Consider the following 57,404-nt stretch of genomic DNA (forward strand, 5'->3'; position numbering starts at 1 on the left):
TCACGCGTTGTGCAGCAGCCAATCGTGCAGCTCGCGCACCGAATGCACGACCGCCAGCGGCTGGAGCGCGTGAAAGGCGTCGGGCTCATGGGCGCCATAGCTCACCCCCACGCTCGCACAGCGCGCGTTGACCGCCATCTGCAGGTCGTGGGTGGTGTCGCCAATCATCAGCAGACGCTCCGGCGCCACGTCAAATTCGGCCATCAGCTCCTGCAGCATCAGCGGGTGCGGCTTGCCAGCGGTCTGGTCGGCGGTGCGCGAGCCGTCGAACACGCCGCGCAAGTCCACCGAGTGCAGCGCATCGTCCAGCCCGCGCCGGCTTTTGCCCGTGGCCACGGCCAGCAGGTGGCCGCGTTCACGCAGGTCGTTCAGCAGGGGCAGTACGCCGTCGAACAGGCTCAGGTCGTCCTGGTGCTGGATGTAGCGGAAGCGGTAGCGGTTGCCCAGCTCGGTGTACTTTTCGGGTGGCACATCCGGCGCCGCATGGGCCAGGGCCTGCATCAAGCCCATGCCAATCACATAGGCCGCCTCTTTGTCGGTGGGCACGGTGCCACCCACGTCACGCACCGCCGCCTGGATGCAGCGCACGATGATGGCGGTGGAGTCGAACAGGGTGCCATCCCAGTCAAAGGCGATGAGGTCGAAGCGGCGCGGACGGAAGTTTTTGGCAGACATGGAGGGGGTTCTTCGCGCAGGATCGTCAGGCGGGGGAGACAAATTCAGCCAGCTCGGGGGGCAGCTCGGCAATCAGCTGCACACGCTCGCCCGAAGCGGGGTGATTGAACTGTAACCGCCATGCGTGCAGGAACATGCGCTTCATCGAGAGCTTCTGCAGGCGCTTGTTGAGGTCAAAGTCGCCGTATTTGTCGTCCCCGACGATGGCGTGGCCCTGGCTGGCCAGGTGCACACGAATCTGGTGGGTGCGACCGGTCTTGATGGTCACCTCCAGCAACGACATGGCGGGCAGGCCCTGCGCAGCGCGCGCGGGCACGGTGCTGCGCACCTTGACCAGTGTGATGGAGCGCATGCCATCCGGGTCATCGGCCGTGGTCACACGCACGCGGCGCTCGCCGTCGGCCTGCAGGTATTTGTGCAGGGGCAGGTCGATGACTTTTTTGTTGGCAGGCCAGGTGCCCGTGACCAGTGCCAGATAGGTCTTTCCCGTTTCTCGCTCGCGGAACTGGTCCTGCAGGTGGGTAAGCGCTGACCGCTTCTTGGCCACCAGCAGGATGCCCGAGGTGTCGCGGTCCAGCCGGTGCACCAGTTCCAGGAACTTGGAGGCCGGCCGCGCCTGGCGCAGCTGCTCAATCACGCCAAAGCTCACCCCGCTCCCGCCATGCACCGCTACACCGGCAGGTTTGTCGATGGCGATCAGGTGCTCGTCTTCGAGCAGGATGGGGAATTCGCGCGCGGGCGCCGGTCGCTCGGCCTTTTCGGCCACCTTGTCTGAAATTCGAACAGGAGGCAGGCGCACCACGTCCCCTGCTTCCACGCGGGTGTCGGCACTCACGCGGCCTTTGTTGATGCGCACCTCGCCGCTGCGGATGATGCGGTAGACATGCGTTTTAGGCACACCTTTCAAGTGGCGTATCAAAAAGTTATCGAGCCGCTGGCCTGCGGAGTCAGCATCCACTTCCACCAGGCGGGCTGCGGGAAGCCCCCCAGGGGCGGCGGGCGGTTTGGCCCCTATAATGTGTTTCACCTGCGCGTTGTTATGTAAGTGGTTGATTTGTCTGGAGTTTAGTCCACACAGCCCTTGCCCCTCGTGCAGGCAGGTCGATGCCAGCGGGCGTCGTGCGCGCAGATTGCAGGCCAGATGCCTGTGGTGGCCAGCACGCCGTGCGGCGGGCTGACAGATTGAAACACTGATACGGAATCCCCCAAGCTGGCAGATGTTCCCTACCCGGGCGCAGCCTGCCAGCGGATCAAAGCGAGCATGTGGTTGTTGATGGCATGGATGGTGACCCTGTGGCGGAGGCTGCGGCCTTTGGCTGCATGCTCAAAATCGCCCTCAGCGCACAGCCAGCAAGCGCAATCAGCTACTCTTTTGCTAGCAAAACTGCGTTCCTACCACTCGCCCCCATCCACGCGCCCCTGCCTCCCGATGCTGCGCTAGAGCGCGGCAGATCATTGGCATCCCCGGCAATTCCCTTCGTTTCGATGCGTCAGTCCAGGCATTCACAGCTCCTGTAGAGCTTGTTGTATTGGTTTGGAAACTGTGGGCGGCAGCCCGCGCAGCCCTCTCCGTGGGTCACGGTTGGCTGCTCCGCTGCTGTCCGCGAAACACTGAAGGAATCGCATCATGAAGCGGATGCTCATCAACGCCACGCAGCCCGAAGAACGGCGCCTGGCCATCGTCGACGGACAAAAACTCCTCGACTACGAAATCGAAATCGAAGGGCGCGAGCAGCGCAAGGGCAACATCTACAAGGCCGTCGTCACGCGCGTCGAGCCCTCGCTGGAAGCCTGTTTTGTGGACTACGGCGAAGACCGCCATGGCTTCCTGCCGTTCAAGGAAATCTCGCGCAGCTACTTCACCCCCGGTGTCTCGCCCAGCCAGGCGCGCATCAATGAGGTGATCAAGGAAGGCCAGGAACTGCTGGTTCAGGTTGAAAAGGAAGAGCGCGGCAACAAGGGCGCGGCCCTGACCACCTTCGTCTCGCTGGCCGGCCGCTATGTGGTGCTGATGCCCAACAACCCCCGTGGCGGTGGCGTTTCGCGCCGCATCGAGGGCGAGGACCGCGCCGAGCTCAAGGAGGCGATGGACCAGCTCGAATACCCGAACGGCATGTCCATCATCGCGCGCACCGCCGGCATTGGCCGCACCGCGCCCGAGCTGCAGTGGGATCTGAACTACCTGCTCAAGCTGTGGAACGCCATCGACGGCGCCGCAAAGGGTGGCAAGGGCGCCTTCCTGATCTATCAGGAATCGAGCCTGGTGATCCGCGCGATCCGCGACTACTTCAACAACGACATCGGTGACATCCTCATCGATACCGACGACATCTACGAACAGGCACAGCAGTTCATGGCGCACGTCATGCCCGAGCATGCCGCCCGCGTGAAGCGCTACCGCGACGACGCCGCCCTGTTCAGCCGCTTCCAGATCGAGCACCAGATCGAATCGGCCTACGCCCGCACCGTGCAGCTGCCCTCGGGTGGCGCCATCGTGATCGACCACACCGAAGCGCTGGTGTCCGTGGACGTGAACTCGGCCCGCGCCATCAAGGGCGGCGACATCGAGGAAACCGCCACGCGCACCAACCTGGAAGCCGCCGACGAAGTGGCCCGCCAGATGCGCCTGCGCGACCTGGGCGGCCTGATCGTGATCGACTTCATCGACATGGAGGAGAGCAAGAACCGCCGCGAAGTGGAAAACCGCCTGCGCGACGCGCTGCGCCAGGACCGCGCCCGCGTGCAGTTCGGCACCATCAGCAAGTTCGGCCTGATGGAAATGAGCCGCCAGCGCCTCAAGCCCGCCTTGAGCGAAGGCTCGTCCATCCCCTGCCCTCGCTGCGGCGGCTCGGGCCACATCCGCGACACCGAATCGTCGGCCCTGCAGATCCTGCGCATCATTCAAGAAGAATCGATGAAGGACAACACGGCCGCCGTGCACTGCCAGGTGCCGGTGGAAGTGGCTTCGTTCCTGCTGAACGAGAAGCGCACCGAGATCGCCAAGATCGAACTCAAGCAGCGCGTGGCCGTGCTGATGGTGCCCAACAAGACGCTGGAAACCCCCAACTACCGCCTGGAGCGCCTCAAACACGACGACCCGCGCCTGGATCACATTGAAGCCAGCTACAAGCTTGCCGAAGAAGTGGAAGACCCCACCGCCGTGACGCGCCGCTCGCAAGAGCCCACCAACAAGCAGACGCCGGTGATCAAGGGCGTGTTGCCCGACGCACCCGCCCCGGTGGCCGAGCCCCGTGCCGAAGGCGCCGCCCGCCCACCACGCGCTGGCCAGCGCCCCGCCGCTGCGACCGCGCCAGCACCCGCCCCCGTGGCAACCCCGGCCCCGGCTGCGGCCGCCCCCCAAGAGCAAGGCTTCTTTGGGTGGATCAAGAGCCTATTCGGCGTTGGCACCACACCGGCAGCCCCTGCCCCCGTGGTTGCGCCCGCACCGGCAGCAGCCCCGGAGACCACCGCCCGTGGCGAACCCCGCCGCGATGGCCGCAACGGTGAAGGCCGTGGCCGCCGTGGTGGCCGCGATGGCAACCGGGACGGCCAGCGCGAAGGCGCACCCCGTGACGGCAACCGCGAAGGCAACGGCGAAGGCCGGGGCCGCCGTGGCGAACGCTCGGCCGAAGGCCGCGCACCCCGCGACGCCGAGCGCCGCCCCGAAGGCGAGGCCCGCGAAGGCCAAGGCCGCGACGGTGGCCGCAATGGACGCGAAGGGCGTGAAGGAGGCGGCCGTGGCCGCCGCGACAACACCGAGCCGCGCAACCAGAACGCAGGCCTGAACGGTGATAACAACACCGCCGTGACCGCACAGGTGGAAGGCCCCAACGCTGGCAACCCCGGCAACAGCACAGAAGGCCAACCCACCCAGCAGCCCCGTGGCGAACGCGGCCCACGCCGTGAACGTGGTGATCGGGGCAACCGTGGCGAACGTGGCGAGCGCACACCCCGCGCGGTGGAAGCCCAGGAAACGGCCGCTGCCGCAGTGCCTGGCGACTTTGCCGACACGGCGCCACTGGCTGCCTTGCCCGATCTGGACCTGTCCGGCAACGACGCTCAGCCCAACGGCAATGGTGCCGCTGCAGAAGAACAGCGCCGCGAGCGCCGTTCGCGCGACCGCTACGGCCGTGACCGCCGCGAGCGTGGCGAACGCGGTCCGCGTGACAACAGCGGCAATGCCGAAGCCGCCGCACCGGCGATGCTGGATTTCGACCCCACACAGGCCGAGCCAGCACCCGCGCAGGACGAAGCGCCACGCCGCAGCTACTTCACGGCCCCTGCAGCGGAGCCAGCGGCAGCGGCACCCGCTCCAGCGCCTGTGGCAGCACCCGTGCCCGCCCCGGCCCACGTACCGGCCCCCGTTGCTGCACCTGTCGCCGCGCCGGTAGCAGCCCCGGTGGCGGCCGCGCCAGCACCTGTGGCGGCACCAGCCCCTGTTGCAGCATCTGCACCCGCTGCGGCACCCGTCGCACCGGTGGTACCCGCTGCGAACGGTCTGCCCCGCGTCCAGGCGTTCGCACTGCCCATCGACGAGCTGCAGCAAGTGGCTGCCGCATCGGGCCTGCAGTGGGTCAACTCCGACATGGACAAGATCGCTGCCGTGCAAGCTGCGATTGCCGCCGAGCCCAAGCCCATCCGCGTGCCGCGCGAGCGCCCACCTGCGGTAGTGCTGGACGAAGGCCCGCTGGTGCTGGTGGAAACCCGCCGCGACCTGTCTGCCATGAAGCTGCCGTTTGAGCAGGCTCCCTCGGCCTGATGCGCTGAAAACAGCTGCTGCCCCTCCGGGAGCCGCAGCTATGCAAAAAGAAGGCGGCCCAGGCCGCCTTCTTTTTTTGCGGGAGCCTGCCAATGCCCGCAAGCGCCCGAAGACAGTCCTTCAACAGGTACCATTTCGAGCCACCGCCTCCCCAGAATCGCAGCAGCCCACCCGGCCACCTGCTTCACCTTCCGAGATCCACGGACCTTCTGCCTCCATGCTGTTCCTGCTGTCTCCCGCCAAATCGCTCGACTACGACACGCCCTTGCCCGAAGGCCTGCCACACACCACGCCCCAGTTTGTGGCGCAATCCACCGCGCTCATTGAGGTGCTGCGCGAGCAATCTCCGCAGCAAATCGCTTCGCTGATGGACCTGAGTGACAAGCTCGCCGCGCTGAACGTGGCGCGCTACCAGGCCTGGCGCCCCCGTTTCACGGCCGCCAACTCGCGCCAGGCGCTGCTGGCCTTCAACGGCGATGTGTACGAGGGACTGGACGCCCGCACGCTCGCCCCGCAGGACCTGGACTGGGCACAAAGCCATGTGGCCATCTTGAGCGGCCTCTATGGCGTGCTGCGGCCGCTGGACCGCATGCAGCCCTACCGCCTGGAAATGGGCACGCGCCTGGCCACCAGCGCAGGCAGCAACCTGTACCAGTTCTGGGGCAACCAGATTGCCGAGCACCTCAACACCCGCCTGCGCGCCGACACGACCCCCGTGGTGGTCAACCTGGCGTCGCAGGAATACTTCAAGTCCGTCGACCGCAAGGCGCTCAAGGCCCGTGTCATCGAATGTGTGTTCGAAGACTGGAAAGGCGGCGCTTACAAGATCATCAGCTTCCATGCCAAACGTGCGCGGGGCCTGATGGCGCGCTATGCGATCACGCATCGGGTGGCCACGCCGCACAAGCTCGAAGGGTTTGATCTGGACGGCTATGCCTTTGCCCCGGCATCATCCGAGCCCGAGCGCCTGGTCTTCCGGCGCAAGGCCCTGCCCACCGCCTGACTCTGCTAACCCCATTCACGTTGAAGGACCGCCATGGCATCGCGTTCTGAGCAGCACCCCGACAGCAGCACCCCAACCACCCACCAGCGCGCCAGCGCCGTGCGGCAGGCCATCACGCCCGAGCTGCGCCGCTGGATCATCGAACAGGCCCAGGCCGGCTACGCCGCGCCCGTGGTGCTGCAGTCCATGCGCGATGCGGGCTGGGATGAAGACGTGGCCGCCGACGCCTTGGAGGTCACGCTGCAGGACCATCTGAACGAACTGGCCGTACAACAAGGCCAGCCCGCCGCCGTGCCTGTACCCGAGCCCCAGCTGGATGCATCGCCCGCCCAGGTGGACTGTGGCGACCGCACCGTGAATGTGCTGCTGTCCATGGCCCAGCCGCGCATCGTGGTGTTTGGCAACCTGCTCTCGCCCGAAGAATGCGACGCCCTCATCGCGGACGCTGCGCCGCGCATGGCGCGCTCGCTCACCGTGGCCACCAAGACGGGCGGCGAGGAAATCAATGACGACCGCACCAGCGACGGCATGTTCTTCCAGCGCGGCCAGAGCCCGCTGATCCAGCGCATCGAAGAACGTATTGCGCGCCTGCTGAACTGGCCCATCGAGAACGGCGAAGGCCTGCAGGTGCTGCACTACCGCCCAGGCGCCGAGTACAAGCCGCACTACGACTACTTCGACCCCGCCGAGCCCGGCACACCCACCATCGTCCAGCGCGGCGGGCAACGCGTGGGCACACTGGTGATGTACCTGAACACCCCCGAAAAAGGCGGCGGCACCACCTTCCCCGACGTGCACCTGGAGGTCGCGCCGCAGCGCGGCAATGCGGTGTTCTTCAGCTATGAGCGCCCGCACCCGTCCACCCGCACGCTGCACGGCGGTGCGCCGGTGATCGCGGGCGAGAAGTGGATCGCCACCAAGTGGCTGCGCGAACGGGAATTCAAGTAAAAACAGGCTCTAGCGCTTATCCATAAAGCGCTATTGGCTATAAATTTAATAGCATTTATGAACACCCCGGAACAATCCCAACTCGGCAAGTCCTCCGCCTACGTGGACCAGTACGACGCATCGCTGCTGTTCCCCATCCCCCGCTCTGGCAAGCGCGCCGAAATCGGGATCACCGGCGCCGCGCCGTTCTTCGGGGCCGACCTGTGGACGGCATTCGAGCTGTCGTGGCTGAACCTGCGCGGCAAGCCGCAGGTGGCGCTGGCGCACATCACCGTGCCGTGCGAAACGCCCAACATCGTGGAGAGCAAGTCGTTCAAGCTGTACCTCAACAGCTTCAACAACACCCGTTTTGCCGATGCGGCCGAAGTGCAGGCGCGCATCCGTGCCGACATCAGCGAAGCCGCGTGGCGTGGCGCGGAACACTCGGCCACCGTGGGCGTGAGGTTCATCGCGCCGGAGCTGTTCGACCAGGAACCCGTGCATGAACTGGACGGCCTGAGCCTGGACCGCCTGGATGTGGAATGCACGCAGTACCAGCCAACCCCCGAATTGCTGACGGCCACGTTCAACGAGGCACCCGTGACCGAAACCCTGACCAGCAACCTGCTCAAAAGCAACTGCCTGGTGACCGGCCAGCCCGACTGGGGCAGTGTGCAGATCAGCTACAGCGGCCCGCAGATCAACCAGGAAGGGCTGCTGCAGTACCTGGTGAGCTTTCGCAACCACAACGAGTTCCACGAGCAGTGCGTGGAGCGCATCTTCATGGATGTGTGGAGGCGCTGCAAACCCATCAAACTGACTGTGTACGCGCGCTACACGCGCCGGGGCGGGCTGGACATCAACCCGCTGCGCACCAGCCACCCGCAAGGTCTGCCGCGCAACGTGCGCACGGCACGGCAGTAGGCCCAGCCGCCGTCAGTCGCGTCGATCAGCTCCGCGCATCGATCCAGTCGCACCGCAGGGTGTGGCGCAGGTGGGCACGCGTTCGCCAGGTGACATAGAGGCTGGGCCCGAAGATACCCATCAGGCACAGCGGCGCAGTCCACGGCTCGCCAAAAGCGATGATGGGAAACCAGCCCACCCAGCCCAGCATCCAGACCGTCAACACCAGGTCCCACAGGTGGTATTCGAGCGGGTGGTCTGCCTTGTGCGCGACATGCCACTGCTTGATGCGTTGCAGCTCGTTGATGGTCATGGTGATCTCCCGGAAAACGGGAAAATCACTGTAAGTTACGAGTAAGCATTCGTCAAGGTCTGTGTGGCTGGCGGTCGCTCGCCACAGCACCCGTTACCCGTTACCCGTTACCCGTTACCCGTTACCCGTTACCCGTTACCCGTTACCCGTTACCCGTTACCCGTTACCCCAGCCGGAACACATCCACCGAGCGGCCCAGCGACACCGCACTCTCCTTGAGCCCCTGCGCCGCCGCCGCAGACTCCTCGACCAGCGCCGCGTTCTGCTGCGTCACGGTGTCCAGCTGCGTCACCGCCTCGTTGACCTGGGCGATGCCTTGCGACTGCTCTTTGGTGGCACTGCTGATCTGCTGCACCAGCGTGCTCACGCGCTCCACTGCATCGACCACGCCCTCAATGGTGGTGCCTGCATGGCCCATCTGCTGGGCACCGCTGGCGATCTGGTTCACCGTCACGCCGATCAGACCGCTGATCTCCTTGGCGGAGCTGGCGCTGCGCTGGGCCAGCGCCCGCACCTCACCCGCCACCACCGCAAAACCCCGCCCCTGCTCACCGGCACGGGCCGCCTCGACGGCGGCGTTCAGGGCCAGCAGATTGGTCTGGAAGGCGATGCCCTCGATCACGCCCACGATTTCGCTGATCTTGGTGGACGACAACTTCATCTGCTGCATGGCGGCGCCCACCTCTTGCACCGCTTGGCCGCCGCGCTTGGCGATGTCGCTGCTCTGTGCGCTCTCGCGCGAGACCTTGGCGGCAGTCTCGGAGGTCTCCTGCACCGTGCTGGCCAGTTGCTCCATGGCCGCAGCAGTCTCTTCCAGACTGCTGGCCTGCGATTCGGTGCGGGCCGACAGGTCCAGGCCGCCGCGCGAGATCTCGTCGGCCGATTCAATGAAGTTGCGCACCTCGGTGCGCACATCGCCCACCACTGCGCGCAGGTTGACCTGGGTCTGCAGCAGGCGCTGCATGAGTGCACCCAGCGGCTCGGGATAGTCCGACCGGACCGAGGTGGTCAGGTTGCAAGCCGAAATGTCCGACGCAAACCGCGTAGCGTCGCGCAGACCGCGCAGCACGCAGGTCTGAAACCGCCACAGCACAAAACCCGCACCCAGCGCCAGCAGCCCACCCCGCAGCACAACGGCCAAAGTGCCCCGCAGGCCCAACAGATCGGGTACAAGGGCCAGCACCACCAGCATGACCATCATCAGCACCATGCGGATCTGCAAAGGCAATTGCACCAGCCGCTGCCATGCACCTCGCAGGCTATGGTGGCGCACCTGCCCGCCGGCCAGCGAGAAGCTGAAGGCGCCCGACTCTGCCTCACGGCGCATCTGGGCATACAGGGCTTCGGCAGCGGCGATCTCGGTCGCGCTGGGCTTGGTGCGCACCGACATGTAGGCACGCGGCTTGCCGCCTTCCATGATGGGGGTGACGTTGGCGCGCACCCAATAGTGGTCGCCGTTTTTGCGGCGGTTTTTGACAATCCCTGTCCACGGCTCGCCCCGGCCGATGGTCCGCCACAGATCCCTGTAGGCCTCGGCGGGCATGTCGGGGTGGCGGATGAGGTTGTGCGGCTGGCCAATGAGTTCGTCGTAGCTGTAGCCGCTCACGCGAACGAACGCTGGATTGCAGTGGGTAATCTCGCCCTTGGTGTTGGTGCTGGACACCAGCAGTTCATCGCCGGAAAAGTCGAAGTTCTGCTGGGTCACCGGCAGGTTGATGCGCATGTTGGCTCCTGATGGGCCTGCAGCAGAGGCAGGCAGCGCGGCACGCTATTCGTTACCGCTTGATACCGATCAAGTCTAACGGGCCAACAGCGCCTTACACACTAAAAATCAGGCGCCTGAAAACGATACAAAGCGGATAACAAAACCCAGCGCAGCGGTTCTGGCGAGGCGCCACGTCGCAGGCAGTACGGGTAGTACGAAAAGACGCAGCAACGACGCCAGAAGGGTTTTTTAGCCGCTCCTACTGCGCCGGCTTGTAGGCCGCAATGGCCTTGGCCAGATCGGTGGTCTCCTCGCACTGCGCGCAGATGGCCTGCAGCTTGGCGAGCTGGGCTTCGGCCTGCGCCTTCTGGCCAACCTTGAGGTAGCCCATGCCCGAGTATTCCAGCGCTCCCTTGTGGCGGGGGTCCAGCGCCAGTGCCTTGTTGTAGGCCGCAAACGCCTCGTCGTATTTGCCGAGCCAACGGTTGGAGTAGCCCAGCAGGTTATAGGCATCGGCGTTCTGCGGATTCTGGGCCACCACCTTGCTGAAGCTGCTGGCCGCCAGCGCCCAGTTCTTGGCTTCGATGGCTTTTTTGCCCACGGCAAAGTCGTCAATGCGTGCGTTCTCCACTGGCGTGGTGGGCATATCGGCCGCGTGGGCCACGGGCAGTGCCAACACGGGCACCAGCACCAGCGCCAGGCTCAGCAGGGGCGCAGACATCAAGGGGCGAACAGGGAATGAAGGCATGGGAAGCTCCTGAAAACGTGAAGTTGGAATGGTCGGAGGCCGCGCTGGCCCCATGCCGGAGACCGGCACCTCAGATAAACGACACGGAATGCAAAACGGATGCAGCGCCGGACAGTTATTTCTGCAAAGCCGATGGGCGCCTTGCGCCGCTCACCACAGCTTGGCGCAGTTGCCGGTGAAAAGCACGGTGCTGCTGGGCACCTGCGGCGTTGCCGATGCCTCCAGCGTCACCATGAGTTTGCTGACCTTGAGCAGCAGCTTCTCCGACGTATCGGGCAACACCGACACCGCAGAACCCGCCACCGGCACCGTGCCCAGCACAAACGGGGCACCGTCAGCTGGCACCGCCCATAACACCAGCTGGGGGGCTGCACCCGCCGTCGTCGCTGAAGTCGCTGGCATCGCTGGAAGCGTGATAGGCCCGATGACCTTCACCGTCAGCGTGCGTCCATGGCGCAGCGAACTCACCAGCACCTTGCCGTTGCCCGCCTCGTCCGTCAGCAGGCCCACATAGGCCTGCGGCAGTTTGTCCCCTGCGCGCAAGGCCACCTGGTCGCTCGACACAAACAAGGTTGGCACCGCAGCCACCAGGGCCACGGTGGCCACCACACCCAACACCACACCCGCCAAGCCCTGCAACACACCATGGCGCCGCCACAGCACACCGGCCCAACCGCCCTGCGGGGCTGCGTCTTTCACATCGCGCGGCCGGGTGCGCGCCTCTATGGCGGCCCACACGCGCTGCGGTGGCTGTTGCACCGGCACCGAACGGGCCAGCATCCCCAGCCGCCCTTCCCACTGCGCCACCAGCAACTGCACGTCGCCGCGATCGCGCAGCAGCCGCTCGAAGCGGCGGCGCGCGCCACCGCCCAGCGTGCCCAGCACATAGGCAGACGCCAGGTGGTCCAGCAGCGCGGGGTGGGTATACCTCATGCGCCCACCCCTTGCGCGGCCAGGCAGCTTTTCAGGCGCTCCAGGCCCCGCCGGATCCAGGCCTTGACCGAACCCAGGGGCGCGCCCATCTGCGCCGCCACCTCGGAATGCGACAGGCCCTGGTAGTAAGCCAGTGCCAGGCTTTGCCGGTAGCTTCCGTCCAGCGCATTCATGCAGCCGTCGATGCGCAGCGCCTGGGTGGCCTGCTCCAGCAGATGCATCGCGCTGGGTGCGGGGGCCAATGCAGACGCAGCACCCATCGCGTCGCTGCCATCCCCATCGCTGCCTGCGAGCTCCGTGGTGTCATTCCAGGCGCTTTCAGGCCGCCGGGCGCGGGCGCGCAAGGCGTCCAGCGCCTTGTTGCGCACGATGGCGATCAGCCATGTCATGGGCTGGATAGGCTGCCCGCCCACTTCGCTGCGGTAGCTTCCAGCGTTTTTCCAGATGCTCACATACGCCTCTTGCAGCACATCCTCGGCCGCCTGTCCTTGCCCCAACATACGCACGGCAACGCCGAACAGATGCACGTGGGTGCGCTGGTAGATCTGCGCGAAGGCGGCATGGTCTCCCCCGGCTGCGGCGCGGATCAACGCTTGCAGGTTGGCGGAAGGAACATCGGTGGCAGTGGCCATATGCGGGCGAGTATAGGAACGCAACAGGCGGTGCAGGCAGGTCTCACTCTGGGTGTTTACGCCGATTGCCACGACCCCACTGGGCCGTGAACTGGCAGGAAACGACGTCAACCCGCGCTAAAAAAGCTGCGCCGTGCCACCCACACCCTCTGCGCCATCTGCGCCATCTGCGGAGCCTGGCTTGCGCCGGCGTGTTTCTGCCGTTGCCCCAGCCCGTGGCTCCAGCAAGGGCTCTTCGCCCCGCCGCGCCAGCGTGCTGGCCCGCACGCCCAGCAGCCGCAGGCGCTTGTCCAGCGGCACGCGTTTGAGGCACTGCCCGGCCAGCTGGCGGATGGTGGCGCCATCGGCCGTGTAGAGGTTCGCCGTGTGGTCGCGCGTGGCGATCTTGAAGTCGTCGTAGCGCAGCTTGATGCCGATGGTGCGCGCCACATAGCCCTTGCGCTGCAGGTCTTCGGCCAGGCGCATACACAGGTTGGTGAAGATCGCGCCCAGTTCAGTGCGGTCTCGCACTGCGTGCAGGTCGCGGTCGAACGTGGTCTCGCGGCTCATGCTCACGGGCTCGCTCTCGGTCACCACCGGGCTGTCGTCCCGCCCCCAGGCCACCCGGTGCATCCACGCCCCGGTGGACTTGCCAAAGTGGCCCATCAGCCATTGCTCATCTTGCGCCGCCAGCTGCCCGATGGTTTCAATGCCCAGCCGTGCCAGCTTCTCGCCGGCCTTGGGGCCAATGCCGTTGATCTTGCGCACATTGAGCGGCCAGATCCTGGTCTGCAGGTCTTCCTCGTAGACGATGGAGATGCCGTTGGGCTTGTTGAACTCGCTGGCCATCTTGGCCAGCAGCCGGTTGGGCGCCACGCCAATCGAGCAAGTCAGCCCGGTCACGTCAAAGATGCTCTTCTGGATGAGCCGCGCCAGCACCCTGCCCCCTTCGCGCTGGCCGCCGGGCACGTCGGTGAAGTCGATGTACACCTCGTCCACGCCCCGGTCTTGCATCACGGGGGCTATCTCCATGATGGTGCTTTTGAACAGGCGTGAAAACCGCCGCACCTCGTCAAAATCCACCGGCAGCACGATGGCCTGCGGGCACAGCTTGGCGGCCTTCATCATCCCCATGGCCGAGCCCACACCAAACTGCCGCGCTGGGTAGGTGGCGGTGGTGATCACGCCCCGGCCGACATAGTCCTTGAGCAGCGGAAAGTCCTCTACCGGGATGAAATGCCGCTCCCGCAAGCCCGTGCCATCCGGGCCTTGCAGCAACAGTTCATCCACCTTGCGCCGCCCGCCCCCAATCACCACGGGCAGGCCCTTGAGCTGCGGGTAGCGCAGCAGTTCGACAGATGCGAAAAAGGCATCCATATCGAGATGGGCGATGCGGCGCAGCCGCTGCCCCTGGCGCTGAGGCGGGGCTGCAGTTGCGGGCTCGTTATCGGGGAAATCAGGCGCTAAAACGGTCACGCCCGCTATTGTGCGCGGCAGAGTGACAGACTGCTGCCACCGGGCATGACGGTGCTATCGCTTGGCTATCGCTTGGCCATGGCCGCGCTGCGAATGCCCTGCAGCGTGCCCGTGGGCGTGATCGCCTCGGGGTCGATCAGGCAGTGCAACACGCTGGGCAGACCGCTCGCGCGTGCACGGGCAAGCGCCGGGGCGAAGTCTTCGGTGCGCTCTACCCGCTCTCCATGCCCGCCAAAGGCCTGGGCGTAGGCTTTGAAGTCCGGATTCTTGAGCTGGGTGGCGCTGATGCGGCCGGGGTACTCGCGCTCCTGGTGCATGCGGATGGTGCCGTACATGGCGTTATCGAGCAGCACCACGATGATGGGCAGGCCGTACTGCACAGCGGTCGCAAACTCCTGTCCGTGCATCAAGAAGTCGCCGTCGCCCGCAAACACCACCACCTCGCGCTGCGGCCACAGGCGCTTGGCACCCACACCCGCAGGCAGGCCGTAACCCATGGAGCCACTGGTGGGCGCCAGCTGGCTCGCATAGGTGGTAAACGGCCAGAAGCGGTGCACCCAGGTGGCAAAGTTGCCTGCGCCGTTGCAGAAGATGGTGTTGGCAGGCAGCGTGGACTTGAGATGCTGCATGACCTGGCCCATCTGCAGCTCGCCAGGAATCTGGATGGGGTTGGTGTCGCTCCACAGGATGTACTCGGACCGTGCCATCTCCGCATGGGCATGCCAGGCCACAGCCCCCGCAGGCCGCACACCCGCCAGCGCCGCCGTGAATGCCTGCGGCGTGGCGTGGATGGCCTGCGCGGGCCGGTACAGCTTGCCCAGCTCATCGGCATCGGCATGCACATGCACCAGCGGCTGCGTGGGGTTGGGGATGGCAAACAGCTCGTAGCCCTGCGACGGGATCTCTGACAGGCGCCCGCCCACCACCAGCACCAGATCGGACTCGCGGATGCGTGCCAACAGGCGCGGGTTCACCCCCAGGCCCAGGTCGCCGCCATAGCAAGCGTGGTTGGCCGGGAAGAGCATTTGTCGCCGGAACGAGCAATACACCGGCAGCGACCAAGCCTCGGCAAACGCCACAAACTCGCGCACCGCCTGCTCGGACCAGCGGCTGCCGCCCAGGATGGCCACGGGCTGGTGCGCGGCTTTCAGGCGCTGGGCCAGCTCGGCCATCTGCGCGGCGCCGGGGTGCGTTTCGGTCACCTGGTAAGGCAGCGCATCGGCCACGGTGGCGGCTTCGGTCAGCATGTCTTCGGGCAGCGCCACCACCACGGGGCCGGGGCGGCCGGATGTGGCGACGTGGAAGGCGCGCGAGATCAGCTCGGGCACACGGGCCGGGTCGTCAATCTGCACCACCCACTTCGCCATGGTGCCAAACACCGCGCTGTAATCCAGCTCCTGAAACGCCTCGCGCCCCATGGCACCGCGTGCCACCTGGCCCACGAACAGGATCAGGGGGGTCGAGTCCTGGTGCGCGATGTGCACACCGGCCGACGCATTGGTGGCGCCCGGCCCGCGTGTCACAAAGCAGATGCCGGGCTGGCCCGTGAGCTTGCCCTGCGCCTCGGCCATCATGGCCGCACCGCCTTCCTGGCGGCACACCGTCACGGCAATGTCGGCATCGTGCAGGGCATCGAGCACGGCCAGATAGCTCTCGCCCGGCACACAGAACAGCTGCTTCACGCCGTGGGTGATGAGCTGGCGGACCAGGATCTGGCCGCCCGTGCGGGAGGTGGTGGGTGCGGTAGTCATGTCAGACGGTCATTTCACAAAACAGAACAAGAACTCAGAACAGTGCCTTGCACGCGCGCTGGATGCGCGCGCAGGCCTCTTGCAGGTCGGCCATGCTGGCAGCGTACGAGATACGGAAGTACGGCGCCAGCCCCAGCACGCTGCCTGGCACCACGGCCACATGGAACTCGCGCAGCAGGTAGTCGCAAAAATCGGCGTCGGTGCGCAGCAATACACCGCCCGGCGTGGTGCGGCCCAGCACACCTTCGCAACTGGCAAAGGTGTAGAACGCGCCCTCGGGCACGCGGCAACGCAGGCCCGGCGATGCGTTGAGGGCCGCCACCACCAGGTCGCGCCGCGCCTGAAACGCACGGCAGCGCTCGGCCACCACATCCTGCGGGCCGGTGAGTGCAGCCACCGCAGCGGCCTGGCTGATGGACGACGCGCACGATGTGGCCTGGCTTTGCACCACTGCCATGGCCGCGATCAATGCCTTGGGCCCGGCACCGTAGCCCAGGCGCCAGCCCGTCATGGCGTACGACTTGGAGACACCGTTCACCGTCAGCGTGCGCTCGCGCAGTGCGGGCAGCACGGCTGCGGGGGTGGCAAACGCGAGCCCGTCATACAGGATGTGCTCGTAGATGTCATCCGCCAGCACCCACACCTGCGGATGGTGCAGCACCACCTCCAGAATAGGCCGCAACTGCTCGGCGCTGTAGGCCGTGCCGCTGGGGTTGGAGGGGGAATTGATGAACACCCAGCGCGTGCGCGGTGTGATGGCCGCGTCGAGCTCTTCGGGCGTGATGCGAAACCCGTTGGCTTCGCTGCAGGGCACCACCACAGGCACGCCACCGGCAATCAGCACCATGTCGGCGTACGAGGTCCAGTACGGCGCGGGCAGGATGACCTCGTCGCCGGGATTCAGGCTGGCCATCAGCGCGTTGTAGATGACCTGCTTGGCGCCCGCACCCACCGTGATTTCGTTGGTGGCGAACGCGAGGCCGTTGTCGCGGCGGAACTTGAGCTGGATGGCCGCCTTGAGCGCGGGCGTTCCGTCCAGCACCGTGTAGTGCGTGTCGCCCTGCGCCATGGCCTGCTGCGCGGCTTCAATCACGTGGGCGGGCGTGTCAAAGTCGGGCTCGCCCAGGCCCAGCACGATGACGGGCTGGCCCTGGCGCTTGAGCTCGTTGGCGGCCTGGGTGATGCGCACGATGTCGGACACACCGATGGCGCTGATGCGGTCGGCCGCGCGGAAGGCCGTGGCAGGAACGGCGGCGTTCATTGCTGGTAGGTCTCCAGGGGCTTGTCGTTGGGCGTGGCAAACAGCTGGCGCAGCGTGGTGCCCAGCGGCAGGTTCAGGCTCATGTTCTTGGGTGGGATGGGGTTTACAAACCACTTGGTGTAGATCTTTTCCATCTCGCCGCTTTGCATGAGCTTGGTGAGCACACCGTCCACCGCCGCCTTGAAGGTGGGGTCGTCCTTGCGGAACAGCAGCGCAATGGGCTCGGCGCCCAGCGGCTCGCCCACGATGCGGTAGGCCGAGGGGTCCTTGGAGTTGGCAATCATCCCGGCCAGCAGGTTGTCATCGAGCACAAAAGCGTCGGCGCGGCCGGTTTCAAGCAGCAAGAAGCTCTCATGGTGGTCCTTGCCCAGCACGGTCTTGATGGCGGTGCCGCCCAGTGCTCGCTCTTGCTTGCGCAGCAACTGCACGGCCGTGGTGCCGGTGGATGCCGCGATGGTGCGCCCGGCAAGTTGGCTGATGGACTTCAGGTCCGAATCCTTGCGCACCGCCATACGCACTTCGCTCACGTAGGTGGTCACCGCAAAGGCCACCTGCTGCTGGCGCGCCGTGTTGTTGGTGGTGGGGCCGCAGCCGATGTCGAGCGTGCCGTTTTGCACCAGCGGCAGCGTGTTTTGCGCCGTCACGGCCATGTATTCAAGCTTGGCGTCGGGCGCGACTTCTTTCAGCACGCGCTCGCACAGCTCCACGTGGTAGCCCACGTATTTTTCGTTGGCGCCGAGTGCGTAGGCCATGGGCGGCGAGGTCTCGCGCACGCCAAGCACCGCCTTGCCAGATGCCTTAATTTTCTCCAGCGTGGGGGTGGATGGGGTCTGTGCCTGCGCGGGTGCAAAAGCCGTGTAGGCCAGTGCCAGCCCTGCGGCGAGCGCGGTGAATGTCTTGCGGGAAATTGCCATGGTCGTTGTCTCCGGTGGTGTTGTGATTGGCAGGTTGGAAAGCGTCGAAAGCAGAAATACCAAAAAAAGGAAAAATCGAACGGGCGGTGCGCCGGGGCATCGCCGCAGGGGGCTCAAGGCTCAGATGACGTTTTTCTCCAGCAACGGCTGGTTGCGCGCGATGCGTTCAATGGACAGCGGCGACAGGTCCAGGCTCTGGTAGCCGCCCGTCAACATCCACTCCGCCAGGCCACGCCCCACAGCCGGGCACTGCTGCAGGCCGTGGCCAGAAAAGCCGTTGGCAAACACCAGGTTGTCGCACGCCGGGTGCAGGCCCACGATGGCGTTGTGGTCAAACGTGTTCATCTCGTAGTAGCCCGCCCAGGCGCCCTGCATGCGCAGTGCCTCAAAGCCCGGGATGCGCTCGGCCAGCGTGGGCCAGATGCGGTCCTCGAACGCTGCGTACTCGGGCTCCAGCGGGGCAAAGTCGGCGTCGTTGCCCACCTCTGGCGCAAAGCCGCAGATAAAACCCTTGCCCTCAGGCCGCAGCCAAATGCCACTGGTGTCGATGAGCAGTGGACAGCTCGGCAGCGCTGCGGGGCTGGCCAGGTTGAAGACCGTACGGCGCTTGCCCACCACCGGCAGATCAATGCCAGCCCAGCCCGCAATGGCAGCCGCCCACGGGCCGCCCGCGTTCACGGCGTAGCGGCAAGGCAGCACGGTGCCGCTTTGCAGGCGCACCGCATCCACATGCAACACGCCGTCGCTGGCCGCCGTGTCCAGCCCCACAGCCTCATCGGCCACATAGCGCACGCCCTGGCTCTGTGCCTTCTTGCGCAGCGCCGTCAGCAGCAGGTAGCCATCAAACCAGCCCTCGCCCGACAGGCCCAGCGAGCCCAGCACCACGTCCTGCAGCGCCAGCCAGGGAAAACGCTCGGCCAGTTGCTGCGGGCTCAGCAGCGCCACGTCAGCACCGTACTGATTTTGCAACGCATAGTTTTCGCGCAGTGTGGCCTCGCCCGCCTGGGTGGCTAGGTACAGGTAGCCGCCTTCGTGCAGGCCAATGTCGGGCACATCGCCATGGCAGGCCAGCAGCGTGCCCACGTTGCGCAAGAAGCCGATGCCAAACGCCGAGATCTGGATGTTGATGTCCGTCGAGAACTGCTGGCGGATGGAGCTGGCCGACAGCGCCGACGAAGCCCGCGCGTAGGTCGGGTCGCGCTCGACCACCACCACCTCGCAGCCCGGCTGCTGCAGCGTGAGGAAGTACGCAATGGCACTGCCGATGACACCACCGCCGATGATGACGATGGGGTGTAGGTCCTTAGCGATCAACATGAACGGGGCAACCAGCGCGTGGGTTACACGTCAAACGTCACGCCTTGCGCCAGTGGCAATGCGGTGGAGTAGTTGATGGTGTTGGTCGCGCGGCGCATGTAGGCCTTCCAGCTGTCCGAGCCCGCTTCGCGGCCACCACCGGTTTCCTTCTCACCGCCAAACGCGCCGCCAATTTCGGCACCGCTGGGGCCAATGTTCACATTGGCAATGCCGCAGTCCGAACCCGCGGCCGACATGAACTGCTCGGCCTCGCGCACATTGAGCGTGAAGATGGACGACGACAGGCCCGCGCCCACGGCGTTGTTCATGGCAATGGCTTCGTCGATGGTGCTGTAGCGCACCACGTACAGGATGGGCGCAAAGGTTTCGTGCAGCGCGGGGCCTTCATGGGCTTTCAGCTCCACCAGAGCGGGGCGCACGTAGTACGCATCCGCACCGCCGATGCCTTCCACGCGGCCACCACCGTGCACCGCAGCGCCCAGCGCGCGGCTTTGCTCCAGCGCTTTTTGCATGCCGTCAAACGCAGGGCGGTCGATCAGCGGGCCCACCAGCGTGCCGGGCGTGCGCGGGTCGCCCACCTGCACGTTGGCGTACACCTTGGCCAGCTGGGGCACCAGCTGGTCGTAAATGCTCTCGTGCACAAACAGACGGCGCAGCGTGGTGCAGCGCTGGCCCGCCGTGCCCATGGCGGCGAACGCAATGCCGCGCAGGGCCAGATTCAAATCGGCCGAGGGCGCCACGATGGCGGCGTTGTTGCCGCCCAGCTCCAAGATGCCGCGCGCAAAACGCGCTGCAAGGCGCGGGCCCACGGCGCGGCCCATGGCGGTGGAGCCCGTGGCCGACAGCACGGGCACGCGGGCGTCATCCACCAGCACCTCGCCAATGTCGCGCTGGCCCACGATCAGCTCCAGCAGGCCTTCGGGTGCGTCGGCACCAAAACGGGCGATGGCACGCTGCGCAATCGCGTGCGTGGCCAGGGCCGTGAGCGGGGTCTTTTCCGAAGGTTTCCACACCACTGAATCACCACACACCAGTGCCAGCGCGGCGTTCCACGACCACACGGCTACCGGGAAGTTGAAGGCCGAAATGACGCCGCACACGCCCAGCGGATGCCAGGTTTCCATCATGCGGTGGCCGGGGCGCTCGGTGGCAATCGTCAGGCCGTACAGCTGGCGCGACAGGCCCACGGCAAAGTCGCAAATGTCGATCATCTCCTGCACCTCGCCCAGGCCTTCGGACGGGATCTTGCCCGCCTCGATGGTCACCAGCAGGCCCAGGTCGGCCTTGGCGGCACGCAGCTCCTCGCCCAGCAGGCGCACCAGCTCGCCCCGGCGCGGTGCAGGCACATTGCGCCACGCCAAAAAGGCCGCATGCGCCCGGCCGATGGCAGCCGTGGCGTCGGCTGCGCTTTGCTGCGGCACCTGGGCCAGCACCTCGCCCGTGATGGGCGAGCGCGCCGCCAGCGTGCCGCCGGTGTACGCCGTGCGGGGCACGCCCAGGCGTTGCAGCAGTTGATCGACTTCGGACACGAGGGAGGTGGCGACAGGGGTGGCGGACATGGCGGCTCGCTAGCTTGGATGGAGGCAGAGAAAGGGAAACAGCGTGGGAAAACACACGCAGTGAATGCGCCAATATCCGCCAATCGCGCCGCGCTGGATAGCAAAAAAATGGAACTACTTGATCACAAATCAGCATGAAGTACCTGAAAATATCAGGACCGCTACCCTATACCCAATGAGCGACAGGGGCTCAAAAGGCTCAATTTTTGGCGTCACCCATCATTCCCCCAACGCATGACCCAGTATGACCCTGCTGCGCCGAACCTTCCTGCCCTCTACCGCCGACCTGCTGGCCTTTGAGGCCGCCGCCCGTCACCAGAGCGTGTCGCGCGCGGCCGAAGAGCTGCACCTCACCCAAAGTGCCGTGTCGCGCCAGATCCGCCAGTTGGAAGAGCAAATCGGCACCGCCCTCTTCCACCGCGTGCGCCAGCGCGTGGTGCTGACCGACGCGGGCCGGGTCTACGCGGCCGACGTGCAAAACGTGCTGCAGCAACTGTCGGCCAGCACACAAAAAGCCATGGCGTTCTCCAGCACCGACGGCCTGCTCAACCTGGCCGTGCTGCCCACGCTGGGCACCCGCTGGCTCATCCCGCGCCTAGGCGGCTTCGTGGCACTGCACCCCGAGGCCATGGTCAACTTCTCGGCCCGCACCGAGCCCTTTGACTTTGCGGGCACGCCGTTTGACGCGGCCATCCACTTCGGCACCCCGCACTGGGCAGGCGCGGTGTGCGAATACCTGATGCACGAAGAAACCGTGCCCGTGTGCAGCCCCACCTACCGCGACCGCAAAAACATTCACACACCGCAAGACCTCACGCGCGTGGTGCTGCTGCAGCAAAGCACCCGCCCCACCCAATGGGCCGAATGGTTTGAGCTGGTGGGCGTGCCCACGGCCCTGGCCCTGCGCGGCCCCCAGTCTGAACACTTCGCCATGATTGCGCAGGCTGCCGTGTCGCACCTCGGGGCGGCGCTGCTGCCGCGCTTTTTGATTGAGCAAGAGTTGGCGGCCGGGAGTTTGGTGGAGCTGTCAGACCAGGTGCTGACGAGCACCGATGCGTATTACTTGGTGTACCCGGAGGCACGGGCGCAAACACCGTTGGTGAATGCGTTCAGGGATTGGGTGGTGGGGGAGTGTGCGGGGCAGCGGCAAGGGTGAGGACCGATCGCTCATACCGAGAGACCGGGGCATATCGCCAAGAGGATGAGGCGGCAATCAAAATGGCCTGTAGCGCCATATTGCAAAGCGGCCACAGCTCATCAAAATTGGCACAAAACACCTGCTGATCCATGCCCGGACCGGGAGCTCGCTCGGTTGCTATCGGCCAGAAGCGAAAGTTGGCAAGACGGTGCTAACGTCATATTCATGCTTGAAGACTATTTCTCCCTGCAATTGAAATTTGCCACGCACTATGCAGCGAAAGCGGCAGTGCCTCTCGACGTCGCCATTGACCGTTGTACCAACTTGCGACGCAGGCTGAATCTGTGGGGGGACACTGGCGCAAGTAGGTGGAAACTCTTTCTGAACAAGGTAAAAAGCGCGGTTGATGACCGTGCCGAGCAAGTCGCTTTGTGTGCCGATTTCCAACAATCTCTTTCCTACATCGAAGTCAAACGGTCGTTCGGCTGTTTTTCTTATGATCCGCCCGATGCATACGGTACCTTGCGCATCCACTTTGTTGCGCCAGATGGAATCAATTCCAGTCCGCTTGCTATTGAGAATTCCAGCGCAAGGAGGGCCGATTTACAAGAGCTGATATCGCATGTTCAGCGCACGGAGCCACGCGCTACAACCGTGCGCGGCGTTTCTTGGCTCTACAACCTGCAGGCATACAAGCGACTCTTTCCAACGGCCTATAGCGCTTCAGTTCAGTCCGCATGGTTTCCCTTGCACTTGAACGGAAGTTCGACCTGGGGCCAAGTGCTGAACTGGCGGCAGGAGGTGAAACCGGATGTGCGAGATCAATTGTTAGTTCGCCTCAATGACATGGAGGTCGCAACTCCTTGGCTGGTCTTTCCGCTCCAAGCTTTGGTCGCTACCAGCCAGATTGAGGTGTTTTATGACCAGTTCACATGAAGGTTGTCGAATGTCGGACATGGGCCCAAAGCAGCCGGGCGTTGTCTCCTAAATCAGTCGTTCAGAATTGCGAAACGCCCTTGCTTCTCAAGGAAACTGGTCGGCTGGCCCCAGCGTAATGCCGTAGAACGTCGCACCAACAAAGTTCGTTCCGACTAGCACAGCACCATCCAAGCCTATCGACTCGATAGCCGCATCTTCGAAAGTCGCGTTGGTCAGATCGGCTCCAGTGAACGTCGCGCACTTGACGTTGCAGTTGCTAAAGCTGGTCCCGCGAAGGCTTGCGCCAGTGAAGTCTGCACTGGAAAACCAGGAATGCGGCCCGAAGCTTGCCCCATCAAGGGTAACGCGAGAAAGATTGGCCTCAGACAAATCTACGTTCGGGAAATGCCGTTCACCCAGCGCGTATCGCTGCATCAGTTCTTGAAGCGTTGACGGAGGGGTGTAGTTGTCTGTAGTCATCACTGAAGGCAGCTTCTGGCCGAATTCTGCCCTACGGTGAAGTGCGCCAGCGTGCACGAGGCAGCGCCCTATATCGAATTCGTTCTAACCAACCTCTCACAAATGCCTCAGCAGATACCCCAGGCCGGTATTCGCCACCAGCCCCATCAACACCAGCCCTCCAGCCACCACCGCTGAACGGCCTGCGCCTAACCCCGCCCGCTCGCGCACCCAGTGCCACTCGGCGACAAAAAACCAAAGCAGGGCCAACAGTGCAAGCCCCACTCCGAATGCAGAGAGCAGCCCACCCGACAGTGCGAACGTGGTGCTGATCGACATGGCCATTGCGAACGGTGCCACCAGGTAGCACTGTTCGTAAAACGGGTTGCGCAGGTTGACGCGGTGGATGGGCTGGCGGCTGTGGCGCATGTACCAGACGGCGCCCGCCAGAGACCAGATTCCAAACGCCATGGTGCGGTACAGCAGCAGGTTTTGCTCGGACTTGAGCAGTGCGGCCGCGAGCGTTCCCATCTCTTGCGCCGGTTGTTTGCGCAGGGCCAGGTCGAACACATGGGACACCAGCACGCACAGGATGAGCAGCAGCGGCGGGCTGATGGCGTCGCCGTAGCGGTCGTCGCCTTCGCGGGTTTGCTCGGCCTGCACGTAGGCCACCATCTGTCGCGGGCGCAGCACGATGCGCACCAGGGTTTTGGGCAGCAGGATCAGCCAGATCAGTGCCTCGTACACAAAGTCTTCAAATGACTTGAGGATCTTGAGAAAGTCCACAGGAGCTCCTTGCGGCGGTGGGCAGGGTCAATGGGTCAGGCAATGGTGCGGGTAGAGGCCAGCACAAAGGCCATGATCGTCCAGTCGTTGGCAATGTGGGCGATGGTGCTGGCCCACAGGTTGCGGGTGTAGATGAAGACTGCCGTCAGCGCCAGGCGAGCGGTGCCTATAACGAGCAAGGCCTGGCCCAGATGCCATTGGTAGGTGGGCAGGTGCAGTGCGCCAAACACCAGCGCCGTAACCATCCATGCCAAGGCCACGGCCCAACGGGCGGGCATGCCAGCGCGGTGCAGCAAGGCCACGGTGGCCAGCAGTGGCAGGATGGTGACCAGCTCTTCGCCCAGCAGCTGCACGGCAACCAGTGCGAACCGCCCAACCAGCTGCGCTGGGGACAAGTCCGCAACAGCATCGATGCTGGCGTTGGCGCTGAGGTGAGACATGCCCAACCCATATGCAGCCACCAGCGCGGGCAAGCCGATCACCAGCGGCACTGCGGCCAGCCCCAGCGCCACATCGCGCCAGCGGGGTCGCCTGAACAGCGCCACCCATGCCGGGCCCACCGCCCATCGCATCCCCGCCCACTGAACGCCCACAAACAGCAGCGCGGCCAAAGCGCCACCCCACTGGTCGGGCAACCAGCGCGGCACCGCCAGCAACAGGGCGAAGGCGATTGCGCTGGCGGCCCACAGCATCACGCTGCTGCGAGTGCTCAAGGGCACGGGGTTGCCAAAGCTGAAGGGCAGACCGGATTCGATCGGCGACTGTGAATGAGGAAGTGGGTGGGGAGGCGACGTTGATGCGGATGGTGTGCGTTGCAAGGCGGCCTCCGTGGGTGTGCAGCAAGCATGCAGGCAAAGGCAAGACTGCAAAAGCGTTTTCGGGAGTTAGGTTACCCGGGCTTGGCAACAGCGGTGCCGTGAACGCTGGCTACCTGCCAAGCACGGCGGCACCGCGCACCAGCAGCCAATAAGTGCTGCCGGTGATTGGCTCCACACATTCCACCGACCGTGTGAAACCCAGGCGGCTATAAAACGGCACGCTCAAGGGGTTGAAAGTTTCCAGAAAACACGATGCACCGGCCTGGTCGGCCCTGGCCAAGGTGGGCGCCAGTAGCCGCTGCGCCAACCCGTGGCCACGCGCAGCGGTGTGCACACCCAGTATCGACAGGTACCACGCGCTGTGCAGATCGGCAGGCACCTGCGCTTCCATGGCGGCGCAAAGGCGCTGGTAGTGGTCAAACCCGAGCGGACCCAGCAACTGGCGCAAGCTGCTGGTGCGCTGGGCGCTGTATTGCGCCTTGTCTGCGGCTGGCGCGTGGGGTGTGATCCACAGTGCGGCGCCGTGGGGGTCGGCCACCTGCACGTCGCCCACGGCGCGGGCTTCGTCCATGGCCAGCGCGCAGTAGTGGGCCAGCACCTGCAGGCGGCGAACAGTGTTGGCCGCGTGGTCGATGGTGACGGCTTGGTAGAACGGATCGTTGAACAATGCCTCGGCCAGTGCTGCGCAAGCGTGCGGGTGGGCGTGCAGCGACGGCGAATTCGGTTGCGTTGTGGCGGACATGGGGTGTGGGCCTACGTGTCGTGTCTAACTCTTCAATCCTGCTCTGCGGGCTGAATGGCGTGGTCGTTGCGCACGCTCGACAGGCTTTGTGCGGGCCGCCGCAGGGTGGCATCAAATGGATTGATCTTGGGCCCAATGGCTGCCGCCTCGCGCTTGAGCAACTCCACCACCGTGGGAAGTCGGTCGTCGTTCAGTCGCGCAGAGATAGTGCCCACGCTCAGCGCCGCCACTGCACGGCCCTCACGGTCCAGGATAGGCACAGCCACACCAGCCATGCCTTCGAGCAAGCCGGTGTTGCGGCCGGCGTAGCCCAGCTGGCGCACGCGCTCGATCTCGGTGCGCAGATAGACCTCGTCAAACACGCCGTACTCGCGCACGCGGGAGAGGTTGAAGCGGATGACTTCTTCGCGCTCGGCCTCGGGCAAGAAGGCCAGGATGGCCAGCGCACCCTGCCCCACGCCCAGGGCCACGCGGCCGCCGATGTCGCCGGTGAAGGAGCGGATGGGAAACGGGCCTTCGCTGCGGTCCAGGCACACCGCATCGAACCCGCTGCGCACCAACAGAAAGATGCTGTCACCCAAGCTGGCGCAAAGGCGCAGCAGCGCGGGGCGGCACAGGCTGCGCAGGTCGCCGGGGTTGCCCGCTTTGGCAGCCAGGGCGAAGAAGTCCATGCTCAGTCGGTAGAGCTTGCTGCGCTCGTCCTGCTCGACCATGCCCTCTGCCACCAGCGATTGCAGCAAACGGTGCGTAGTGCCCTGCGTCAGGCCCACAGCTCGCGCCAATTGGGTGACTCGCCCGCCCTCGACCTGCACGGCCGACAGGGCCCGGATGACGGCAAATACCCGGGGTACGCCGCCGGTGGCGGTGGATGCGGCTTCCATACCTCGCTCCTGTGGAATTCGTTGATCAAACTGAAGGCATCATATTTCATTGAACGGAATAAATTCAATAAAAATTCTGTTTAATGGAATACCCGAAGCATTCTGGTTTGTTTATTGCAATAGATTCTATTGAATCGATCGGCTGTTCCAGCTTTTGTATGGCACTTGCACCACCCCGGTGCACGCACACCGAAGGCCCGCAGCCCATCCCTGCAACTCCACAGCAGGTGGCACGCACGGCCCCCAGGCAAACCGTGCGATGCCACTACCGGAAAGGCTTTCGCCATGTCGTTTCTCAAGCTCACGGATGTGACCAAGTTCTATGGCAGCACCTGCGCGGTGCAGTCCATGAACCTCATGGTGCAAAAGGGTGAATTTGTGTCGCTGCTGGGCCCTTCGGGCTGCGGCAAGACGACCACGCTGCAGATGGTGGCGGGGTTTGAGGCCGTGACCAGTGGGCGCATCGAACTCGATGGCAAGGACATCACCCACGCCAAGGCCAACACGCGCGGCCTGGGCATCGTGTTCCAGAGCTATGCGCTGTTCCCGCACATGACGGTGGCGGCCAACGTGAGCTTTGGGCTGGAGATGCGCAAGGTGCCCAAGGCCGAACGCGCCGAGCGCGTGGCCCAGGCGCTGGCGCTGGTGCACCTGGAAAAGCATGCCACGCGCTACCCGCGCGAGCTGTCTGGCGGCCAGCGCCAGCGCGTGGCCCTGGCACGTGCGCTGGTGATCGAGCCGCCCGTGCTGCTGCTGGACGAGCCCCTGTCCAACCTCGACGCCAAGCTGCGTGAGGAGATGCAGTTTGAGCTGCGGCAGATTCAGCGCAAGGTGGGCACCACCACCATCATGGTCACGCACGACCAGAGCGAGGCCATGTCCATCAGCGACCGTGTGGTGGTGATGGAGGCCGGCCGCGCCACGCAGATCGATCACCCGCATCGCGTGTACGAGCACCCGCGCACGCGCTTCATCTCCACCTTTGTGGGCAAGGCCAACCTGCTGCCCGGCCAGGCAACGCATGCCAATGGCACGCACACGCAGGTGAAGGTGGGCGCCCTCACGATGGAGGTGGACGGTGCCCGCTACCGCCCCGGCGCCGCCGTACTGCTGAGCGTGCGGCCTGAAAAAGTGCAACTGGTGCCCGCCGTGCAGGGCCGGATGGATGGTCAGGTGTGCGAGCGGTTCTTCCTGGGCAGCCAGTGGCTGTACCGTGTGGGCACCCCCGTGGGCGACCTGATGGTGCTGGTGCCCAACGACGGCCGCGCTGCGCTGGCCGAGGGCGAGCGCACGGGCGTGGACTGGCCCGACCACTGCATGCGCCTGCTGCCCGCCGATGAAACCGCCATGGCCGAGCTGGAGGCCGAAGACGCCGCCGAGGTGGCGCCATGAGCCTGGCCACCACCTTGCTGCACAAAAAGGCCGTGCCCTGGTGGTTGTCCGGCCCGGCGCTGCTGCTGTTCACGGTACTGCTGCTGGTGCCGCTGGCACTCACGGCCGTGCTGTCGTTCAACGCGTTCGACCCGGCCACAGGGGTGAAGGCAGGCGAGTTCACGCTGGAGCACTACGCCCATGTGTTCACCGATTCGTACTACCACACGATCTTCTGGCGCACGTTCTGGATTGCGGGGCTGGTCACGCTGATCTGCGTGGCCATTGGCGCACCCGAGGCCTACATCCTGAGCCGCATGGGCAACCCGTGGCGCTCCATCTTGCTGCTGGTGGTACTGGCACCGCTGCTGGTATCCGTGGTGGTACGGGCCTTTGGCTGGAGCATGCTGCTGGGGCCTGAGGGGCTGGTGAATGGGCTGTTCGGGCTACTTGGATTTGGCCCCGTGAAGATGCTTTACACCGAGATCGCCGTGGTGATTGCGCTGGTGCATGTGATGCTGCCGTTCATGGTGATCCCGGTGTGGACCTCGCTGCAAAAGCTCGACCCGGGTGTGGAGAACGCCGCCCTGTCGCTGCAGGCCACACCCTTCACCACGCTGCGGCGCATTGTGTTGCCGCAGGTGCTGCCCGGCATCCTGTCGGGAAGCCTGATCGTGTTTGGGCTGGCGGCCAGCTCGTTTGCCATCCCCGGCCTGCTGGGCGGGCGGCGGCTGAAGATGGTGGCCACGGTGGTGTACGACGAATACCTGCACGAGCTGAACTGGCCCCTGGGCGCAGCGATTGCGCTGACGCTGCTGGTGGCCAACCTGGTGGTGATGCTGAGCTACAACCGGCTGGTTGAGGGCCGGTACAAGAAAGCGTTGGGCTGAAGTTATGCAGAAGAACGGACCTTTGGCCCTCGCGTTCAACGCGCTGGTCATCACCTTCATGCTCGCCCCGCTGCTGGTGGTGTGCATCGTGGCGTTCACGCCGCACAACACGCTGACGCTGCCCACCACTGAGTTCTCGCTGCGCTGGTTCAAGGCAGTGTTCGCGCATTCGGACTTTGTGCAGTCGTTCTGGAACAGCCTGTGGCTGGCGCTGGCATCGGCCACGCTGGCCACGGTGCTGGCCGTGCCGGCGGGCATTGCCATCACACGCTACGAGTTTGCGGGGCGCGGCTTTCTCAACGGCCTGTTCCTGTCGCCGCTGATCATTCCGCACCTGGTGCTGGGTGTGGCCCTGCTGCGCCTGTTTGCGCTGCTGGGGGGCACGGGCAGCTTTGGCTGGCTGGTGTTTGCGCATGCGCTCATCGTTACGCCCTACACGCTGCGGCTGGTGGTGGCCGCGCTGGTGGGGTTTGACCGCAGTGCCGAGCATGCCGCGCTGTCGCTGGGTGCCAGCCAGGCCACGGTGTTCACACGCATCACGCTGCCGATGATTTTGCCCGGCGTGACGGGCGGCTGGTTGCTGGCCTTCATCAACAGCTTTGACGAAGTGACGATGTCGATCTTTGTCACCTCGCCCAGCACGGTGACGCTGCCGGTGCGCATGTACATGTACGCCACCGAGTCGATTGACCCGCTGATGGCTGCGGTGTCGGCACTGATGGTGGCCCTGACGGCCTGCGCGATGGTGATTCTCGACCGCGTGTACGGCCTGGACCGCGTGCTCGTAGGGCGCAAATAGATGGGCACGACTTCCATGACTGTGAACACAGCCCTGCTCCACCGCGTGGCCGAAAAAGACCGCGCCCCCGTGCCCTTCGTACTCGATGGCGAACCCGCCGCTGCGCTCGAAGGCGACACGGTGCTCACGGCCATCCTCACCCACCGCGCCCAGTTGCGCCGCAATGAGTTCAGTCATGAGCCCCGTGCCGGCTTTTGCCTGATGGGCGCGTGCCAGGACTGCTGGGTGATGACGGCTACCGGCGAACGCCTACGGTCTTGCGCCACCTTCATCCAGGCGGGCATGCAGCTGACTACCGGAGGGGCCGCATGACCGCCCCCACCTTGCAACCCGTGATCGTGGGCGCAGGCCCTGCGGGCATCCGTGCGGCGCAAACCCTGGTGGCGCATGGCGTGCGGCCCACGGTGATAGACGAGGCCGCACGGGGTGGCGGACAAATCTACCGTCGCCCGCCTGCCCACTTTGCCCGTAGCCCGCAAACGCTGTACGGCACCGAAGCATCACGCGCCACGGCATTGCACAGCACGCTGGATGGCCTGGCCGCCCACATCGACTACCAACCCAACAGCCTGGTGTGGAACGCCCAGGGTGGTTTGCTCGATGTACTGCACGGCCTCACACAGACCACGCGCACGGTGCCCTACGACCAGCTCATCGTGGCCAGCGGCGCCACCGACCGCGCGCTGCCCGTGCCGGGCTGGACGCTGCCTGGCGTGTACACGCTGGGCGGTGCGCAGGTGGCACTCAAGTTCCAGGGCTGCACCATTGGCCGCAACGTGGTGCTGATGGGCACCGGGCCGCTGCTGTACCTGGTGGCGTACCAATATGCCAAGGCAGGCGCCAAGGCGGGCGTGAAGGTGACTGCAGTGCTAGACACCGCCCGCTTTGCCGACCAACTGGCCGCCCTGCCCGGCATGCTGACGCAGCCAGCCGTGCTGGCCAAAGGGATGTACTACGTGGGCTGGCTGCGCGCGCACGGCGTGGCGGTGCACACCGGCGTGCGGCCTGTCCGCATGGAGGGCGAAACACGGGTCGATGCCGTGGTGTGGACCGACGGCCAGAACGAGCACACCGTGCCGTGCGATGCCGTGGGCTTTGGCTACGCCCTGCGGTCCGAAACCCAACTGGCAGACCTGCTGGGCTGCCGTTTTTCCTGGGCCCCCATGCACCGCGCCCACCTGCCTGAGCGCGACACAGCAGGCCGCACCAGCGTGGCCGGTGTGTACCTGGCGGGGGATGGCGCGGGGATCATGGGCGCCGATGCGGCCGAATGGGCGGGCGAGCGCGCAGCGCTGGCGCTGCTGGCTGACCACGGCGTGAAGGTGGACACTGCACGCGCGGCGGAGCTGGAACGCCAGCTCACTGGCTTGATGCCCTTCCGGCAGGGGCTGGAGCGCGCCTTTCCCTTCCCTACCGACTGGGCAACCCATGCGCCCGATACGCTGGTGGTGTGCCGCTGCGAGAACATCACGGCCGGCGAGCTGCGCGCCTGTGCCCGCGATGCGGGAGCCGATGAGATGAACCGCCTCAAGGCCCTGACCCGCGTGGGCATGGGCCGCTGCCAAGGCCGCATGTGCGGTGTGGCCGCTGCAGAAATTCTGGCCCACGCCACAGGCAAGCCGATTGACACGGTAGGACGGCTGCGCGGACAGGCGCCGATCAAGCCGATTCCCATCCACCTGCAACCCCAGGCGGAGGCCCGCGCATGACCGCCACCCCAACGATCGACACCGACGTTGCCATTGTGGGCGGCGGCATCATGGGTGCATCGGCCGCACTGGCACTGCGCCGCAAAGGCGTGGCCGTGGTGTTGCTGGAGCGCGACCTGTGCGGCTCGCGCTCCAGCGGCGTGAACTACGGCGGCGTGCGCCGCCAGGGCCGGCCTGTGAGCCAACTGCCCCTGGCGCAGCGCGCCCACCAGGTGTGGGCCGACCTGCCCGCGCTGATTGGCACCGATGGCGAATACCAGCGCAGCGGGCACTTCAAGATTGGCCGCAGTGAGGCGGACATGGCTTCGCTGGAAGCCTATGCCCACTTGAGCCGCGACTTTGACTTGGGGCTACAGCTCATCTCCGGCACCACACTGCGCGAGCGCTGCCCCTGGCTGGGCGGGCGCGCTGTGGGTGGATCACTCTGCCCGGATGACGGCCAGGCCAACCCGCGCCTGGTGTCGCCCGCGTTTGCACTGGCGGCCAAGCGCGCGGGCGCGCAGATTCTGGAGCGCACTCCAATGACCTCGGTGGAGCACGACGGGCAGCTGTTCACCGTGCGCTCGGGCACCACCGTGGCGGTGCGTGCACCCGTGCTCATCAATTGCGCAGGCGCCTGGGCCGGTGCGCTGGCCGCGCAGTTTGGCGAGGCCGTGCCCATTCACTCCGGCCACCCCGCCATGGCGGTGACCGAGCCCCTGCCCTTCTTCATGCACTGGAGCCTGGGTGTGGAAGGCGGCGGCATCTACTGCCGCCAGGTGGCGCGTGGCAACCTCATTCTGGGCGGCGGCGCAGGTGTGGCGCTGGATGCCGACCGCGCCCGCTCCGAGCGCAGCGCCATCGCTACCTTGGCAGTGCAGGCCGTAGAGCTGTTGCCCGCCCTCAAGAATGCGCATTTCATTCGCACCTGGAGCGGCACCGAAGGCTATCTGCCTGACCGCCAGCCGGTGCTGGGCAAGAGCCACACCACGCCCGGCCTGATCCATGGCTTTGGCTTTGCGGGTGCGGGCTTTCAGATCGGCCCCGGTGTGGGCGAGGTGCTGGCAGAGCTGGCACGCGATGGCCGCAGCACCACGCCGATTGATGCCTTTGCGATTGAGCGATTTCTCCCAACGACGGTGGCTGACGTGGCCAGCACTGCCGCTGCCCACTGACCCCGTTTGCCACCGAAAAAACTCCCCTCCCCACCAGAAAGGAAACCACCATGACCTTCTCCCCCCGCTTTGCCAGCCGCACCCGCCGCGCCCTTGTGACGGCCGCTGCACTGACCGCCGTGGCCGCCACAGGCACCGCCACCGCGCAGACCAAGACGCTGTACATCGGCATGAACGGCGGCACCATGGAGAAGGCGTACACGCAGTACGTGTTCCCGGCGTTTGAAAAGCTGCATGGTGTGAAAGTGGTGGTGGTGCCCGGCACGTCCTCGGACATCCTGGCGAAGGCCCAGGCCAACAAGGACAAGCCCCAGATGCACGTGATGTTTCTGGACGACGGCATCATGGTGCGCGCCATGGGCATGGGCCTGTGCGAAAAGCAAAAGCCCAACCAGCATCTGAACGACATCTACCCCGCCGCGCGCTTCAAGGACGACCTGGCCAGCGGAGTCAGCGTGGGTATGACGGGCATCGCCTACAACACCAAGATGTTTGCCGAAAAGGGCTGGGCCGCACCCACCTCGTGGATGGACTTTGCCGACCCCAAGTACAAGGGCAAGGTGGTGTTCCAGTCGATGCCCTCCTCATCGTTCGGACTGCACGGCTTCTTGATGTTCAACCGCATCCAGGGCGGCAACGACAAGAACGTGGAACCCGGCTTTGCCAACTGGGCCAAGACCATCGGCCCGAACGTGCTGGAGTACATCCCGAGCTCGGCCAAGATTTCGGAGATGGTGCAAACGGGCGAGGCTGCGATCTTCCCGCTCACGCCCACGGCCGTGGCTGCGCTCAAATCCAAGGGCATTCCGGTGGAATACGCCCAGCCCAAGGAAGGCTCGGTGGTGCTGATGACAGGCCAGTGCGTGATCGCCAAGAACAGCGAGCCCGAGCTGGCGCAAAAACTGGCCGAATTTCTGCTGAGCCCCCTGGCGCAGGCCAACGTGCTGCAGTTTGGCGCGCAGATCCCCACCAACCCCAAGGCCCCGGCCGTGGGTGAAGGCGCCGAGCAGGTGGCCAAGATCAACCAGTGGATGAAAAACGCCGTGACCCTGGACTGGGACAGCGTCAACGCCAACCGCCCAGCCTGGAACACGCGCTGGAACAAGACCATCGAGCGCTGAGCAACGGGGCCGTTGACGCGCGCCGCACCACACTGGCGGCGCGTTTGTGACAAATGTCACCGGCTGCGCCACGCCCTGCGGCAGGAGGGTGTCACAAACCGCTTCTTCGAATCCAGAATCCGGCGCCTGAACACGCTGATTCGTTCAGTTGCCATTCATTCGAAGAAGAGGGATACCACCATGAAACGCTGGATCAAATGGACCGCAGGCGGCGCGCTGCTGCTGGGCGTGGTCGTTGTGGCCACAGCCACCAGCGGCCTGTACCTGGCCGAGCAAAAGCGAAACCGCTACATCGACATCAAGCCGCGCCCCGTGGCCTACACCACCGACGCGCAGACCATTGAGCGCGGGCGGTACCTGTATGCGTCGCGCGGCTGCACCGACTGCCACGGCGCGCAAGGCACGGGCCGCGAGTTTGTGAACGATGGCAAGGGCACGCGCATCGTGGGCCCCAACATCACCCCCGCTGGCGTGGTGGCCCGCTACCAGCCCGAAGACTGGAACAGCGTGATCCGCCACGGCGTCAAGCCCAATGGCCGCCCGCTGCTGGTGATGCCCAGCGAGGACTACAACCGTTTTACCAACGACGACCTGAATGCCCTGGTGTCTTACGTGCGCCAGTTCAAGCCGCAGGAGGGCACGCAGGCCGTGGTGGAACTGCCCCGCCCTGCCTGGGTGCTGTACGGTCTGGGCGCCATCCCCGACGCAGCCGCGCGCATCGACCACCAGCTGGCGCCATCGCGCCCCGTGCCTGCGGGTGTGACGGTGGCCAACGGCCAGTATGTGGCCAACATGTGCATCGGCTGCCACGGCGCAGACCTGTCGGGCGGCAAGATCCCGGGCGGCCCGCCGGACTGGCCCGCCGCTGCCGACATCCGCCCCGGCGCCAACAGCGCCATGGCCCGCTACCCCAATGCCGCCAGCTTTGTGGCGATGCTGCGCACTGGCAAGCGGCCGGATGGCACACCGATCCAGGTGATGCCGTTTGAGTCGCTGGGGCAGTTGAGTGATGTGGATGCGAAGGCGCTGTACCTGTTTTTGACAGCCCCTGGTGCCCTTGCCAAGGCGGGGGGCGCCGGGGCGGGCGCGGGCCATGCACCGGCGAGTGGGGAGGTGGGGCTGAACGGTGGAGTTGCGGACGCGCATCTGGTGCGGGTGGAGCAGCCACAGGGGTCGCAGCATCGGCCGTCGAACGTGCCTTCGGTGTCTTCGGGGTTGCGGATGCCGGGGTGATGTTTGGTCTTGGATTTTTTGATGTTTTAGGCCGCTAGCGCTTATTCATCAAGTGCTAGAAGCTACTATTTTTGTAGTGGACGTTGGGGTTTTGCCCCACCCGCTCGGGCCGAACTTGCCGAAGCCTGGGCTGGCATGCTGGCTTGCTGGTGTGTGAGGCATGCCTGTTCAGAGAAGAGGCCCGGCCGGTTCATGGAACACTCGGCAATCACTATCAATACCATAGCATCTCGCGCTTTATGGATAAGCGCCAGGGCGCAGAAATCCCCAAAACCCCTTAAGGATGACCTGCATAACTCCCTGCGGTCTGTAATAGCGCGGTCTCGGGCGGGCCACTGCGTTGCTTTTCTTGCCAATAGCCCGGCTATTGGCTGCAAAAAGACGCCTTGTGCCCCATCCCGATCCGCACTACCACCGCCTCGCGAGGGTTATGCAGGTCATCCTTAACCCCCCGCAGCCCCCTGCGGCACATGGTTGCGCAGCAGCCACCGCGTTTCCCGCGTGGCCTCGGTGTCCGGGTGGCGGGACTCCAGCGTGGCCAGCACGCGCAGGGCCATGTCGGCGCGGTTCATGCCTTGCAGCAGCACGCGGGCCACCAGTTCATAGGCGGCGGGCACGCTGTCGTGGTTTTTGAAGCGGCGGTCAAAGCCCTGCAGCAGGGCCAGCGCGTCTTTGGCGTTGTTGGCATTCCAGGCGGCTTTGGCCAGGTTGAGGGTGGCGTTGGCGTCCTGCAGCGCAAACTGGGCGTCCTTGGCCCGGCAGGTTTGAAAGACCTTGAGCGCTTCGCCGCCCTGGCCCGAGCGCAGCAGCAGCGGGATGTAGCGCTGGGCATGGTCCAGCAGGGTGGCGGTTTTGCCTTCGGCCAGCGTCAGCACACGGTGGTAACGGCGCTGTGCGGGCACTTCGTCGCTGCGGGTGCGCTGGTCTTCGTAGGCTACGCCCAGGGCGCCGACCATGTCGCCCGCAGTGATCAGCGCGGCCACGTGTGCGTCGGTGGCGTCTTGCTCGATCTGGCGGGGGCTGCGGCGGTCCACAGGGGCGCCGTCGTCGTCCAGGCCCGCGCCGGGCAGCAGGTCAATGCCAAAGGCTGCATGGTTCTGGTACATCGCGTAGCCCAGCAGGCTGGCCATGACCCAGCTGAAATAGATCAGCAGCCAGTTGACGATGGGCAGCAGGATCCAGCCCTTGAAGATGGGCACCAGCATGCCCAGCGCAATGAAGGTGCCCTGGCTCAGCAGGAAGAGGAACAGGCACAGCAGCAGGTAGGGCCAGCCAATGGTGCGCACGGCGTTCCAGGCGTTGGCGGGGTTCAGGGTTTCGGTAAAGCTGCAGGTCTGCACCAGCACGATCTGCGTGGCGGGCAGCAGGAAACACATGGCCAGCCAGGCCAGCGTGCCCAGCACGGGGTTCAGGCGCTGCAGCCAGCCCACGGCCATGGCTTGCACGATCAGGATGGCGAACAGCTTCCAGGGAAGGTTCTTCCAGTCCGGGTCCAGCTCGGAAGGGTAGTCTTCGGCCTTGTAGATGCCGCGCGAGCCCAGGGCCGTGACTTTGAATCCGTAGCGCGATACGGCCAGCAGGATGCCGATCTCCACAATCAGGATGCCCAGGGCGTCGGGCACAAAGAAGATCAGCTTGAACAGCAAGCTGGAGAGCGCCAGCAGCACGCTGTACATCAGCGGCTTGGGTTGCAGCGGAAACGCGAAAAAGGTGTTGATCTGGTGCCAGAACGGACGGGGCGTCTTTGCGGTTTCGCGCTGCATGGGGTGCCCCGGGCTTATTTGGAGAAGAAGTCGGACTGCGACATCCCGCGCCCGCCCGCCATGCGCACCACGGTGCGCTGGTCGGAGCGCAGGAGCTTCATTTGCCCCATTTCGCGCACGAGTTGCTCGTTGAAGGTGGAGCTGAACTGCATGACGGTTTCTCCCATCTTCAGCAGGCTGGTGCCTTTGACCTTGGCGCTTTTGCGGCCCGGTTCGATCTCTATGCTGTCGATGTGGAATTCGAACTCGACCGTCAGGATGCCGCCCATGCGGTCACCGATCTGCTCGAACATCTGCATGCTGGCCTTGAAGGCCTCGCACTGCTGGTCGTGGTTGAGTGTGCTGCGCTGCGTCTGGCCGTTCATCACCGTCTCGTCCTGGATGATGGCCTTGCTGCTGAGCTGTTTGCACATCAGCTCAGCGTCTCGCTTGTAGAGAGCGTGCGCGCTCTGGTCGTAGTAGGCGCGCACCATTTTTTCGTCCAATGTGCGCCCGCCGACAAAGTAATACCAGGCGCCCGCGCACAAGGCCGCCAACAAGACGATCTTTTTCATGATTCCCTCTCTCCCGCTTTATTTTGCGGCGCAGTATACCGGTGGGGTTTGTGCGCACTGCCCGCCAGCCTTGGCGCGCGGGGGCTGCGAACGAGTTGTTACCTTCCGTGTCATCGCAGCAGGGGGCGGTCCCCGGCATATCGGCTACCCTCGCGGTCGAGTCGGATAGAGGGATGTCAAAAATGAATGTCTTGCAACGTGCCCTGGTGTTGTTGTCGGGGGCTTTGGTTTCGATGGGCGCACACGCCCTGCAGATCACCAGTTTTTCACCGCAGGGCGAAGTGGCCCGGGTGCGGCAAGTGGTGGCCAAGTTCGATGCGGCGGCCGTCAACTTCGGCGACCCCAAGGCGCCCGCGCCCATCAACCTGAGCTGCAGCGATGCCAGCGCCACCAAGGGCACGGGCCGCTGGACAGGCGAGCGCGAGTGGGTTTTCGACTTTGAAAGTGACCTGCCACCCGGCGTGCGCTGCACCGCAACGGTCAAACCCGGGTTCAAATCGGCCTCTGGCGCTGATCTGACGGGCACCAAAAGCTATCAATTCAATAGCGGCGGGCCGTTTGTGCAGACCATCCGCCCCAACCCCTACCAGGCCATCGACGAAGAGCAGTTCTTCGTGCTGCAGTTCAACGGGCCCGCCACCACCGCCAGCGTTCAGGCCAATGTGTGGTGCACGGTGGAAGGCGTGGGCGAGCGCGTGCCGGTGCGGCTGATTGAAGGCGCGCAGCGCGCCGAAATATTGAAGACGTTGGGCCTAGAAAAAAGCGCGGCGAAAGACCCCCTGCAGTACGCCACGCTGGCCTGCAACCGGCGGTTCACCTCGGGCTCGCGCATGCAGATCGTGTTTGGCAAGGGCGTGGCCACACCCAGCGGCGTGGCCAACACGGTGGAGAAGCGCTTTGACTTCAAGGTGCGCGAGCCGTTTGCGGCCGAGTTCAGCTGCGAGCGCGAGAACGCGCAGGCGGCGTGCCTGCCCATCCGGCCGATGCAGCTGTCCTTCAACGCCCCGGTGCCGCGCAGCCTGGCCACCGCCATTCGCCTCAAGTCCGCCAAGGAAACCCTGAAGCCCCAAACCGATGGCGGCATCGAGGGCCAAAAGGGGGATGCGCTGGTCAACAGCGTGCAGTTTGCGGCGCCCCTGGCCGAAAACACGGCCTTCACACTGGAGTTGCCCAAGGACTTCAAGGACGCCTCGGGCCGCCCGCTGCGCAACGCAGACAACTTCCCGCTCAAGGTGGCCACCGGCGGCATGCCGCCCCTGGCCAAGTTTGCGGCCGCGCCTTTTGGCATCGTCGAGCGTTTTGCCGAAGGCCCGCGCTCTGACAACCCCCCAGCGCTGTTGCCCGTGACACTGCGCAACGTGGAAGCCGCTTTGCGCGTGCAGGGACTGCAGCCGGGCACCGTGAGCACGCTCAAGCCGCGCACCGACGCCGACATCATTGCGTGGTTCAAGAAGGTGCAGCGCTACGACAGCTACGTGGTGGATCGCAAGCAGGCGCGGCGCGACGTGACCGGACCGCTGCCCAAGGTGCTGGACGAAGACAAGGAGTATGTGCAGTCGCGCATGCTTTCGCTGCTGGCGGGCAAGGGTGGCGTGAAGACGCTGGACTTGCCCAAGCCAGCGAGCAACGACCCGCGCCCGTTCGAGGTGGTGGGCATTCCGCTGCCACCCGGCTTCCATGTGGTGGAGATCGCCTCGCAAAAGCTCGGCGCTTCGCTGCTGGATGAGCGCCACGGGGACGCCCGCACGATGGTCGTGCGCACCTCGGCCCTGGTGACCAACCTGGGCGTGCATTTCAAGCTCGGCCGCGAAAACGCCATGGCCTGGGTGACCACGCTGGACAAGGGCCAGCCGGTGCAGGGCGCCACGGTGCGTGTGAGCGACTGCAAGGGCAATGAGCTGGCCAACGCGCTGACCGATGCCCAGGGCGTGGCCCGCATCGAAGGCCTGTCGTCCGACCCCACCCGCTGCGGCGATGGCGGCGACTACGGCGACGGCGGCAACGCCTACTTCGTGAGCGCGCGCCACAAGGACGAGGGCGGCGTGGAGGACATGGCTTTTACCTGGAGTGACTGGCAGCGCGGCATCGAGCCCTGGCGCTTCAACGTGCCCACCAGCAGCGACCCGCGCCCCAGCGAACGCGCCCACACCATTTTTGACCGCACCTTGTTCCGCGCGGGCGAGACCGTGTCGATGAAACACGTGCTGCGCTCGGAAACCCGCCAGGGTTTTGCGCTGCCCAAGGAACGGCCCGAAACCCTGGTCATCACCCATGTGGGCAGTGGCCAGCAGTTCACCCAGCCCGTCGCCTGGCGCGACACTGCCACGGGTGGCCTCAGTGCGCTGAACAGCTTCGCCATCCCGCCCGCCGCCAAGCTGGGGGTGTACCAGGTGGAGCTGCGCAAGGATTCCGGTGATGAACGCAGCTTCGGCTCCGGCGAGTTCCGGGTGGAGGAGTTCCGCCTGCCCGTGCTGGAGGGGCGCATCACCCCGGTCGAGAAGAAGGCCCTGGTGCGCGTGCGCTCGGTGCCCACCGATGTGCAGATCAACTACGTGGCGGGCGGCGGGGCCGCCAACCTGCCGGTGCGCGTGTCGGCCATGGTGCGCGGCAAGGCGCTGCAGTACAGCGACTACGAGGCCTTCCGCTTCACACCACCCCGCAAGCGCGAGCAGGAAAGTGCGAACAGTGACGACGAAGAAGCTGCGGCCCGCCAGGATGCACGCGTGATTGCCGACAAGCTGCCGCTCACGCTGAACAAGGACGGTGCGGGCAAGGTCACCATCGACAACGTACCCCAGACCCGCCAACCGCAGGAGCTGCTGCTGGAAGCCACCTACGCCGACCCCAATGGCGAGGTGCAGACCATCCGCAGCACGCAAGCGCTGTGGCCCGCCGGTGTGGTGGCGGGCATCAAGACCGAGGGCTGGGTGTCTGCCCGACAGAAGATCCGCTACCAGGCGCTGGCCTTGCAGCACAACGGCAAACCCGCCGCCGACACCTCGCTGCAGGTGCAGGCCATTGCCCGCATCACCACCAGCACACGCAAGCGCATGGTGGGCGGCTTCTACAGCTACGACAACCAGACCGAAACCAAAGACCTGGGCACGCTGTGCAGCGGCAAGAGCGACGCACGCGGCCTGCTGCTGTGCGAATCCAAGCTCGACGAGCCCGGCGAGGTGGAACTGGTGGTGACCGCCACCGACAAGGACGGCAACACCAGCGTGGCTGCATCCTCCGTATGGGTGACGCGCCAGGGCGAGCTGTGGTTTGGCGGTGAAGACCACGACCGCATCGACCTGCTGCCCGAAAAGAAAAGCTACCAGCCCGGCGAGATCGCCAAGTTCCAGGTGCGCATGCCGTTCCGTTTTGCCACGGCCCTGGTGGCCGTGGAGCGCGAAGGCATCATCGACACCCAGGTGGTGCAGCTCAACGGACAAGACCCCACGGTGAGCCTGAAGGTGCAGCCTGACTGGGGCCCCAATGTGTACGTGAGCGTGCTGGCCCTGCGCGGCCGCCTGCGCGAGGTACCGTGGTACAGCTTCTTTACCTGGGGCTTCAAGGCGCCGCGCGAGTGGTGGACGTCCTTCTGGTACGAAGGCAAGGAATATCAAGCGCCCACGGCACTGGTGGACTTGTCCAAACCCGCGTTCCGTCTGGGCATGGCCGAGATTCGCGTGGGCACAGCGGCCCACCAGATCGACGTGAAGGTGACCACGGACAAGGAAAGCTACGCCGTGCGCGGCAAGGCCCAGGTCACCATCACCGCGACCCTGCCGGGCGGCAAGCCCGCTGCCAATGCCGAGGTGGCCCTGGCCGCTGTGGACCAGGCCCTGCTGGAGCTGATGCCCAACACCAGCTGGAACCTGCTCGAAGCCATGCTGCAGCGGCGCAGCTGGGGCGTGGAGACATCGACCGCGCAGATGGAAATCATCGGCCGCCGCCACTACGGCAAAAAGGCCGTGCCTGCAGGCGGTGGCGGGGGACGCGCGCAGACGCGTGAGCTGCTCGACACGCTGCTGCTGTGGGAGCCCTCCATCCAGCTCGACGCCAACGGCCAGGCCAAGGTGACGGTGCCGCTGAACGACGCACTCACCACCTTCAAGGTCGTGGCCGTGGCCGATGCGTCCACCGGCCTCTTCGGCACCGGCAGCACCAGCATCCGCGCCACGCAGGACTTGCAGATCATCAGCGGCCTGCCGCCACTGGTGCGCGAGGACGACCAGTTCCGCGCCCAGATCACGCTGCGCAACACCACCAAGACGGCGATGAAGGTGGAGGTATCGCCGCGCGCCACGCTGCTGGACTTGAAGCCGCAGACCATCGACATCCCGCCGGAGGAAGCGCGTGAGGTCGCGTGGAACGTGACGGCGCCAGCGCAACTGGCGCAGACCCGCGCCGAGACCATCCTGTGGGAGATCGAGGCGAAGGACACGGTGGGCGGCGCGCGCGATGCGCTCAAGGCCCGCCAGCGCATCATCCCGGCTGTGCCACTCACGGTGCAGCAGGCCACGCTGGTGCAGGTGGACGGCAGTTTCAACCTGGATGTGAACCCGCCAGCGGACGCCATCCCCGGCCGGGGCGGCCTCAAGATGTCGCTGCAGCCCAAATTGGCCGAAGGCCTGCCGGGCGTGCGCGACTGGTGGGCCCGCTACCCCTTTGCCTGCCTGGAGCAAAAGACCAGCAAGGCCGTGGGCCTGCGCGACGGCGCGCTGTGGCAGACCGTGGTGGCGCAGTTGCCCACCTACCTCGACAGCGACGGCCTGGCCAACTACTTCCCACCGCGCGATGGGGATGGCAACCGGGGCAGCGACACGCTGACGGCCTACGTGCTGGCCGCTACGCACGAGGCCGCCAGCATCAACCCCGCGTTTGCATTGCCCGACGCCGCCCGCGCGCCCATGGAGCGTGGCCTGATCGCGTTTGTGGAAGGCCGCATCCAGCGCAGCTTCTGGAGCCCCCGCAAGGACTTGGACATGCGCAAGGTGGCCGCGCTCGAAGCCCTCTCGCGCTACGGCAAGGCCCAGGGCCGCATGGTCAGCAGCATCACCATCGCGCCCAACCAGTGGCCCACGCACACGGTGATCGACTGGGTCAACGTCTTGAAGCGCGTGGCCGATGTGCCGCAGCGCGACCAGCGCCTGGCCGAGGCCATGCAGATCCTGCGCAGCCGACTGTCGTTCCAGGGCACCAAGCTCATCTTCAGCACCGAGCAGGACGACTACTGGTGGTGGCTGATGCAAAACGGCGACGTGAACACCGCGCGCCTGATGCTCGCGGTGATGGACGACCCCACCTGGAAGGACGACATGGGCCGCCTCGCCAACGGCTTCATCAGCCGCCAGCAGGCGGGCGCCTGGCACACCACCACCGCCAATCTGTGGGGCGGGCTGGCGCTGGAAAAATTCAGCGCCAAGTTCGAGGCCGTGCCAGTCTCGGGCACCACCAAAGCCGCGATGTCTGGCAACACCGCCAGCGTGGACTGGAGCAAGGTCGAACGCTTGAAGGCCAGTGACGCCACGGGCGCCGCACACCAGACCACCTGGTTCGGCGCGCCCGCATCGCCCGGCAACCTCAAGAACAACGACATGTTCCTGGCCTGGGGCAAAGCGGGTGGCAAGGAGAACCTGGCGGTGACCCACCAAGGGCCTGGCAAGCCGTGGCTCACCCTGCAATCCGTCGCCGCCATCCAGCTCAAGGCGCCCTTTGCTGCGGGATATGCCATCACCAAGACCGTGACACCCGTGGAGCAGGCCAACAAGTCACTGCCCGCAGGCCAGTACACGCGCGGCGACGTGCTGCGTGTGACGCTGGAGGTGAACGCCAGCGCCGACATGACCTGGGTGGCCATCACCGACCCGATTCCGGGCGGTGCCACCATCCTGGGCAGCGGCCTGGGCCGGGATTCGCAGATCGCCACCCAAGGCGAGAAGCGCAGCGGCGCGGGCTGGCCCGCGTTCGAGGAGCGCAGCTTCGAGGCCTTCCGCAGCTACTACGAATACCTGCCCAAGGGCACGGTCAAGATGGAATACACCGTGCGCCTGAACAACGTGGGTGACTTTGCCTTGCCGCCCAGCCGGGTGGAAGCCATGTACGCCCCCGAGATGTTTGGCGAGGTGCCCAACGCGCGGGTAAAGGTGGAGGCGGCTCGGTAAACCGCAGCGCCATGCAACCTTCCGTTTTGAGCCTGCCCTTCAGCACAACGCCATGAGCCTCAGTGTTTTTGTGGAACTGCGGTTCTGGGTGCTGGTGGCGTTTTCGCTGGTTTTGCCTGCGGGCATTTACGGGTTGCTGCTGGCGACCCGGTCCATCTCCCGCGTGGCCGTACTCGGCTTTGGTGTGGCGCTGGTGCTGATCGCAGGGGTGGACGTGTACCTGCTGCAGTCGCTCGCGTCCCTGGCCAAAACCACGCCGTCGCTGGCCGACGACGCGGTGTTCATCTCCGAGCTGTCCATCGCGCTCTATGTATTGCCCGTGGTGTTTGGTGGCATTGGCGTTAACCTGATTTCGCACGTGCTGCTGCGCCACCTGAGCGAAGCCGAAACCCGGTTTGACCGGGAGCATCCCAATGGCTGAGCGCCAGGGGGGCGGCGTTCGCCGCTGGTACGCTGGCTGGACTCTCTGGATAGTCAGCGCATCGGCCGCCTGGGCTATTCCGGCGTTTGACGAGGTGCGAGCCGACTTCAAGCCCTCCGACACCCTCATCCTCTCCCGCGAAGGCGAGGTACTGCAGCGCCTGCGCACCGACGCCACCGTGCGACGCGGCCAGTGGGTGCCTTTGGCGGAGGTGTCGCCCGCCCTGCGCACGGCCCTGGTGCTCAGCGAGGACAAGCGTTTTTTTGAGCACAGCGGCGTGGACTGGCGCGCCGCATCGGCCGCTGCCTGGGGCAACCTGTGGAATCAGCGCACGCGCGGGGCCAGCACCATCACCATGCAGCTGGCGGGTTTGCTGGACGGTGACTGGCGCCAGGGCCCTGGCGGGCGCACCGTGGTTCAAAAGCTGGGGCAGACGGTGGCCGCACAGGTGCTGGACCGGCGCTGGCGCAAAGACCAGATCCTGGAGGCCTACCTCAACCTCGTGCCGTTTCGCAGCGAGCTGGTGGGCATTGATGCCCTGAGCCGCACGCTGTTTGGCAAGGCCGCGCACGGGCTGGACGACCGCGAGGCGGCGGTGGCTGCTGCGCTGGTGCGCGCGCCCAATGCCCGGCCCGCGCTGGTGGCGCAACGGGCGTGCGGGGTGCTGCGCGATATGCAGGCCACCAGCGGCGCGCGCCCCGCGCAGCGCGCCACCCCAGCCCTGGCCCGTGTGGATTGCGATGCGCTGGACCTCTTCACCACCGCCGCCCTGCAGCGCCGCGCATTTGATGCGAGCGAAGGCGTGGCGCCGCACTTCGCCCGCTACCTGCTTCGCCAGCGCTCTGGCAAAGACGGCGCAGTGCCCGAGCGTGTGTCCAGCACCCTGCGCGCGCCGCTGCAGCGTTTTGCCGTGCAGAGCCTGCAGCAGCACCTGCGCGAGCTGCGCGGGCGCAAGGTGGAAGACGGCGCCGTGCTGGTGCTCGACAACGCCACGGGCGCGGTGCTGGCCTGGGTGGGGTCTTCAGGGCAACTGAGCCAGGCCAGCGAGGTCGATGGTGTGCTGGCGCTGCGCCAGCCGGGCTCCACACTCAAGCCGTTTTTGTACGCGCAGGCGATTGCCGAGCGGCGCCTCACGGCGGCTTCGCTGGTAGAGGATTCGCCCGCGCAGATCACCACTGCCAGCGGCCTGTACATCCCGCAGAACTACGACCGGCAGTTCAAGGGCTGGGTGTCGGTGCGCACGGCGCTGGCCGCGTCGCTCAATGTGCCGGCGGTGCGCACGCTGGTGATGGTCACGCCCGACGCATTCCACCGCCAGCTCGGCGCCGTGGGCTTGCCGCTGCGCGAAAGCGGCGATTATTTTGGCTACAGCCTGGCGCTGGGCAGCCCCGAGGTGCCGCTGCTGCACCTGACCAACGCCTTCCGCACGCTCGCCAACGGCGGACGGTCGAGTGCTGTAGCGCTCTCGGATGTTGCCAAGCCGCGCTTTGCCCCTGCGCTGGACGCCCGTGCCGCCTTCATCGTGGGCGACATCCTCTCGGACGGCAACGCACGCGCCCGCACCTTCGGCACCGACAGCGTGCTGGCCACCCGCTTCTGGACGGCCGTGAAAACCGGCACCAGCAAGGACATGCGCGACAACTGGGCCGTGGGCTGGTCAGAGCGCTACACCGTGGGCGTGTGGGTGGGCAACGCCAGCGGCGCGGCCATGCACGACGTGAGCGGCACCAGCGGCGCGGCACCCATCTGGTCGGCGGTGATGGGGTTTTTGCATGCCCGCGAGCCCAGCCGCGCCCCCAAGGCCCCCGTGGGCCTGGCCCGCACAGCGGTGCAATTTGGGCCCGTGGCGCCGCAGCCCGGCAGCCCGGACCCACGCGGCGGCGGCCAGCCGCTGGAGGCCGCGCGGGAAGAGTGGTTTGTGCAGGGCACCCAGCAGGCGTTTTTTGCTATTAATTCGGTAGCTATTAGCGCTTACCCATCAAGCGCTAGTGGCCAAAATGATGCTAAAAAATCTGCGCCCGATGCGGCCGTATCTCCTGCGGGTCTGCCCCCGCGCATCACCGCCCCCGCCCCGGGCACCATCATTGCGCTGGACCCCGACATCCCCCCGGCGCGCCAGCGCCTGCAGTTCACCGCCACGGGCAATGCGGTGCAGTGGCGGCTGGATGGCAAACCCCTGGGCCGAGGCCCTCGGGTGGCCTGGTTGCCCTGGCCCGGGCGCCATGTGGTGCAGCTCACCGACGCGCAGGGCAAGGTGCTGGACGAGGTCCGTTTGGAGGTGCGTGGCGCAGGTGTGGTGGCCCAGCCTCTCCGGGCAGGTGCGCATTGACGCTGACAAGTCCGAGGAATACGGTGTGACTTGGGGCCAAGTCCCTGTTAAGGCGGCTGTTTAAAATAGTTACAAACTATCCCTATGCCCTCCCTTCGCCAGTTTTTCTCTCACCGCCTCATATGGCTGGCTTTGCTGGTGGCTCTGGGCATTGGTGCCTTGTTTGCCCGCACCATCTGGACCATTCGCAACGACGAATGGAGCTACGCGGTGCAGACCAACTCCAACCTGGCCCGCACCATGGAGCAGGGCCTGGCCTGGTCGCTGGACTCGTTCGACAAATCCCTGGAGGGCGTGGCCCGCGAGGTGGCACGGCCCGAGGTATGGGCGCTGCCCCCCGACCTGCGTGCGCGGGTGGTGTTTGACAACTCGCTGCGTGCGCGCGGCGCGGGCGATGTGCTGGTGCTGGACGCTCAGGGCAACGTCATTCTGGACTCGGGCTCCCTGACCCCTCGCCGCACCAACTTGGGCGACCGCGACTACTTTCTGGCATTCAGTGAGCGGGGCGAGCGGGAGCTGTTCTTCGGCAAGCCCGTGCCTTCACGGGTGACGGGTCTGAACATCCTGCCCATTTCTCGTCCGTACTTCCATGCAGACGGCAGCTTTGCCGGGGTGGTGGTCGGCGCTATCCGCCTGAGTTATTTCAACGAACTGTTTGGTTCGCTGGACCTGGGCTCCAACAGCGGGGTCAACATGTTTCGGCGGGACGGGGTGGTGATCTCCCGCTTTCCGTATGGTGATGCTGATGTCGGCAAAACCATCGCTGGTACGCCTAACCTGCTGCGTTTTCAGGCCGAGGGCACAGGCTCTTTTGTCGGTAAGGCCGCGCTCGACGGCGTGGAGCGCCTCTACTCCTTCCGGCCTGTGGGCAACTACCCGCTGATTCTGAACGTGGCCCAGTCCACCGACACCATCTTGGCCAAGTGGAGGAGCAGTGCCTGGGTCCTGGGTGGTTTCGCTGCGCTGTTGATGGCTGGCTGCCTTGGGTTGGCGCTGCTGTTCGTGCGTGAGCTGGTGCTGCGCCAGCAGGTTTCGGCGCGTTTGGCCGAGGCTGAGCATGACCTGCGCACCATCCTCGACAACGTGCCTTCGATGATTGCCTACTGGGATGCCAGTATGCACAACCGCTTTGCCAACCGGGCGGCACTCGAGGAGTTCGGCACCTACCCGGTGCCTGTGCGCGGCCGGCATATCAGCGAGCTGCTCAGCGAATCCCGCTACGCGGCCAGCAAGCCCTACTACGACCTGGCGTTGGCGGGTGCACCGCAGCGCTTTGAACGTACGGACCAGAACCCGAAAGGCCAGCCGCGGCACAGTATCGTCTCCTACCTGCCCGACGCAGACGCGCGCGGCGTGGTCACCGGGCTCTTCGTGCAAGTGACGGATATTACCGAGCGCAAGCACATGGAGAACGAGCTGTTCGACGAGAAAGAGCGCGTGCGCCTGATGCTGCAAGCCATTGGCGACGCAGTGGTCTGCTCGGACGCGAAGGGCATGGTGACCTACCTCAACCCCGTGGCAGAACGCCTGACGGGCTGGCAGGCGTTTGATGCGGCAGGCCACACCGTGGACGAGGTGGTCAGCCTGCGCAGCCCTGACAACGATGAGCCTTTGACCAACACGCTGCGTGCGGCCATCCAGTGCGGCATGGCGACTCCCCCCGTGCGGGGCGTGCTGTTGCACCGCACCAATGGTCAGCGCTTTCAGGTGGAGGAAACCGCCAGCCCCATCACCGACCGCCATGGCACGGTGACCGGCGCCGTGGCCGTACTGCGCGACGTGACCGAATCGGTGGTCATGGCCGAGCGCATGGCCCACCTGGCCCAGTACGACGCACTGACCGACCTGCCCAACCGCGTGCTGCTGCAAGACCGCGCCCAGCTGGCCATCTCGCAGGCCCGCCGCGACGGCAAGTGCCTGGCCGTGATGTACCTGGACCTGGACGGCTTCAAGGACGTGAACGATACCCTGGGCCACGATGTGGGCGACCTGCTGCTGGTGCAGTTTGCGCAGCGCCTGAAGGCTGCCGTGCGCGCGTCCGACACCGTGTGCCGCCAGGGCGGGGATGAGTTTGTGGTGCTGCTGCCGGGGCTGGACGGCGCCGAGGCCGCCTGCCAAGTGGCGCGCAAGATCCTTGCGTCGTGCGACGCGCCCTTCGCGCTGGCGGGGCGTTTTCTGCAGGTGGGGCTGAGCGGCGGCATCGCACTCTTCCCTCAGCACGGCGATACGTTCGATGCGCTCTCGCGCCATGCCGACAGCGCCATGTACGCCGCCAAACGCGGCGGGCGCATGCGCTTCATGCTCTACCGGGGCCCGGACGCCGAGCCCGAGGTGGTGCTGGCCGCTGTGGAGGCTGGGCAGGATCCATAAGCCGCCAGAGTTCTGGCGTGGGATCTTGCTATAATTTTTATAGCTATTAGCGCTTTCCAAATAAGCGCTAGCAGCCAATTTCCTTGAAATTCTTGTCCCTCCAAGGCCCCCGCTCTCCCACCGCCTTGGAAATTTGTTGCAGCCCGCACAAATAATTTTGATGGCCCACCCGCAGGCAAGTGCCTACCATTCGGCGCAGTCCTGTCTGCCCCCTGTGCAACCCCTTTCTGGAGTGTCCGCGTGCCCGATCTGTCCAAAATCACCTGCATTGAAGACCTGCGTGTCATTGCCCAGCGCCGTGTGCCGCGCATGTTTTATGACTACGCCGATTCGGGTTCGTACACCGAGGGCACCTACCGTGCCAACGAAAGCGACTTTCAGCGCATCAAGCTGCGCCAGCGCGTGGCCGTGAACATGGAGGGCCGCAGCACCCGCACCACCATGGTCGGCCAGGACGTGGCCATGCCCGTGGCCATTGCGCCCACGGGTCTCACCGGCATGCAGCATGCCGACGGCGAGATCCTGGGTGCCAAGGCGGCCAAGGCCTTCGGCATCCCGTTCACGCTCTCGACCATGAGCATCTGCTCCATCGAAGACGTGGCCCAGCACACGGGCAACTACCCGTTCTGGTTCCAGGTGTACGTGATGCGCGACCGCGATTTCATCGAACGCCTGATCGACCGCGCCAAGGCCGCCAACTGCTCGGCGCTGCAGCTCACGCTGGATCTGCAGATCCTGGGCCAGCGCCACAAGGACATCAAGAACGGCCTCTCGGCCCCGCCCCGCCCCACCATCGCCAACCTCATCAACCTGGCCACCAAGCCCCGCTGGTGCCTCGGCATGCTGGGCACCCCGCGCCGCTCATTTGGCAACATCGTGGGCCATGCCAAGGGCGTGGGCGATTTGTCGTCGCTGTCGTCGTGGACGGCCGAACAGTTCGATCCGCAGCTCAACTGGGGCGATGTGGAGTGGATCAAGAAGCGCTGGGGCGGCAAGCTGATCTTGAAGGGCATCATGGACGCCGAAGACGCGCGCCTGGCCGTCAACAGCGGCGCCGATGCGCTCATCGTCAGCAACCACGGCGGCCGCCAGCTCGATGGCGCCCCATCCTCCATCGCCGCGCTGCCCGGCATTGCCGCTGCGGCGGGCAAGGACATCGAGGTGTGGATGGACGGCGGCATCCGCAGCGGGCAGGACGTGCTCAAGGCCCGTGCGCTGGGCGCGCAGGGCACGCTGATCGGCCGCAGCTTCCTGTATGGCCTGGGGGCCTTTGGTGAGGCAGGCGTGACCCGCGCGCTGCAGATCATCCAGAAAGAGCTGGACATCACCATGGCGTTCTGCGGCCACACCAACATCAACACAGTGGACCGCTCCATTCTGTTGCCAGGCACCTATCCGACCTGAGTCTTGCCGACTCGCCCTTGCAAAGGCCGCGCTGCGGCCTTTGTTGTTTCTGGGTTCCCGGTGAATCCATCCTCCCTTTTGTGGCGTATTCAGCTACAGCAAAGCCCCGCAAGTCCTTGAAACCCGATCCATCCCAGAGAATGGGCGCATGAGCACCCCCCAACCAGACCGTGAACTGATGGAACTCCTTGACCGCATCGCCGCGCAGGAAGACTCTGCGCTCAAAAGGCTGTACGAGCGCACCTCGTCGCCGCTTTTTGGCCTGGCCTTGCGCATTGTGCGCAACCGCGATGTGGCCGAGGACGTGCTGCAGGAGGCCTTCCTGAGCATCTGGCGCGGCGCCGGCAACTACCGCGCATCACTCAGCCCGCCCATGGCGTGGATGGGGCTTATCGTACGCAGCCGGGCGCTGGATGCGCTGCGCAAGCGCAGCAGCGACCGGGCCGACCTGATGAACGAGCTGGACGACGAGCTGGCCCAGACGCTGGAGGGCGATTCGCCCAACCCCATGGACACGGCCGATGCCAGCGAGCAGTCGTTTGCGCTGCACCACTGCCTGGGCAAGCTCGACCACAAACAACGCGAGGTGGTCAGCCTGGCCTATCTGCGTGACCAGAGTCACGGCGAACTGGCCGAGCAGCTCAAGTTGCCGCTGGGCACCGTGAAGACCTGGATCCGCCGGGGGCTGGAGCAACTGCGCACCTGCATGGCGCGTTACGCCTGAGCACGGAAGGTCCACCATGAACATCACCCAACACCCCGACCTGCTCGACCGCCTGGCCGCCAGCTATGCCCTGGGCACGCTGCGCGGCGGCGCCCGCCGCCGCTTTGAAACACTGGCACGCGAACACGCCACCGTGCGCGCCGCCGCCCTGGTGTGGCAGACCCGCTGGTCGGGCCTGACCGAGCTGCAACCTGCCATCGACCCCGCCCCCGCCGTGTGGACCCGCATCGACAACCTCGTGCAGGCCGACAAGGCTGCGGCGGCCATGCAGGCTGCGCGTGTGCCCCCGGCTGCTGCGGCCCCCGGTGGCTGGTGGCGCAACCTGCTGGTGTGGCGCGGTGCTGCCGCTGCGGGGGCCATCGCCACACTGGCTGCCGTGGTGGTCGGCGTGCAGGTCAATGGTGGCCTGCGTGCCACCACCGGCGCGCAGATTGCCACGCTGCAGCAGCAACTGCAGGCCACACCCCAGATTCAGTACGTGGCCGTGCTGGCCGACGACAAGGCGGACGCGTCGATGCTGGTCACCTTCGACCCCAAGAACAACCAGCTGGTGCTGCAGCGCGTGGGCGGCTTTCAGGAGGGGGCGGACAAGTCGCTGCAACTGTGGGCGCTGCCACCCGGCCAGGGCCCACGCTCGCTCGGTGTGCTGGGGCATGACAAGCTGCTCAAGCTGGTGGCCCAGGAAGGTGATGTGAAGGAAGTGCCCACACTGGCCATCAGCCTGGAGCCGCTGGGCGGCGTACCCAGCGCCACAGGCCCGACCGGGCCGGTGCTGTTCAAGGGCGCACTGATCCGCAAAGCCACCTGAACGGCACGCAGCGGGCTGCCGCGTGGGATTGCCGTATGGGGCGGCGGGACGCCTTCCACAAAGAATCGTCGCAGCCGCTGAATCCAGAGGGTTCTCTTCGCCGTATAGGTGGTGGGGTGCTTGGCACCTCTCTATCCACCTACGAGGAGATCTCCATGCCATTGAGAAGAATCAGTCTGGCCGTGCTGGCTGCCCTGGCAGCCAGCGCAGCGGGCGTCAGCCTGGCGTCCAGCCACCGCGAAGCACCGTTCATCACGACCCAGCCCAAGGTTGACGGCGCCGATTTCTACCTGTTCAACAGCTACGAACCGGGCCGCGCGGGCTTTGTCACCATGATCGCCAACTACCTGCCGCTGCAGGATGCCTATGGCGGCCCCAACTACTTCAGCCTGGACCCAAATGCGCTGTATGAGATCCACATCGACAACAATGGCGACGCGGCGGAGGACATCACCTTCCAGTTCCGCTTCAAAAACACGCTGAACAACGGTGGCAACGGCATCACCCTCGACATCGGCCCTGACGGTGCCCGCAAGAAGGTAGCGATCCCGCTGCGCAACGCCGGGGGCATCAGCGGCGCGGCGGCCGACCCGCTGGCCTACCGCGAAGAGTACGAGATGTTCATCGTGCGCGGTGACCGCCGCACCGGCAAGCGCGAGCAGATCAGCATGGCTGGCGGGGGCACCACCTTCACCAAGCCCATCGATTACATCGGAGAAAAATCCCTGGGCAATGCCGCTGCCTACGACGCCTATGCCAGCAAATATGTGTATGGCATCAACATCCCCGGCTGCTCCACGCCCGGCAAGGTGTTTGTGGGCCAGCGGCAGGACCCGTTCCCTGTGTCGCTGGGCACCATCTTTGACCTGGTGAATGCGCCCGCTGCGGTCATCACCAGCGAGTCGAATGCAGCGGCCTTCGGTGCCGGCCAGATTGCCGACAAGAACGTGACCTCGCTGTCCGTGGAAGTGCCCACCAGTTGCCTCACGGCTGCATCGGGCGAGAAGGTCATTGGCGGCTGGACCACTGCCAGCCTGCGCCAGGCCCGCCTGCTCAACGGCAAGCCGGACTCGGGCCTGCAGGCCAGCGAGAAGGCCGGTGGCGCATGGACGCAGGTCTCGCGCCTGGGCATGCCGCTGGTCAACGAGGTGGTGATCGGCCTGAAAGACAAGGACAAGTTCAACGCGTCCAAGCCCAAGGACGATGCCGCCAACTTTGCGGACTATGTGACACACCCCACGCTGCCCGCGCTGGTCGAGACGCTGTTTGGCGCCAAGGCCCCCACCAACTTCCCGCGCACTGATTTGATGACGGCGTTCCTCACGGGCCTGCCCACTGTGAACCGCCCCGGAAACATCACCGGCCTGGGCGCAGGCGGGCCCCTGGCCGAAATGCTGCGCCTGAACACCGGCATTGCGGCCACGCCAGTGGCTGCACAAAGCTCCCTGGGCGTGGTCGCCGGCGATGCGGCAGGCTTCCCCAACGGGCGCCGCCTGGGCGACGATGTGGTGGACGTCTCCCTGCGTGTGGCCATGGGTGCGCTGTGCACGGTGACCGGTGCCTCGGACGCACTCAAGGTGGGCTGCAAGCCCGGTGACGCCCCGGCAGGAGGCGTTGCATTTGTCGATGGCTCGATCACGAAGGCCACCGACTACCGCACAGCCTTCCCCTACGTGAACCCACCGCTGCCCGGTGCCAAGAACTTCTGATCCGAAGGAGCCACACCATGCAAAAAAACCTTCGGATTCAGCACCTGGCGCTCACCTCGGTGGCGGCATTGGCCATCACCGGCTGCGGCGGGGGCGGAGGCGGTGACAACACGGCAGACCCTGGCAATGGGGGCCCCGTGATGGTGAACGCGTTCGCTTACGTGCAGCCCATTGTGGCCAGCGGCGCGTCGGACACCACCGAGCCTCAAGCGGTGGACCAGCTGGTGCTGTCCAGCACCGAGACCGAAGAGCCCGATTCGCGGCTCTGACCTTCGCGCGATGCCCCTGGCAGCGCCCTGAATGGGCGTAGCCAGGGGCCTCCGTGGGTGAGTCTGCCTCCTCCCATACCCGTTTGTTGTCACGAGCCCATGAAGAAACCTTCCCACCTTGTGTGCGCGGCCCTGCACCTGATGTTCTGGGCTGGCACTGCCGCAGCGGCCTTGCCGCAGGACTTGCCCCCCGGCCTGGATGCCGATGTGGTCGAGCGCCTGCCTGAACGCGTGGCTGCAGCCCCCGCAGCCCCCGCAACCCCCCAGGCCGCCGCCACCATCGCCCGGCGCTGGATCACGTTGTCACGCGAGACGGCGGACCCGCGTTACCTGGGTCGGGCTCAAGCGGCCCTGGCACGCTGGTGGGGCCAGGCCGATGCCCCCGCCGATCTGCTGGTGTTGCAGGCCACCGTGCAACAAGGGCGCCATGAATTTGCAGCAGCGCGCGCCACGCTGGAGCGTGCCTTGCAGGCCAACCCCGCGCAGGTGCAGGGCTGGCTCACGCTGGCCACGCTGGAGCGTGTGGCCGCGCGCTATGAGGCCGCCGAGGCCGCCTGTCGCAACGTGGCGCGCTACGGCGCCACGCTGTATGCCACCGCCTGCCTGCTTGAAACCCGTTCACTTCAAGGTCAGCACGATGCTGCGCGCAGCGGTCTCACCGCCCTGTGGCAGCAGGCTGCGGGGGATGCCACCCAGCGGGCCTGGATTGGGTCACTGCTGGCCGAGAGCGAAGAGCGCGCAGGGCGCGATGATGCCGCCGACGCTGCCTACCGCCGCAGCCTGGCCGATGCCCCCGACGGCTACACCGCGCTGGCCTATGCCGACCAGCTGTTGCGCCGCAACCGTGCGAGCGCCGCGCTGGAGGTACTCAGGCCCCAGCCCGACAGCGATGCCGTACTGCTGCGGCGCGCGCAGGCCCTGCGGCTGATGGGGGACGCCGCGTGGCAGCCCCTGGCGCGCGACCTGGAAGCGCGGTTTGCCGCCATCGCGGCGCGCGGTGAGGGGCTGGATGCCCATGCCCGGGAGCGTGCCCTGTTGGCGTTGTGGTTGCAAGGGCAACCCGCCGCCGCGTGGAAGGCGGCCCGCACCAACCTTGCCCTGCAGAAAGAGCCACTCGACTGGTGGCTTGCACTGCAGACCTCTGAACAATCGGGCGACGCTGCCGCCCACCAGGCGGTGCGGCAGGCCCTCCTGCAAACCGGGCTGCAGGACGTGCGCCTGGCGCGCTGGCAACCCCGGGGAGGCCAATGATGCGCTGCGAACACTGGATAACGGCCCCCCTGCGGGCCATGGTGGCGGTCGTGTTGCTTGCCGCGGCGCTGGCGCCCAGCGCACGGGCCCACAAGGCCAGCGACGCCTATCTGCGGGTGGCGGATGCCCCGGCACCCCTGGGCACTGCAGGGGCGGGCGCATCGGTAGGCCTGGTGCTGTCGGTGGCGTTGAAGGATGTGGATGCCGCGCTGGAGCAGCTCGATGCCAATGGCGACCGCCAGCTCACCTGGGGGGAGGTGCGGCAGTCCGTGCCCGCCATGGCCCAGTGGTTGGGCCAGGGCATGTTGTGGCAGTGCGACGGCACGGCGACGGCCCCTGCCTGGCGCTTTGAAGCGCTGGAGCAGCGCACCGATGGCCGTTACGCGCGACTGGCTGCCACGCTCCCCTGTGCGCCCGCCCAGGCAGTCACACTGCGCTACGGGCTGATGCAGGGCATCGACCCCACGCACCGTCTGCTGGTGGGCGGTGTGCTCGGCGGCCAGCCGCTGGCGGCCGTGCTGGCCCCCGATGGGCGCGCCAGCACCGACCTGCGGTCCGCAGGCAGCGGTGTCGCATCCCAAGGGGAGCCAGGTGCGCAAGGGGTTGGAGGTGCAGACGCCCAGGAGCTCGCATCCCCACGCAGTGGTGTGGCAACACTGCTGCAATTTGTGGCCGAAGGGGTGCACCACATTCTGCAAGGCTATGACCACTTGGCCTTTTTGCTGGCGCTGTTGTTGCCCATTTCGCTGGTGCGGCAGCCTCTGCCTCGCAGCCCGCAACCGATGACAAAGCAGCTGCCTGCGTCCCGGACGACTGACGCTCTGGATCGCCGTACCGGGCTGAAGGCGCTTTTGGTCACCGTCACGCTCTTTACCTTGGGCCACTCGGTCACGCTGGCACTGGCGGGCCTGGGCTGGGTGACGGTGTCGGGCAATTGGGTGGAACCTGCCATTGCGATCAGCATTGGTATCTCGGCGCTGCTGAATCTGTTCCCCGTCCGGGGCCTGCGGGGCCACTGGCTGGCGCTGGGCTTTGGCCTGATCCACGGCCTCGGCTTCTCGGGGGTGCTGGTGGAGGCAGGGATTTCAGGCAGCTCGCTAGTGTGGGCGTTGGCGGGGTTCAACCTGGGGGTCGAGGCGGGGCAGCTCCTGGTGGTGGCCCTGTGGTGTGCTGCATCCTTGGTGCTGGCGCGTTGGGTGCTTTACCGCACGGTGGTGGTGCGGGGGGGCTCGGCGGCGCTGCTGGTGTTGTCGCTGTACTGGACGGTGCAGCGGATCGCTTTTTCGGGCTGAGCCACCGCGCCAGCGGCGGCGTGGTTCAAAGACCCTCGGCAGCGCTCTGGAATGTGCATCCGCTGGAGGCGCCCTGACGTACCTCCATCGGTGTAGCATTTATTTACAACCCAGGAGCGACCCCATGAAGAATCCACGCTGGCTTGCGGTGTCCGCCACGCTTGCCTTGGCCGCCACCGTGGCCCATGCCGACACCGGCAAACTGCTGCTCACAGGGGGCGTCAGCACCATCGCCGGGTCGGCCGGTGGCGGGCTCACCCCCTGGGCGGTGATCGGCAGCAACGCCACCGAAGGCGAGGTGGGCTTTTCCGGCTACGCCACGCGCGCCGCCACGCAGGACTACGGCCTCAATGGCTACGGTGTTGCGGTGGGTTTGCATGACCGGGTGGAGCTGTCGCTGGCGCGGCAGGACTTTGACGCATCACCCGCCATCGCGCTCAATGGCATTGCGCCGTTTGGCGTGACCCCCGGGCAGCACATCCAGATGGATATCGCGGGCATCAAGGTCAAGGTGGCAGGCGATGCTGTGCTGAACGCCGACAGCTGGATGCCGCAGATCGCCGTGGGGCTGGAGCACAAGCGCGTGCGCCCTGGCTCCATCGGGTCGGTGCTCGACTTTCTGGGCACCCAAACCAGCGGCACCGACGTGTATGTGAGCGCCACCAAGCTGCTGCTGGCGCAGAGCCTGCTGGTCAACGGCACGCTGCGCTCCACCAACGCCAACCAGAACGGCCTGCTGGGCTTTGGCGCTGCCGCACCCGGCAAGAACCGCCGCAGCCTGCAGCCCGAGTTCTCGGTGGCGTACCTCATCAGCAAGAACCTGGCGGTGGGCGCCGAAGTCCGCTTCAAACCCAACAACCTGCAGGCGCTGGGCGCCGCCGCCGGCCTGGGCGCCGCGTTGCGCGAGGACGACTGGAAAGACATCTTCATCGCCTGGGCGCCCAGCAAGAACCTGTCACTGACGCTGGCCTATGTAGACCTGGGCCGCATCGTGCCCGGCATCACCAACCACCGCCGCCAGACGGGCTACTACCTGTCGGCCCAGGTCGCTTTCTGAAGAGATTTTTCCATGACCCACCCCAAAACCCTCATTGCCCTTGCACTCGCCCTGGGCGGCCTGCTGGCCCAGCCAGCGTTGGCCCAGACCGGCGCCGCCAATGCCACGGCCCCGGCAGGCCTCTACCAGGCACTGGGTGAAAAGCCCGGCATCACGCGCCTGATGGACGATTTTGTGAACCGTCTGGTGGTGGACCCACGCATCGGCGGCCACTTCAAGGACACCAAACCCGCCGCGCTCAAGGAAAGCCTGACCGACCAGATCTGCCAGCTCAGCGGTGGCCCTTGCAAATATGAAGGCGCTGACATGAAATCAGCCCATGCCGACATGGACATCACCAAGGGCCACTTCAACGCCCTGGTGGAGGTGCTGCAAAGCGCCATGGATGCCCAGGGCATACCGTTCGCACAGCAAAACCGCCTGCTGG

The 57,404-nt window shown here is 65.7% G+C and carries 47 protein-coding genes (1 of these 47 cut by a window edge); 27 read left to right on the plus strand and 20 right to left on the minus strand.

Going from position 1 to position 57,404, the window contains the following annotated elements:
* Together ACSQ22_RS06730 and ACSQ22_RS06735 are read right to left on the minus strand one after the other, a co-directional pair.
* On the minus strand, nucleotides 1-675 hold the full coding sequence (locus ACSQ22_RS06730; RefSeq protein ID WP_436129808.1) for an HAD family hydrolase: 675 nt from the start codon (nucleotides 673-675) through the stop codon (nucleotides 1-3).
* A 25-nt stretch (nucleotides 676-700) separates the two neighbouring features.
* Nucleotides 701-1,702, minus strand: a complete 1,002-nt coding sequence (locus ACSQ22_RS06735) for an RluA family pseudouridine synthase (RefSeq protein ID WP_436129809.1) — start codon at nucleotides 1,700-1,702, stop codon at nucleotides 701-703.
* A gap of 600 nt (nucleotides 1,703-2,302) precedes the next feature.
* On the opposite strand from ACSQ22_RS06735, the gene ACSQ22_RS06740 reads away from it, so the two are divergent.
* The 4 genes from ACSQ22_RS06740 (at nucleotide 2,303) to queF (ending at nucleotide 8,288) form a co-directional block, all read left to right on the plus strand.
* Nucleotides 2,303-5,434, plus strand: a complete 3,132-nt coding sequence (locus ACSQ22_RS06740) for an Rne/Rng family ribonuclease (RefSeq protein WP_436129810.1) — start codon at nucleotides 2,303-2,305, stop codon at nucleotides 5,432-5,434.
* A 217-nt stretch (nucleotides 5,435-5,651) separates the two neighbouring features.
* Nucleotides 5,652-6,437: a peroxide stress protein YaaA gene (gene yaaA, locus ACSQ22_RS06745; RefSeq protein WP_436129811.1), complete on the plus strand. Its 786-nt coding sequence runs from the start codon at nucleotides 5,652-5,654 to the stop codon at nucleotides 6,435-6,437.
* Nucleotides 6,438-6,470: 33 nt separating this feature from the next.
* Nucleotides 6,471-7,385, plus strand: coding sequence for a 2OG-Fe(II) oxygenase (locus tag ACSQ22_RS06750; RefSeq protein ID WP_436129812.1), 915 nt, complete (start codon nucleotides 6,471-6,473; stop codon nucleotides 7,383-7,385).
* 57 nt (nucleotides 7,386-7,442) lie between these two features.
* Entirely contained in the window at nucleotides 7,443-8,288 is an 846-nt protein-coding gene (gene queF, locus ACSQ22_RS06755; protein ID WP_436129813.1) for an NADPH-dependent 7-cyano-7-deazaguanine reductase QueF, read from the plus strand.
* 25 nt (nucleotides 8,289-8,313) lie between these two features.
* Here the strand turns inward: queF and ACSQ22_RS06760 are convergent, their stop codons facing one another.
* From ACSQ22_RS06760 to amaB, 11 genes are all read right to left on the minus strand, one after another.
* Entirely contained in the window at nucleotides 8,314-8,580 is a 267-nt protein-coding gene (locus ACSQ22_RS06760) for a hypothetical protein (RefSeq protein WP_121420785.1), read from the minus strand.
* A 163-nt stretch (nucleotides 8,581-8,743) separates the two neighbouring features.
* On the minus strand, nucleotides 8,744-10,303 hold the full coding sequence (locus ACSQ22_RS06765; RefSeq protein WP_436129814.1) for a methyl-accepting chemotaxis protein: 1,560 nt from the start codon (nucleotides 10,301-10,303) through the stop codon (nucleotides 8,744-8,746).
* Nucleotides 10,304-10,544: 241 nt separating this feature from the next.
* Complete coding sequence (locus tag ACSQ22_RS06770; RefSeq protein ID WP_436129815.1) at nucleotides 10,545-11,033, minus strand: tetratricopeptide repeat protein; 489 nt, start codon at nucleotides 11,031-11,033, stop codon at nucleotides 10,545-10,547.
* A 150-nt stretch (nucleotides 11,034-11,183) separates the two neighbouring features.
* Entirely contained in the window at nucleotides 11,184-11,966 is a 783-nt protein-coding gene (locus ACSQ22_RS06775; protein WP_436129816.1) for an anti-sigma factor, read from the minus strand.
* Nucleotides 11,963-12,598 (minus strand): RNA polymerase sigma factor, encoded by a 636-nt coding sequence (locus ACSQ22_RS06780; protein ID WP_436129817.1) that lies wholly within the window; start codon nucleotides 12,596-12,598, stop codon nucleotides 11,963-11,965. The genes ACSQ22_RS06775 and ACSQ22_RS06780 overlap by 4 nt, the downstream gene beginning before the upstream one ends.
* Before the next feature lie 117 nt (nucleotides 12,599-12,715).
* On the minus strand, nucleotides 12,716-13,954 hold the full coding sequence (locus tag ACSQ22_RS06785) for a Y-family DNA polymerase (protein WP_436129818.1): 1,239 nt from the start codon (nucleotides 13,952-13,954) through the stop codon (nucleotides 12,716-12,718).
* Between the two features lie 164 nt (nucleotides 13,955-14,118).
* On the minus strand, nucleotides 14,119-15,804 hold the full coding sequence (locus tag ACSQ22_RS06790; RefSeq protein WP_436129819.1) for a thiamine pyrophosphate-binding protein: 1,686 nt from the start codon (nucleotides 15,802-15,804) through the stop codon (nucleotides 14,119-14,121).
* 34 nt (nucleotides 15,805-15,838) lie between these two features.
* Nucleotides 15,839-17,065, minus strand: coding sequence for a pyridoxal phosphate-dependent aminotransferase (locus ACSQ22_RS06795; protein WP_431150096.1), 1,227 nt, complete (start codon nucleotides 17,063-17,065; stop codon nucleotides 15,839-15,841).
* Nucleotides 17,062-17,979 carry an amino acid ABC transporter substrate-binding protein gene (locus ACSQ22_RS06800; protein ID WP_436129820.1) on the minus strand — a complete coding sequence of 306 codons (918 nt, stop codon included), beginning with the start codon at nucleotides 17,977-17,979 and terminating at the stop codon, nucleotides 17,062-17,064. The genes ACSQ22_RS06795 and ACSQ22_RS06800 overlap by 4 nt, the downstream gene beginning before the upstream one ends.
* Nucleotides 17,980-18,099: 120 nt before the next feature.
* Nucleotides 18,100-19,296, minus strand: a complete 1,197-nt coding sequence (locus ACSQ22_RS06805; RefSeq protein WP_436129821.1) for an NAD(P)/FAD-dependent oxidoreductase — start codon at nucleotides 19,294-19,296, stop codon at nucleotides 18,100-18,102.
* A 23-nt stretch (nucleotides 19,297-19,319) separates the two neighbouring features.
* Nucleotides 19,320-20,855 (minus strand): L-piperidine-6-carboxylate dehydrogenase, encoded by a 1,536-nt coding sequence (gene amaB / locus ACSQ22_RS06810; protein WP_436129822.1) that lies wholly within the window; start codon nucleotides 20,853-20,855, stop codon nucleotides 19,320-19,322.
* A 244-nt stretch (nucleotides 20,856-21,099) separates the two neighbouring features.
* Between amaB and ACSQ22_RS06815 the strand changes: the two genes are divergently transcribed.
* Entirely contained in the window at nucleotides 21,100-22,011 is a 912-nt protein-coding gene (locus tag ACSQ22_RS06815; protein WP_436129823.1) for a LysR family transcriptional regulator, read from the plus strand.
* Between the two features lie 207 nt (nucleotides 22,012-22,218).
* Nucleotides 22,219-22,929 carry a hypothetical protein gene (locus ACSQ22_RS06820; RefSeq protein ID WP_436129824.1) on the plus strand — a complete coding sequence of 237 codons (711 nt, stop codon included), beginning with the start codon at nucleotides 22,219-22,221 and terminating at the stop codon, nucleotides 22,927-22,929.
* Between the two features lie 87 nt (nucleotides 22,930-23,016).
* Here the strand turns inward: ACSQ22_RS06820 and ACSQ22_RS06825 are convergent, their stop codons facing one another.
* The 5 genes from ACSQ22_RS06825 to ACSQ22_RS06845 form a co-directional block, all read right to left on the minus strand.
* Nucleotides 23,017-23,391 (minus strand): pentapeptide repeat-containing protein, encoded by a 375-nt coding sequence (locus tag ACSQ22_RS06825; RefSeq protein ID WP_121420796.1) that lies wholly within the window; start codon nucleotides 23,389-23,391, stop codon nucleotides 23,017-23,019.
* 96 nt (nucleotides 23,392-23,487) lie between these two features.
* Nucleotides 23,488-24,156: a hypothetical protein gene (locus ACSQ22_RS06830; protein ID WP_436129825.1), complete on the minus strand. Its 669-nt coding sequence runs from the start codon at nucleotides 24,154-24,156 to the stop codon at nucleotides 23,488-23,490.
* 35 nt (nucleotides 24,157-24,191) lie between these two features.
* The gene (locus tag ACSQ22_RS06835) at nucleotides 24,192-24,869 is read right to left on the minus strand and encodes a CPBP family glutamic-type intramembrane protease (protein ID WP_436129826.1); all 678 of its coding nucleotides are present in this window, start codon (nucleotides 24,867-24,869) and stop codon (nucleotides 24,192-24,194) included.
* A 214-nt stretch (nucleotides 24,870-25,083) separates the two neighbouring features.
* Nucleotides 25,084-25,716, minus strand: a complete 633-nt coding sequence (locus ACSQ22_RS06840) for a GNAT family N-acetyltransferase (protein ID WP_436129827.1) — start codon at nucleotides 25,714-25,716, stop codon at nucleotides 25,084-25,086.
* 32 nt (nucleotides 25,717-25,748) lie between these two features.
* Nucleotides 25,749-26,597, minus strand: a complete 849-nt coding sequence (locus ACSQ22_RS06845) for an IclR family transcriptional regulator (protein ID WP_436129828.1) — start codon at nucleotides 26,595-26,597, stop codon at nucleotides 25,749-25,751.
* 285 nt (nucleotides 26,598-26,882) lie between these two features.
* Here ACSQ22_RS06845 and ACSQ22_RS06850 point away from each other — a divergent pair, with 285 nt between their 5' ends.
* From ACSQ22_RS06850 to ACSQ22_RS06885, 8 genes are all read left to right on the plus strand, one after another.
* The gene (locus ACSQ22_RS06850) at nucleotides 26,883-27,989 is read left to right on the plus strand and encodes an ABC transporter ATP-binding protein (RefSeq protein WP_436129829.1); all 1,107 of its coding nucleotides are present in this window, start codon (nucleotides 26,883-26,885) and stop codon (nucleotides 27,987-27,989) included.
* The gene (locus tag ACSQ22_RS06855; RefSeq protein ID WP_108499628.1) at nucleotides 27,986-28,858 is read left to right on the plus strand and encodes an ABC transporter permease; all 873 of its coding nucleotides are present in this window, start codon (nucleotides 27,986-27,988) and stop codon (nucleotides 28,856-28,858) included. Before ACSQ22_RS06850 ends, ACSQ22_RS06855 begins: the two co-directional genes overlap by 4 nt.
* A gap of 4 nt (nucleotides 28,859-28,862) precedes the next feature.
* Complete coding sequence (locus ACSQ22_RS06860) at nucleotides 28,863-29,657, plus strand: ABC transporter permease (RefSeq protein ID WP_121505723.1); 795 nt, start codon at nucleotides 28,863-28,865, stop codon at nucleotides 29,655-29,657.
* 15 nt (nucleotides 29,658-29,672) lie between these two features.
* Nucleotides 29,673-29,969 carry a (2Fe-2S)-binding protein gene (locus ACSQ22_RS06865; protein ID WP_436078036.1) on the plus strand — a complete coding sequence of 99 codons (297 nt, stop codon included), beginning with the start codon at nucleotides 29,673-29,675 and terminating at the stop codon, nucleotides 29,967-29,969.
* Nucleotides 29,966-31,366: an FAD-dependent oxidoreductase gene (locus tag ACSQ22_RS06870; protein WP_436129830.1), complete on the plus strand. Its 1,401-nt coding sequence runs from the start codon at nucleotides 29,966-29,968 to the stop codon at nucleotides 31,364-31,366. The genes ACSQ22_RS06865 and ACSQ22_RS06870 overlap by 4 nt, the downstream gene beginning before the upstream one ends.
* A complete protein-coding gene (locus ACSQ22_RS06875) occupies nucleotides 31,363-32,520 on the plus strand; it encodes an NAD(P)/FAD-dependent oxidoreductase (RefSeq protein ID WP_436129831.1) in 1,158 nt (385 codons plus the stop codon). Before ACSQ22_RS06870 ends, ACSQ22_RS06875 begins: the two co-directional genes overlap by 4 nt.
* 50 nt (nucleotides 32,521-32,570) lie before the next feature.
* Complete coding sequence (locus ACSQ22_RS06880) at nucleotides 32,571-33,641, plus strand: ABC transporter substrate-binding protein (protein ID WP_288850896.1); 1,071 nt, start codon at nucleotides 32,571-32,573, stop codon at nucleotides 33,639-33,641.
* A gap of 180 nt (nucleotides 33,642-33,821) precedes the next feature.
* The gene (locus tag ACSQ22_RS06885) at nucleotides 33,822-34,874 is read left to right on the plus strand and encodes a c-type cytochrome (RefSeq protein ID WP_436129832.1); all 1,053 of its coding nucleotides are present in this window, start codon (nucleotides 33,822-33,824) and stop codon (nucleotides 34,872-34,874) included.
* 443 nt (nucleotides 34,875-35,317) lie between these two features.
* On the opposite strand, the gene ACSQ22_RS06890 is transcribed toward ACSQ22_RS06885, so the two are convergent.
* Together ACSQ22_RS06890 and ACSQ22_RS06895 are read right to left on the minus strand one after the other, a co-directional pair.
* Entirely contained in the window at nucleotides 35,318-36,637 is a 1,320-nt protein-coding gene (locus ACSQ22_RS06890) for a tetratricopeptide repeat protein (protein WP_436129833.1), read from the minus strand.
* A 14-nt stretch (nucleotides 36,638-36,651) separates the two neighbouring features.
* Nucleotides 36,652-37,191: a hypothetical protein gene (locus ACSQ22_RS06895; RefSeq protein WP_055400622.1), complete on the minus strand. Its 540-nt coding sequence runs from the start codon at nucleotides 37,189-37,191 to the stop codon at nucleotides 36,652-36,654.
* Nucleotides 37,192-37,373: 182 nt separating this feature from the next.
* Here ACSQ22_RS06895 and ACSQ22_RS06900 point away from each other — a divergent pair, with 182 nt between their 5' ends.
* The 13 genes from ACSQ22_RS06900 to ACSQ22_RS06960 all read left to right on the plus strand — a co-directional run.
* The gene (locus ACSQ22_RS06900) at nucleotides 37,374-43,343 is read left to right on the plus strand and encodes an MG2 domain-containing protein (protein WP_436129834.1); all 5,970 of its coding nucleotides are present in this window, start codon (nucleotides 37,374-37,376) and stop codon (nucleotides 43,341-43,343) included.
* Nucleotides 43,344-43,395: 52 nt separating this feature from the next.
* Nucleotides 43,396-43,764 carry a hypothetical protein gene (locus ACSQ22_RS06905; RefSeq protein ID WP_055400618.1) on the plus strand — a complete coding sequence of 123 codons (369 nt, stop codon included), beginning with the start codon at nucleotides 43,396-43,398 and terminating at the stop codon, nucleotides 43,762-43,764.
* Entirely contained in the window at nucleotides 43,757-46,093 is a 2,337-nt protein-coding gene (gene pbpC / locus ACSQ22_RS06910) for a penicillin-binding protein 1C (RefSeq protein WP_436129835.1), read from the plus strand. The genes ACSQ22_RS06905 and pbpC overlap by 8 nt, the downstream gene beginning before the upstream one ends.
* 84 nt (nucleotides 46,094-46,177) lie before the next feature.
* Nucleotides 46,178-48,463 (plus strand): bifunctional diguanylate cyclase/phosphodiesterase, encoded by a 2,286-nt coding sequence (locus ACSQ22_RS06915; protein WP_055400615.1) that lies wholly within the window; start codon nucleotides 46,178-46,180, stop codon nucleotides 48,461-48,463.
* 240 nt (nucleotides 48,464-48,703) lie between these two features.
* Nucleotides 48,704-49,867 (plus strand): alpha-hydroxy acid oxidase, encoded by a 1,164-nt coding sequence (locus tag ACSQ22_RS06920; protein ID WP_121420809.1) that lies wholly within the window; start codon nucleotides 48,704-48,706, stop codon nucleotides 49,865-49,867.
* Between the two features lie 148 nt (nucleotides 49,868-50,015).
* Nucleotides 50,016-50,591 carry an RNA polymerase sigma factor gene (locus tag ACSQ22_RS06925; protein WP_121420810.1) on the plus strand — a complete coding sequence of 192 codons (576 nt, stop codon included), beginning with the start codon at nucleotides 50,016-50,018 and terminating at the stop codon, nucleotides 50,589-50,591.
* Between the two features lie 16 nt (nucleotides 50,592-50,607).
* A complete protein-coding gene (locus ACSQ22_RS06930; protein WP_121420811.1) occupies nucleotides 50,608-51,399 on the plus strand; it encodes an anti-sigma factor in 792 nt (263 codons plus the stop codon).
* A gap of 155 nt (nucleotides 51,400-51,554) precedes the next feature.
* Entirely contained in the window at nucleotides 51,555-53,108 is a 1,554-nt protein-coding gene (locus ACSQ22_RS06935; RefSeq protein WP_436129836.1) for a DUF4331 domain-containing protein, read from the plus strand.
* Nucleotides 53,109-53,125: 17 nt separating this feature from the next.
* Nucleotides 53,126-53,377, plus strand: a complete 252-nt coding sequence (locus ACSQ22_RS06940) for a hypothetical protein (RefSeq protein WP_218300515.1) — start codon at nucleotides 53,126-53,128, stop codon at nucleotides 53,375-53,377.
* A 99-nt stretch (nucleotides 53,378-53,476) separates the two neighbouring features.
* Nucleotides 53,477-54,628, plus strand: a complete 1,152-nt coding sequence (locus ACSQ22_RS06945; protein WP_436129837.1) for a hypothetical protein — start codon at nucleotides 53,477-53,479, stop codon at nucleotides 54,626-54,628.
* Nucleotides 54,628-55,920 carry a HupE/UreJ family protein gene (locus tag ACSQ22_RS06950; RefSeq protein ID WP_436129838.1) on the plus strand — a complete coding sequence of 431 codons (1,293 nt, stop codon included), beginning with the start codon at nucleotides 54,628-54,630 and terminating at the stop codon, nucleotides 55,918-55,920. Before ACSQ22_RS06945 ends, ACSQ22_RS06950 begins: the two co-directional genes overlap by 1 nt.
* Before the next feature lie 124 nt (nucleotides 55,921-56,044).
* Nucleotides 56,045-56,977: a DUF3034 family protein gene (locus ACSQ22_RS06955; RefSeq protein ID WP_436129839.1), complete on the plus strand. Its 933-nt coding sequence runs from the start codon at nucleotides 56,045-56,047 to the stop codon at nucleotides 56,975-56,977.
* A gap of 12 nt (nucleotides 56,978-56,989) precedes the next feature.
* Nucleotides 56,990-57,404, plus strand: the 5' portion of a protein-coding gene (locus tag ACSQ22_RS06960; protein WP_121420816.1) for a group I truncated hemoglobin. The gene runs 44 nt beyond the window's last position; 415 of the gene's 459 nt are visible here — the first part of the coding sequence; it begins with the start codon at nucleotides 56,990-56,992; its stop codon lies beyond the right edge, outside the window.

This window comes from Acidovorax sp. LjRoot38 (assembly GCF_964252975.1).
GTDB lineage: Bacteria > Pseudomonadota > Gammaproteobacteria > Burkholderiales > Burkholderiaceae_C > Acidovorax > Acidovorax facilis.

What these genes read in the sequence shown, in the direction of transcription:
- amaB (WP_436129822.1), bottom strand. Translation starts at nt 20,855, where the DNA reads ATGTCCGCCACCCCTGTCGCCACCTCCCTCGTGTCCGAAGTCGATCAA.
- ACSQ22_RS06815 (WP_436129823.1), top strand. Translation starts at nt 21,100, where the DNA reads ATGACCCTGCTGCGCCGAACCTTCCTGCCCTCTACCGCCGACCTGCTG.
- ACSQ22_RS06750 (WP_436129812.1), top strand. Translation starts at nt 6,471, where the DNA reads ATGGCATCGCGTTCTGAGCAGCACCCCGACAGCAGCACCCCAACCACC.
- ACSQ22_RS06900 (WP_436129834.1), top strand. Translation starts at nt 37,374, where the DNA reads ATGAATGTCTTGCAACGTGCCCTGGTGTTGTTGTCGGGGGCTTTGGTT.
- ACSQ22_RS06925 (WP_121420810.1), top strand. Translation starts at nt 50,016, where the DNA reads ATGAGCACCCCCCAACCAGACCGTGAACTGATGGAACTCCTTGACCGC.
- ACSQ22_RS06895 (WP_055400622.1), bottom strand. Translation starts at nt 37,191, where the DNA reads ATGAAAAAGATCGTCTTGTTGGCGGCCTTGTGCGCGGGCGCCTGGTAT.
- ACSQ22_RS06795 (WP_431150096.1), bottom strand. Translation starts at nt 17,065, where the DNA reads ATGAACGCCGCCGTTCCTGCCACGGCCTTCCGCGCGGCCGACCGCATC.
- ACSQ22_RS06890 (WP_436129833.1), bottom strand. Translation starts at nt 36,637, where the DNA reads ATGCAGCGCGAAACCGCAAAGACGCCCCGTCCGTTCTGGCACCAGATC.
- ACSQ22_RS06940 (WP_218300515.1), top strand. Translation starts at nt 53,126, where the DNA reads ATGCAAAAAAACCTTCGGATTCAGCACCTGGCGCTCACCTCGGTGGCG.
- ACSQ22_RS06805 (WP_436129821.1), bottom strand. Translation starts at nt 19,296, where the DNA reads ATGTTGATCGCTAAGGACCTACACCCCATCGTCATCATCGGCGGTGGT.
- ACSQ22_RS06875 (WP_436129831.1), top strand. Translation starts at nt 31,363, where the DNA reads ATGACCGCCACCCCAACGATCGACACCGACGTTGCCATTGTGGGCGGC.
- yaaA (WP_436129811.1), top strand. Translation starts at nt 5,652, where the DNA reads ATGCTGTTCCTGCTGTCTCCCGCCAAATCGCTCGACTACGACACGCCC.
- ACSQ22_RS06790 (WP_436129819.1), bottom strand. Translation starts at nt 15,804, where the DNA reads ATGACTACCGCACCCACCACCTCCCGCACGGGCGGCCAGATCCTGGTC.
- ACSQ22_RS06885 (WP_436129832.1), top strand. Translation starts at nt 33,822, where the DNA reads ATGAAACGCTGGATCAAATGGACCGCAGGCGGCGCGCTGCTGCTGGGC.
- ACSQ22_RS06785 (WP_436129818.1), bottom strand. Translation starts at nt 13,954, where the DNA reads ATGGATGCCTTTTTCGCATCTGTCGAACTGCTGCGCTACCCGCAGCTC.
- ACSQ22_RS06880 (WP_288850896.1), top strand. Translation starts at nt 32,571, where the DNA reads ATGACCTTCTCCCCCCGCTTTGCCAGCCGCACCCGCCGCGCCCTTGTG.
- ACSQ22_RS06915 (WP_055400615.1), top strand. Translation starts at nt 46,178, where the DNA reads ATGCCCTCCCTTCGCCAGTTTTTCTCTCACCGCCTCATATGGCTGGCT.
- ACSQ22_RS06945 (WP_436129837.1), top strand. Translation starts at nt 53,477, where the DNA reads ATGAAGAAACCTTCCCACCTTGTGTGCGCGGCCCTGCACCTGATGTTC.
- ACSQ22_RS06730 (WP_436129808.1), bottom strand. Translation starts at nt 675, where the DNA reads ATGTCTGCCAAAAACTTCCGTCCGCGCCGCTTCGACCTCATCGCCTTT.
- ACSQ22_RS06860 (WP_121505723.1), top strand. Translation starts at nt 28,863, where the DNA reads ATGCAGAAGAACGGACCTTTGGCCCTCGCGTTCAACGCGCTGGTCATC.
- ACSQ22_RS06850 (WP_436129829.1), top strand. Translation starts at nt 26,883, where the DNA reads ATGTCGTTTCTCAAGCTCACGGATGTGACCAAGTTCTATGGCAGCACC.
- ACSQ22_RS06855 (WP_108499628.1), top strand. Translation starts at nt 27,986, where the DNA reads ATGAGCCTGGCCACCACCTTGCTGCACAAAAAGGCCGTGCCCTGGTGG.
- pbpC (WP_436129835.1), top strand. Translation starts at nt 43,757, where the DNA reads ATGGCTGAGCGCCAGGGGGGCGGCGTTCGCCGCTGGTACGCTGGCTGG.
- ACSQ22_RS06935 (WP_436129836.1), top strand. Translation starts at nt 51,555, where the DNA reads ATGCCATTGAGAAGAATCAGTCTGGCCGTGCTGGCTGCCCTGGCAGCC.
- ACSQ22_RS06865 (WP_436078036.1), top strand. Translation starts at nt 29,673, where the DNA reads ATGACTGTGAACACAGCCCTGCTCCACCGCGTGGCCGAAAAAGACCGC.
- ACSQ22_RS06950 (WP_436129838.1), top strand. Translation starts at nt 54,628, where the DNA reads ATGCGCTGCGAACACTGGATAACGGCCCCCCTGCGGGCCATGGTGGCG.
- ACSQ22_RS06740 (WP_436129810.1), top strand. Translation starts at nt 2,303, where the DNA reads ATGAAGCGGATGCTCATCAACGCCACGCAGCCCGAAGAACGGCGCCTG.
- queF (WP_436129813.1), top strand. Translation starts at nt 7,443, where the DNA reads ATGAACACCCCGGAACAATCCCAACTCGGCAAGTCCTCCGCCTACGTG.
- ACSQ22_RS06770 (WP_436129815.1), bottom strand. Translation starts at nt 11,033, where the DNA reads ATGCCTTCATTCCCTGTTCGCCCCTTGATGTCTGCGCCCCTGCTGAGC.
- ACSQ22_RS06780 (WP_436129817.1), bottom strand. Translation starts at nt 12,598, where the DNA reads ATGGCCACTGCCACCGATGTTCCTTCCGCCAACCTGCAAGCGTTGATC.
- ACSQ22_RS06870 (WP_436129830.1), top strand. Translation starts at nt 29,966, where the DNA reads ATGACCGCCCCCACCTTGCAACCCGTGATCGTGGGCGCAGGCCCTGCG.
- ACSQ22_RS06955 (WP_436129839.1), top strand. Translation starts at nt 56,045, where the DNA reads ATGAAGAATCCACGCTGGCTTGCGGTGTCCGCCACGCTTGCCTTGGCC.
- ACSQ22_RS06800 (WP_436129820.1), bottom strand. Translation starts at nt 17,979, where the DNA reads ATGGCAATTTCCCGCAAGACATTCACCGCGCTCGCCGCAGGGCTGGCA.
- ACSQ22_RS06905 (WP_055400618.1), top strand. Translation starts at nt 43,396, where the DNA reads ATGAGCCTCAGTGTTTTTGTGGAACTGCGGTTCTGGGTGCTGGTGGCG.
- ACSQ22_RS06845 (WP_436129828.1), bottom strand. Translation starts at nt 26,597, where the DNA reads ATGGAAGCCGCATCCACCGCCACCGGCGGCGTACCCCGGGTATTTGCC.
- ACSQ22_RS06775 (WP_436129816.1), bottom strand. Translation starts at nt 11,966, where the DNA reads ATGAGGTATACCCACCCCGCGCTGCTGGACCACCTGGCGTCTGCCTAT.
- ACSQ22_RS06840 (WP_436129827.1), bottom strand. Translation starts at nt 25,716, where the DNA reads ATGTCCGCCACAACGCAACCGAATTCGCCGTCGCTGCACGCCCACCCG.
- ACSQ22_RS06820 (WP_436129824.1), top strand. Translation starts at nt 22,219, where the DNA reads ATGCTTGAAGACTATTTCTCCCTGCAATTGAAATTTGCCACGCACTAT.
- ACSQ22_RS06760 (WP_121420785.1), bottom strand. Translation starts at nt 8,580, where the DNA reads ATGACCATCAACGAGCTGCAACGCATCAAGCAGTGGCATGTCGCGCAC.
- ACSQ22_RS06930 (WP_121420811.1), top strand. Translation starts at nt 50,608, where the DNA reads ATGAACATCACCCAACACCCCGACCTGCTCGACCGCCTGGCCGCCAGC.
- ACSQ22_RS06765 (WP_436129814.1), bottom strand. Translation starts at nt 10,303, where the DNA reads ATGCGCATCAACCTGCCGGTGACCCAGCAGAACTTCGACTTTTCCGGC.
- ACSQ22_RS06825 (WP_121420796.1), bottom strand. Translation starts at nt 23,391, where the DNA reads ATGACTACAGACAACTACACCCCTCCGTCAACGCTTCAAGAACTGATG.